The sequence below is a fragment of the Chitinophaga sp. genome (assembly GCF_035538455.1).
Lineage (GTDB): Bacteria > Bacteroidota > Bacteroidia > Chitinophagales > Chitinophagaceae > Chitinophaga.
This window is the reverse complement of the sequence record NZ_DATLKJ010000177.1, coordinates 1-57,671: the sequence shown is the minus strand read 5'-3', so window position 1 is coordinate 57,671 and position 57,671 is coordinate 1. Positions and strand designations below refer to the sequence as shown.

51 protein-coding genes, 6 tRNA genes and 1 other RNA gene (1 of these 58 running past the window's edge) are annotated in these 57,671 nt (G+C 45.5%); 40 read left to right on the top strand and 18 right to left on the bottom strand.

Going from position 1 to position 57,671, the window contains the following annotated elements; genetic code table 11:
- Positions 1-317: the beginning of an FtsX-like permease family protein gene (locus tag VM802_RS21410; protein ID WP_325534383.1), read on the bottom strand. Its footprint begins 919 nt before the window's first position; the window shows 317 of its 1,236 coding nt (coding positions 1-317); the start codon lies at positions 315-317; its stop codon lies beyond the left edge, outside the window.
- Positions 318-397: 80 nt separating this feature from the next.
- Between VM802_RS21410 and VM802_RS21405 the strand changes: the two genes are divergently transcribed.
- Both VM802_RS21405 and VM802_RS21400 read left to right on the top strand, forming a co-directional pair.
- On the top strand, positions 398-1,690 hold the full coding sequence (locus VM802_RS21405; RefSeq protein WP_325534381.1) for a type IX secretion system plug protein: 1,293 nt from the start codon (positions 398-400) through the stop codon (positions 1,688-1,690).
- Between the two features lie 323 nt (positions 1,691-2,013).
- A complete protein-coding gene (locus tag VM802_RS21400; RefSeq protein ID WP_325534379.1) occupies positions 2,014-2,793 on the top strand; it encodes a M57 family metalloprotease in 780 nt (259 codons plus the stop codon).
- An 87-nt stretch (positions 2,794-2,880) separates the two neighbouring features.
- On the opposite strand, the gene VM802_RS21395 is transcribed toward VM802_RS21400, so the two are convergent.
- The 5 genes from VM802_RS21395 to ffs form a co-directional block, all read right to left on the bottom strand.
- Positions 2,881-4,194: an NAD(P)/FAD-dependent oxidoreductase gene (locus VM802_RS21395; protein ID WP_325534377.1), complete on the bottom strand. Its 1,314-nt coding sequence runs from the start codon at positions 4,192-4,194 to the stop codon at positions 2,881-2,883.
- Positions 4,195-4,479: 285 nt separating this feature from the next.
- Entirely contained in the window at positions 4,480-5,184 is a 705-nt protein-coding gene (locus VM802_RS21390) for an MIP/aquaporin family protein (RefSeq protein ID WP_325534375.1), read from the bottom strand.
- A gap of 34 nt (positions 5,185-5,218) precedes the next feature.
- Positions 5,219-6,718, bottom strand: coding sequence for a glycerol kinase GlpK (gene glpK / locus VM802_RS21385; RefSeq protein ID WP_325534373.1), 1,500 nt, complete (start codon positions 6,716-6,718; stop codon positions 5,219-5,221).
- A 93-nt stretch (positions 6,719-6,811) separates the two neighbouring features.
- Positions 6,812-7,468, bottom strand: a complete 657-nt coding sequence (gene fsa / locus VM802_RS21380; RefSeq protein WP_325534371.1) for a fructose-6-phosphate aldolase — start codon at positions 7,466-7,468, stop codon at positions 6,812-6,814.
- Between the two features lie 123 nt (positions 7,469-7,591).
- Positions 7,592-7,691, bottom strand: an RNA gene (gene ffs, locus VM802_RS21375) — signal recognition particle sRNA small type.
- 172 nt (positions 7,692-7,863) lie between these two features.
- On the opposite strand from ffs, the gene VM802_RS21370 reads away from it, so the two are divergent.
- Positions 7,864-8,298, top strand: a complete 435-nt coding sequence (locus VM802_RS21370) for a DUF5684 domain-containing protein (protein WP_325534369.1) — start codon at positions 7,864-7,866, stop codon at positions 8,296-8,298.
- Positions 8,299-8,431: 133 nt separating this feature from the next.
- Here VM802_RS21370 and VM802_RS21365 read toward each other — a convergent pair whose 3' ends face one another.
- Positions 8,432-9,175 (bottom strand): RDD family protein, encoded by a 744-nt coding sequence (locus VM802_RS21365; protein ID WP_325534367.1) that lies wholly within the window; start codon positions 9,173-9,175, stop codon positions 8,432-8,434.
- A gap of 120 nt (positions 9,176-9,295) precedes the next feature.
- Between VM802_RS21365 and VM802_RS21360 the strand changes: the two genes are divergently transcribed.
- From VM802_RS21360 to VM802_RS21340, 5 genes are read left to right on the top strand one after another with little or no spacing between them, the layout of a single operon-like run.
- The gene (locus tag VM802_RS21360; protein WP_325534365.1) at positions 9,296-10,297 is read left to right on the top strand and encodes a stage II sporulation protein M; all 1,002 of its coding nucleotides are present in this window, start codon (positions 9,296-9,298) and stop codon (positions 10,295-10,297) included.
- On the top strand, positions 10,294-11,031 hold the full coding sequence (locus VM802_RS21355; protein ID WP_325534363.1) for a hypothetical protein: 738 nt from the start codon (positions 10,294-10,296) through the stop codon (positions 11,029-11,031). Before VM802_RS21360 ends, VM802_RS21355 begins: the two co-directional genes overlap by 4 nt.
- Positions 11,028-12,260 (top strand): DUF4350 domain-containing protein, encoded by a 1,233-nt coding sequence (locus VM802_RS21350; protein WP_325534361.1) that lies wholly within the window; start codon positions 11,028-11,030, stop codon positions 12,258-12,260. Before VM802_RS21355 ends, VM802_RS21350 begins: the two co-directional genes overlap by 4 nt.
- Positions 12,260-13,240, top strand: coding sequence for an AAA family ATPase (locus tag VM802_RS21345; RefSeq protein ID WP_325534359.1), 981 nt, complete (start codon positions 12,260-12,262; stop codon positions 13,238-13,240). Before VM802_RS21350 ends, VM802_RS21345 begins: the two co-directional genes overlap by 1 nt.
- A gap of 57 nt (positions 13,241-13,297) precedes the next feature.
- On the top strand, positions 13,298-14,650 hold the full coding sequence (locus tag VM802_RS21340) for a DUF58 domain-containing protein (RefSeq protein WP_325534357.1): 1,353 nt from the start codon (positions 13,298-13,300) through the stop codon (positions 14,648-14,650).
- 2 nt (positions 14,651-14,652) lie between these two features.
- Here VM802_RS21340 and VM802_RS21335 read toward each other — a convergent pair whose 3' ends face one another.
- Genes VM802_RS21335 through gatC form a run of 5 tightly spaced genes read right to left on the bottom strand, consistent with a single transcriptional unit; the run spans position 14,653 to position 17,580 of the window.
- Positions 14,653-15,336 carry a hypothetical protein gene (locus VM802_RS21335; RefSeq protein ID WP_325534355.1) on the bottom strand — a complete coding sequence of 228 codons (684 nt, stop codon included), beginning with the start codon at positions 15,334-15,336 and terminating at the stop codon, positions 14,653-14,655.
- A 50-nt stretch (positions 15,337-15,386) separates the two neighbouring features.
- Positions 15,387-15,980, bottom strand: a complete 594-nt coding sequence (locus VM802_RS21330) for a riboflavin synthase (RefSeq protein ID WP_325534353.1) — start codon at positions 15,978-15,980, stop codon at positions 15,387-15,389.
- Positions 15,981-16,002: 22 nt separating this feature from the next.
- Positions 16,003-16,563 carry a cob(I)yrinic acid a,c-diamide adenosyltransferase gene (locus VM802_RS21325; RefSeq protein ID WP_325534351.1) on the bottom strand — a complete coding sequence of 187 codons (561 nt, stop codon included), beginning with the start codon at positions 16,561-16,563 and terminating at the stop codon, positions 16,003-16,005.
- 12 nt (positions 16,564-16,575) lie between these two features.
- On the bottom strand, positions 16,576-17,283 hold the full coding sequence (locus VM802_RS21320; RefSeq protein ID WP_325534349.1) for an ABC transporter ATP-binding protein: 708 nt from the start codon (positions 17,281-17,283) through the stop codon (positions 16,576-16,578).
- 6 nt (positions 17,284-17,289) lie between these two features.
- Complete coding sequence (gene gatC, locus VM802_RS21315) at positions 17,290-17,580, bottom strand: Asp-tRNA(Asn)/Glu-tRNA(Gln) amidotransferase subunit GatC (RefSeq protein ID WP_325534347.1); 291 nt, start codon at positions 17,578-17,580, stop codon at positions 17,290-17,292.
- Between the two features lie 184 nt (positions 17,581-17,764).
- Between gatC and trpS the strand changes: the two genes are divergently transcribed.
- From trpS to VM802_RS21285, 6 genes are all read left to right on the top strand, one after another.
- Positions 17,765-18,769, top strand: coding sequence for a tryptophan--tRNA ligase (gene trpS / locus VM802_RS21310; protein ID WP_325534345.1), 1,005 nt, complete (start codon positions 17,765-17,767; stop codon positions 18,767-18,769).
- A gap of 52 nt (positions 18,770-18,821) precedes the next feature.
- The gene (locus VM802_RS21305; protein ID WP_325534343.1) at positions 18,822-19,457 is read left to right on the top strand and encodes a deoxynucleoside kinase; all 636 of its coding nucleotides are present in this window, start codon (positions 18,822-18,824) and stop codon (positions 19,455-19,457) included.
- A gap of 374 nt (positions 19,458-19,831) precedes the next feature.
- Entirely contained in the window at positions 19,832-20,620 is a 789-nt protein-coding gene (locus tag VM802_RS21300) for a hypothetical protein (RefSeq protein WP_325534341.1), read from the top strand.
- On the top strand, positions 20,596-22,656 hold the full coding sequence (locus VM802_RS21295; protein ID WP_325534339.1) for a ComEA family DNA-binding protein: 2,061 nt from the start codon (positions 20,596-20,598) through the stop codon (positions 22,654-22,656). The genes VM802_RS21300 and VM802_RS21295 overlap by 25 nt, the downstream gene beginning before the upstream one ends.
- A gap of 430 nt (positions 22,657-23,086) precedes the next feature.
- Positions 23,087-26,311 (top strand): SusC/RagA family TonB-linked outer membrane protein, encoded by a 3,225-nt coding sequence (locus VM802_RS21290; protein ID WP_325534337.1) that lies wholly within the window; start codon positions 23,087-23,089, stop codon positions 26,309-26,311.
- Positions 26,312-26,334: 23 nt separating this feature from the next.
- Positions 26,335-27,669, top strand: a complete 1,335-nt coding sequence (locus tag VM802_RS21285) for a SusD/RagB family nutrient-binding outer membrane lipoprotein (RefSeq protein ID WP_325534335.1) — start codon at positions 26,335-26,337, stop codon at positions 27,667-27,669.
- A gap of 69 nt (positions 27,670-27,738) precedes the next feature.
- On the opposite strand, the gene VM802_RS21280 is transcribed toward VM802_RS21285, so the two are convergent.
- The gene (locus VM802_RS21280) at positions 27,739-27,996 is read right to left on the bottom strand and encodes a class I lanthipeptide (protein ID WP_325534333.1); all 258 of its coding nucleotides are present in this window, start codon (positions 27,994-27,996) and stop codon (positions 27,739-27,741) included.
- A 247-nt stretch (positions 27,997-28,243) separates the two neighbouring features.
- Here VM802_RS21280 and VM802_RS21275 point away from each other — a divergent pair, with 247 nt between their 5' ends.
- The 3 genes from VM802_RS21275 to VM802_RS21265 all read left to right on the top strand — a co-directional run bounded on the left by VM802_RS21275 (position 28,244) and on the right by VM802_RS21265 (position 31,041).
- Positions 28,244-28,558: a DUF3467 domain-containing protein gene (locus tag VM802_RS21275; RefSeq protein WP_325534331.1), complete on the top strand. Its 315-nt coding sequence runs from the start codon at positions 28,244-28,246 to the stop codon at positions 28,556-28,558.
- A 9-nt stretch (positions 28,559-28,567) separates the two neighbouring features.
- The gene (locus tag VM802_RS21270; RefSeq protein ID WP_325534329.1) at positions 28,568-29,641 is read left to right on the top strand and encodes an Ldh family oxidoreductase; all 1,074 of its coding nucleotides are present in this window, start codon (positions 28,568-28,570) and stop codon (positions 29,639-29,641) included.
- Between the two features lie 80 nt (positions 29,642-29,721).
- Entirely contained in the window at positions 29,722-31,041 is a 1,320-nt protein-coding gene (locus tag VM802_RS21265; protein WP_325534327.1) for an aspartate kinase, read from the top strand.
- 161 nt (positions 31,042-31,202) lie between these two features.
- On the opposite strand, the gene VM802_RS21260 is transcribed toward VM802_RS21265, so the two are convergent.
- From VM802_RS21260 to dinB, 4 genes are read right to left on the bottom strand one after another with little or no spacing between them, the layout of a single operon-like run.
- Positions 31,203-31,664, bottom strand: coding sequence for an RES family NAD+ phosphorylase (locus tag VM802_RS21260; RefSeq protein WP_325534325.1), 462 nt, complete (start codon positions 31,662-31,664; stop codon positions 31,203-31,205).
- A gap of 17 nt (positions 31,665-31,681) precedes the next feature.
- Positions 31,682-32,134 carry an Xre family toxin-antitoxin system antitoxin gene (parS, locus tag VM802_RS21255; protein ID WP_325534323.1) on the bottom strand — a complete coding sequence of 151 codons (453 nt, stop codon included), beginning with the start codon at positions 32,132-32,134 and terminating at the stop codon, positions 31,682-31,684.
- A 42-nt stretch (positions 32,135-32,176) separates the two neighbouring features.
- Positions 32,177-35,128, bottom strand: a complete 2,952-nt coding sequence (locus VM802_RS21250) for a DNA polymerase III subunit alpha (RefSeq protein WP_325534321.1) — start codon at positions 35,126-35,128, stop codon at positions 32,177-32,179.
- Positions 35,129-35,132: 4 nt separating this feature from the next.
- A complete protein-coding gene (gene dinB, locus VM802_RS21245; RefSeq protein ID WP_325534319.1) occupies positions 35,133-36,341 on the bottom strand; it encodes a DNA polymerase IV in 1,209 nt (402 codons plus the stop codon).
- A gap of 324 nt (positions 36,342-36,665) precedes the next feature.
- On the opposite strand from dinB, the gene VM802_RS21240 reads away from it, so the two are divergent.
- On the top strand, positions 36,666-37,334 hold the full coding sequence (locus tag VM802_RS21240) for an SdpI family protein (RefSeq protein ID WP_325534317.1): 669 nt from the start codon (positions 36,666-36,668) through the stop codon (positions 37,332-37,334).
- A gap of 100 nt (positions 37,335-37,434) precedes the next feature.
- On the opposite strand, the gene VM802_RS21235 is transcribed toward VM802_RS21240, so the two are convergent.
- The gene (locus VM802_RS21235) at positions 37,435-37,881 is read right to left on the bottom strand and encodes a hypothetical protein (RefSeq protein ID WP_325534315.1); all 447 of its coding nucleotides are present in this window, start codon (positions 37,879-37,881) and stop codon (positions 37,435-37,437) included.
- Positions 37,882-37,989: 108 nt separating this feature from the next.
- On the opposite strand from VM802_RS21235, the gene VM802_RS21230 reads away from it, so the two are divergent.
- The 22 genes from VM802_RS21230 to VM802_RS21125 all read left to right on the top strand — a co-directional run bounded on the left by VM802_RS21230 (position 37,990) and on the right by VM802_RS21125 (position 57,605).
- Complete coding sequence (locus tag VM802_RS21230; RefSeq protein ID WP_325534314.1) at positions 37,990-38,742, top strand: XRE family transcriptional regulator; 753 nt, start codon at positions 37,990-37,992, stop codon at positions 38,740-38,742.
- A 71-nt stretch (positions 38,743-38,813) separates the two neighbouring features.
- Positions 38,814-39,011 carry a 30S ribosomal protein S21 gene (rpsU, locus tag VM802_RS21225; protein ID WP_325534312.1) on the top strand — a complete coding sequence of 66 codons (198 nt, stop codon included), beginning with the start codon at positions 38,814-38,816 and terminating at the stop codon, positions 39,009-39,011.
- A gap of 90 nt (positions 39,012-39,101) precedes the next feature.
- Positions 39,102-40,040, top strand: coding sequence for a tyrosine-type recombinase/integrase (locus VM802_RS21220; RefSeq protein WP_325534310.1), 939 nt, complete (start codon positions 39,102-39,104; stop codon positions 40,038-40,040).
- Between the two features lie 161 nt (positions 40,041-40,201).
- Positions 40,202-40,501, top strand: coding sequence for a ribosome hibernation-promoting factor, HPF/YfiA family (hpf, locus tag VM802_RS21215; RefSeq protein ID WP_325534308.1), 300 nt, complete (start codon positions 40,202-40,204; stop codon positions 40,499-40,501).
- A 234-nt stretch (positions 40,502-40,735) separates the two neighbouring features.
- Positions 40,736-40,809: transfer RNA gene (locus tag VM802_RS21210), tRNA-Thr, on the top strand.
- A gap of 68 nt (positions 40,810-40,877) precedes the next feature.
- Positions 40,878-40,959: transfer RNA gene (locus VM802_RS21205), tRNA-Tyr, on the top strand.
- Between the two features lie 178 nt (positions 40,960-41,137).
- Positions 41,138-41,210 (top strand) — tRNA-Gly (locus VM802_RS21200).
- Between the two features lie 16 nt (positions 41,211-41,226).
- A tRNA-Thr gene (locus tag VM802_RS21195) sits at positions 41,227-41,301 on the top strand.
- Positions 41,302-41,413: 112 nt separating this feature from the next.
- A tRNA-Leu gene (locus VM802_RS21190) sits at positions 41,414-41,487 on the top strand.
- A 72-nt stretch (positions 41,488-41,559) separates the two neighbouring features.
- On the top strand, positions 41,560-42,747 hold the full coding sequence (gene tuf / locus VM802_RS21185) for an elongation factor Tu (RefSeq protein WP_325534306.1): 1,188 nt from the start codon (positions 41,560-41,562) through the stop codon (positions 42,745-42,747).
- Positions 42,748-42,838: 91 nt separating this feature from the next.
- A tRNA-Trp gene (locus VM802_RS21180) sits at positions 42,839-42,909 on the top strand.
- A gap of 108 nt (positions 42,910-43,017) precedes the next feature.
- Positions 43,018-43,221 (top strand): preprotein translocase subunit SecE, encoded by a 204-nt coding sequence (gene secE, locus VM802_RS21175; protein ID WP_325534304.1) that lies wholly within the window; start codon positions 43,018-43,020, stop codon positions 43,219-43,221.
- Positions 43,222-43,788 carry a transcription termination/antitermination protein NusG gene (gene nusG / locus VM802_RS21170; protein ID WP_325534302.1) on the top strand — a complete coding sequence of 189 codons (567 nt, stop codon included), beginning with the start codon at positions 43,222-43,224 and terminating at the stop codon, positions 43,786-43,788.
- A 92-nt stretch (positions 43,789-43,880) separates the two neighbouring features.
- Positions 43,881-45,086, top strand: a complete 1,206-nt coding sequence (locus VM802_RS21165) for a transglutaminase domain-containing protein (RefSeq protein ID WP_325534300.1) — start codon at positions 43,881-43,883, stop codon at positions 45,084-45,086.
- A gap of 230 nt (positions 45,087-45,316) precedes the next feature.
- Complete coding sequence (gene rplK, locus VM802_RS21160) at positions 45,317-45,760, top strand: 50S ribosomal protein L11 (RefSeq protein ID WP_325534298.1); 444 nt, start codon at positions 45,317-45,319, stop codon at positions 45,758-45,760.
- A gap of 44 nt (positions 45,761-45,804) precedes the next feature.
- Complete coding sequence (gene rplA / locus VM802_RS21155) at positions 45,805-46,494, top strand: 50S ribosomal protein L1 (protein ID WP_325534296.1); 690 nt, start codon at positions 45,805-45,807, stop codon at positions 46,492-46,494.
- 60 nt (positions 46,495-46,554) lie between these two features.
- Positions 46,555-47,079 carry a 50S ribosomal protein L10 gene (rplJ, locus tag VM802_RS21150; protein WP_325534294.1) on the top strand — a complete coding sequence of 175 codons (525 nt, stop codon included), beginning with the start codon at positions 46,555-46,557 and terminating at the stop codon, positions 47,077-47,079.
- A gap of 115 nt (positions 47,080-47,194) precedes the next feature.
- Positions 47,195-47,566 carry a 50S ribosomal protein L7/L12 gene (rplL, locus tag VM802_RS21145; protein ID WP_325534292.1) on the top strand — a complete coding sequence of 124 codons (372 nt, stop codon included), beginning with the start codon at positions 47,195-47,197 and terminating at the stop codon, positions 47,564-47,566.
- Positions 47,567-47,782: 216 nt separating this feature from the next.
- Positions 47,783-51,592: a DNA-directed RNA polymerase subunit beta gene (rpoB, locus tag VM802_RS21140; protein ID WP_325534290.1), complete on the top strand. Its 3,810-nt coding sequence runs from the start codon at positions 47,783-47,785 to the stop codon at positions 51,590-51,592.
- 122 nt (positions 51,593-51,714) lie between these two features.
- Positions 51,715-56,010: a DNA-directed RNA polymerase subunit beta' gene (gene rpoC / locus VM802_RS21135; RefSeq protein WP_325534288.1), complete on the top strand. Its 4,296-nt coding sequence runs from the start codon at positions 51,715-51,717 to the stop codon at positions 56,008-56,010.
- A 163-nt stretch (positions 56,011-56,173) separates the two neighbouring features.
- Entirely contained in the window at positions 56,174-56,878 is a 705-nt protein-coding gene (locus VM802_RS21130) for a DUF4397 domain-containing protein (protein ID WP_325534286.1), read from the top strand.
- Positions 56,879-56,996: 118 nt separating this feature from the next.
- Positions 56,997-57,605 carry an OmpH/Skp family outer membrane protein gene (locus VM802_RS21125; RefSeq protein ID WP_325534284.1) on the top strand — a complete coding sequence of 203 codons (609 nt, stop codon included), beginning with the start codon at positions 56,997-56,999 and terminating at the stop codon, positions 57,603-57,605.
- Positions 57,606-57,671: the final 66 nt, after the last annotated feature.

Here is a 57,671-nt window from a genome sequence, read left to right as displayed (position 1 = left end):
TTGGAGGCATAGTTACTGACAGTTTTAACACCGGGAACCTTGCGTATACTGTCGGCCATTGAAAGGCGGTAAGTGAAGGGAATCTCTTCAGTCAGCGGGCCGGCATTTGGTTGGTACTGGTTGACGCGGATATGTCCCCAGAAGCTGAAGATCTTGTCCTGGATTACCTGCTGGAAACCGTTTACCAGGGCTGTTGCCAGTATCATTACGGCTACGCTTACTGCGGTTGCAGCCACGGCGATGTTGATAATGAATTTAGAAAATGAGGATGCTTTATTGAAAGCAATTCGTCTGGCAATAAATGATGATAAACCCATGCAGCAAATGTAATATAAATGAGGAATTACTTTCCTGAATTAGCTTTTAATCGTAACTTGAAGAATATCAAATGATGAGTATGCGTATAGCAGCGTTTCTTTTTTTATCTGTCCTGATGCAGATCCTGTTTTCCGGTCGTATAGCTGCCCAGGTTGATGTTATCACCCCGGATCATATCTATCAGAATAATATCAGGTCCGTAAAGTTTAACCAGGCAGGCGATGCGCTAAGCCTGCCCATGTATACCATCGGAACAGGGGAGAAGCTGGAGTTGTCTTTTGATGATATGGACAATGATGTAAAAAACTACTACTATTCCTTTATCCTCTGTAATGCGGACTGGACGCCGGCAGCGGTGAACCAGTTTGATTATATGCGGGGCTTTTCTGAAACCAGGATATTGAATTACCGTTTGTCGAGCGTAGCGTTGCAGCGTTATACACATTACAGTGTACAATTGCCGGGTACAAACAGCTATCCCGTAAAGTCCGGTAACTATTTGTTGAAGGTTTACCAGGACAGCGATACATCCCGGCTTGCATTTACCCGCCGTATGTATGTAGTGGAAAATAAAGCGGGTATCAGTGGTTTTATCCAGCAACCGATGAATCCCAAGCTGTTCCGCACTAATCAGAAGGTGAACTTCGAGATCAACACCAGCTCCCTGAATATCCAGAATCCTTTTGATCAGCTGAAAGTAGTGATCCTGCAAAATTACCGTTGGGACAATGCCTTGTTTAATATAAGGCCACAGTACATCAATGGAAATGTGATAAAGTATAATGCGGAACTAAATTGTATCGTTCCTGGAGGAAAGGAATACCGCTGGATAGATCTGCGCAGCTTCAGACTTCAGACGGAAAGGGTGGAACGTTCAGAATACCACGCAAAGAGCACAGATGTATATGCCGTTACAGATCATGAAAGAGCCGATAAGGTATACCAGTTTATCAAAGACATCAACGGTCTTTATTACCTGGCTACACTGGAAAATTATAATCCTGATTTTGAAGGAGATTATGCAACTGTACATTTCTCTTTCGCAGCGCCAGAGCCATACGCCGGTTACGATATGTACATTCTCGGGCAAATGACCGATTATGAGCTGAACGACAAGAGCAAACTTATCTACAATGGCGCTACCCGTGCTTATGAAGGATCGCTTTTCCTGAAGCAGGGGTACTATAACTACATTTACGGGCTCGTTGATAAAACTATTCCCAATGCGAAGTTTGATTCAGAACTTACAGAAGGTAACTACTGGGAAACAGAAAACAATTACACGATCCTGTTATACTTTCGTCCACTTGGGGGCAGAGCAGATGAACTGGTGTCCAGCGTAACATTGAATTCTATACTGAACCGCAAATAGGACTGTGATTTTTTTGATCATTGTGATTGTCCTGATGAGCGGAGGTGATGTAGAAAGATAAATAATTGTAAAAAGCAACAGAGGATGTTTCTTGTTTGAAACATCCTCTGTTGTTTTTTACAACCTAACTGGATGATTTTGGTTGTTTATAGTTAGGAGTGCTTGCATAATTAGGCGGATTTGGCCTCGCAAGTTGTGGTTTTAACATGCTTTAAAATGAATTGCGAGAAGGTTAATAATCATTTATTGATACTGCTAAGATATTGCTGTTGCCGGTTTTAGTTTTAGTCCGTAATTCTTTTTTCAACCAAATTAAATCCAACATGAAACACTGTACTGGAGCCCATGCTGGCTTCGCAATCTGTCTTGCATCTTTAATGCTTTTCTTCTCTTCCTGTTCAAAGAACGATAAGGACGTAAGCGGCTTATCGCCAACACCTGATGTAAAGGAAATGACCAATTACCTGGTAAGCCGGGGATTTGACGGACAACGTATTGTCTTTGATAAAGACCGCGTTGTTATCGAAAATGATATTGTCATGACTACCTCTGACCTTGAGCAACGTGTTGCTACCTGGAAAAGAGAAATGCAGTCTGGTGTTCCCCAAACAGAACAACGGAGGGGTACTTATATTGTAAGCAATGCTTACAATACCAACATTAAGTTCTACATTGATCCTGCAGTACCTGACAACTGGAGAGATGCTATTCAGGGAGCAGTGGACAACTGGAACGCTGTGAATGGTACCCGTCTTGGGATGTCTATTGTAAACAATCAGGCCAGTGCAAACACTCAGGTTTTTATGGGTTATGAAGATGCGAGCTGGATCGCGAGGGCTTATTTACCGGAACAAAATAGCAGGCCTGGTGTAACTGTAGAAATTAATGGCAGATACAATGACCTTGACCCCAGCGAGAAGTTGTTCGCAATAACCCATGAGTTTGGCCATACAATTGGCTTTCTTCACACCGATCAGGGTGGTACATTAATACCCGGAACGCCTTCTGTAGATCCGAACTCTGTGATGAATTCATTCGTGCTCCCATGGAACGGATTTACGAACGGAGATATTCGTGCAACGCAGGTTTTATATCCGCAATAAACTGCAAGAAGAAAAAAGTTTCAGGGCTGGTTGAAAGGATTTTCAACCAGCCCTTTAGTTCAATGCAAGCATCAAAAATAATCATAGTCACACTCCGACTGTTTGTCGCAGCTTCACGATATTGGCGGCACCACGTTTGATGATGATACGTGTACCTCTTTCGTAGGTGAAATAGCGGTAGAACCAGTTAATAAATACAACCAGTTTATTTCTGAAACCAAGGAGGCTCATGAGGTGTACGATCATCCACACGATCCAGGCGAGGTAGCCGCTGAGGCGTATGTTGGAAATCTCTGCCACGGCTCTGTTGCGGCCGATGGTGGCCATACTGCCGAGGTCTTTGTAATAGAAACCTTTCAGCGGTTTGTTCTCCAGTATATGACGGATATTAGAGGCGAGATTCTGGCCCTGTTGTATGGCAACCTGTGCTACCATTGGGTAGCCTTTAGGGAAGCGAGGGTCGTTGGTCATCTGTGCTATGTCACCAATAGCAAATACATTGGTATATCCCTTTACCTGGTTGAATTCATTGACGAGTATTCTGCCATTGGGTAATAGTATATCCTGTGGCAAACCTGTTAGAGGCACCCCTTTTACGCCAGCGGACCATAGGAGCGACTGGCTTTTGATCTGCTGGCCGTTGCTAAGTGTTACAATGGAACCATCGTATTCTTTTACGCCGGTGTTACACATCACACGTACACCGAGTTCCTGTAAACCTTTGAGTGTTTTTTCAGATGTTTTTTCACTGAATGATGCCAGTAGTCTGGGACCGGCTTCAATGAGATAGATGTTCATCAGATCTTGTGGCAGATCGGGGTAGTCTTTCGGCATGATGTACTTGCGGAGTTCGGCGAAGGCGCCTGCCAGTTCTACTCCTGTAGGGCCACCACCCACCATCACGAAGTTGAGCTTTGGCCTTATCTCTTCGGGATCTTTCAGCAGCAGGCTTTCTTCAAATTGTTTTATTACATAGTTCCTGATTTGTACTGCTTCGATGAGTGATTTCATTCCAATGGCATGTTCTTCAATATTTTTATTGCCGAAGAAATTGGTATTGCTGCCGGTGGCAAACACCAGGTAGTCGTAGGATATTTCCCCGATACCTGTTTCCAGGATATTTTCAGTAGCTCTTATTCCTGTTACTTCCGCCATGCGGAATACGAGATTTTTCTGCTTTCTGAAAATGCCCCGGAGCGGGAAGGCAATACTGTCCGGTTCGAGGCCGGCAGTAGATACCTGGTATAGCAGAGGTTGAAATAGATGATAATTGTTTCTGTCTAATAAAACTACCTGAACGGGGGCATGCTTGAGTTGTTTGGCAAGGTTAACGCCACCAAAGCCACCACCTACAATAACTACGCGCGGTTTCGTTGTCGCCGGAATGTTGGGCTGGATCATAATTCATCTGTTTATATAACGCAAATGCAGAAATCGTTTGCTGTCTATTAAACAACAGGTACCTTATGGCAGTTCGTCAAATGTTGTACCAGTGTTGAATAATATCAAAATTACGGAACTTTCAGAAAAAAATGAAATTAAACTATGATTTGTGTGATTAATCGGATTCTTCTGATGTATGAAGATTAAAGCGAAAGGCCCATTTAGAATAATACTAAACGGGCCTTTTGTTTATCATTAATGCCATTATCCTGGTATATGAGAAGTATCAAATCATTTATGTGATTATAAGTAGTAGAAGAGAAGCGCTGCTGCGGCAGCGCCGGTAAGTGGTCCGGCGATGGGTATCCAGGAGTAGCGCCAGTCACTGCTTCCCTTATGAGAGATGGGTAGTATGGCGTGCATAATTCTAGGGCCCAGGTCTCTGGCGGGATTGATGGCATAGCCTGTTGGTCCGCCGAGTGAGAGGCCGATTGCCAGCACCACAAAAGCCACGGGCAGGGCGTCCAGTGAACCTAGCCCAGTGGTAGGTTTGCTGATGAAGAATACGGCCAGTACAAATACAAGTGTGGCTGCAAATTCAGTGAGGAAATTATACCACGGATTTCGTATAGCTGGTATTGTACAGAAGACGCCTAGTTTGGTAGCTGCATCAACGGTGGCATCGAAGTGTTTTTTGTAGATAACCCAGACGAGGAATGCGCCAGCCATTGCGCCGAGCATCTGAGCAGTAATATAGGTGGGCACCTGCTCCCAGGGAAAATCGCCTTTGAGCGCCAGGGCAAAAGTGATGGCGGGGTTGAGATGCGCACCGCTGTACTGCGCGGCACTGTATACGCCAATAAATACGGCCATGGCCCATCCCATGGTGATGGTGATCCAGCCGCCCTGGTTGCCTTTGGACTTATCGAGGATTACGTTGGCAACAACGCCATCACCGAGCACAATGATGAACGCTGTTCCGATCATTTCGGCCAAAAAAGGAGACATCTGCATAATGAGTATAAGTGATCAATAACATGGATTATTCTACATCTTCGGTCCAAGCCTGAGCTGCACGGATGGCGCGTTTCCAGTCTTTGCACAGTTTGTTGCGTTTCTGCTCTTCCATCTGAGGCGTGAAGGTGGCATCTTTCTGCCATTGACCGGTGAGGGTTTCGATGCTATCCCAGAAGCCTACTGCGAGGCCGGCGAGGTAAGCGGCGCCGAGGGCGGTGGTTTCTGTAATCACGGGGCGTATTACACGTGCATTGAGCAGATCTGCCTGGAATTGCATGAGCAGATTATTTTTGGTAGCGCCGCCATCTACACGCAATTCGCTGATGGTTACACCTGCATCGGCTTCCATAGCTTTGAGTACGTCTCTTGTTTGGAATGCGATACTGTCGAGCGCAGCGCGGGATACATGTGCAGCTGTGGAGCCGCGTGTTAATCCTACCATGGTGCCGCGTGCATGTTGGTTCCAGTAGGGGGCGCCTAGTCCGGCAAAGGCCGGTACGAGGTATACGCCGTCGCTGTCGGGTACTGTAGCGGCGAGGTTTTCCACATCGGCAGAGTGGCGGATGATAGCGAGGCCATCACGGAGCCATTGTACAACGGCGCCGCCGATGAAGATGCTGCCTTCCAGTGCGTAGCTTGTTTTTCCATTTATCTGCCAGGCGACGGTGGTGAGCAGATTATTTTTAGATGGAATGGGTTTGGAGCCGGTATTGAGCACCATGAAGCAGCCGGTGCCATAGGTGTTTTTTATCATACCGGGTGAAGTGCAGAGCTGTCCGAACAGGGCGGCCTGTTGATCGCCGGCGATGCCTGCAATGGGAATCCGATACGGGGTGAGTGTGGCTTCGGAATAACCGTATACTTCGCTTGACTGCTTTACTTCCGGTAACATGGATGCGGGTATATCGAAGAGTTGCAGGAGCTCTTGATCCCATTTCATATCGTGGATATTAAACAACAGCGTGCGGGAAGCATTGCTTACGTCAGTGATATGGAGTTTTCCGTTAGAGAAGTTCCAGGCGAGCCAGCTATCTACGGTTCCGAATGCGAGTTCGCCGTTGGCGGCTTTGGCGCGTGCGCCGGGAATATTGTCCAGCAGCCATTTTACTTTGGTGGCGGAGAAATAGGCGTCGATGAGGAGTCCGGTTTTGTCTCTGATCAATTGTTCTTTCCCTTCTTTTTTCAGGGTATCACAGTAAGCGGCTGTGCGGCGGTCCTGCCATACGATTGCGTTATGTATGGGTTTGCCGGTGTTTCTGTCCCATACGATGGTGGTTTCACGTTGATTGGTGATGCCGATGGCGGCTATCTGTTCGCCGGTGATACGTGCTTTCAGCAATACTTCTGCGGCAACGCTGGCCTGGGAGGTCCATATTTCCATGGCGTCGTGTTCTACCCATCCGGGTTGCGGGAATATCTGTTTGAATTCTTTCTGTGCTGTAGCCTTGATACTTCCGTGGTGATCGAAGATGATGGCGCGTGAGCTGGTGGTGCCCTGGTCTAAAGAGAGAATATATTTCTCCATCCGGTTAAATTTTAGGAATAACAATATAACGAAAAAAAATCCCCGGCGCAAAAGCTGCACCGGGGATACACCATCTAAAAAATATATTAAAGACTACATGGTCTTTTTGGCATCTTCGAGGAATTTAGCCAGGCCGATATCCGTTAAAGGATGTTTCAGCAGGCCAAGGATAGAATCTAACGGGCATGTACATACGTCAGCGCCTACTTCAGCACATCTAACAATGTGGAGTGCGTTACGGATGGATGCTGCGAGGATTTCAGTTTTGAAGCCCTGTATGCTGTAGATCTGGGAAATCTGGGCGATCAGTTCAACACCGTCCCAGTTACTGTCGTCAATACGACCGATGAAGGGAGACACATAAGCTGCGCCTGCTTTTGCAGCCAGGATAGCCTGACCAGCAGAGAATACCAATGTGCAGTTTGTTCTGATACCGTTTTCAGTAAACCATCTGATGGCTTTAACGCCGTCTTTGATCATCGGTACTTTCACCACGATGTTGGGGTGAATGGCAGCGAGTTTCTTGCCTTCTTCGATGATGGCGTTATATTCAGTAGAAATTACTTCTGCACTTACATCACCGCCGTCTACGATTTCGCAGATAGCTTCGTAGTGTTTCATAATAGCCGCTTCTCCCTTAATACCTTCTTTGGCCATCAGGGAAGGATTGGTGGTAACACCATCCAGAACACCGAGATCGTGAGCCTCCTGAATCTGTGCCAGATTAGCTGTATCGATAAAGAATTTCATACTATATATTATTTTGTCCGGAAAAAATTCATCATGGAGGAGTGCTCTGTCATTAGTTAAGAGGAGGTGAAGTTAATAGCAACCAGATGACTATTGACAAGCAACTAATGACCTTTAAAAGAAAAAAGGCAAGTTACTTATATCGCACCGCTACAACCGCCTACCCTTGCTACATTCCTGTCCTGGGGGAGTTCAGCAGGAGCTGGTCGTATAAGACTTGCCGGTTGCAAAGGTAATGGAATCCTATGAAAATCCAAATTTTATAAAGAAATAACGATAAAAAAATTTTTAAAAGGTGGAGAATGCAAATTCATTTTCTATTTTTAATCTGCGAACTATGTATAAGCAGAGTTTGTCATGTACCCGTTTATTTACCCTTAAAACCTACTTACATTATGGAAACATCCCAAGACAGTGCGGTATATGCGCTATTCGCGCTTCCGTTTGTTCTCTTTTGCCTTGGTTTAGCAGTCTTTGTCATTATTTGCCATTGGAAAATATATACCAAAGCAGGACAGGCTGGCTGGGCATCTCTCATCCCGATTTATAATATTTATATCCTGCTGAAAATAGTAGGTAAGCCTTGGTGGTGGCTGTTATTATTCTGTATACCCCTGGTGAACATCATTTTCGCTATATGGGCAACCAACCTACTCAGCAAAAGTTTTGGAAAAGATATAGGTTTTACGCTGGGATTACTTTTTCTGTCTCCCATATTTTACGCTATCATGGCGTTTGACCGTACCATTGTGTATCACGGGCCTGCCGGCGATCCGAACAAGAATAATCCTTTCGACGAGATTAACGCGATTGGTCAGAAACCGGCCTGATTAATTTTTTTATGTGGTTATTTTTTTATTTGGCTATTTATAAATGCAGCGGAGATCATGTTATGTTCAACAAATATCAACTTGCGCTGCATTTATAAATAGCCAAATAAAAAATAACCACATAAAAAAATACTTAGCTGTTCCTCGTTGTATAATAGTTATAATCATTCAGTACTGTTTCGAGAAAGCTGGTGTCCGGAAGATCTGACTCTATATGCAGTACTTCCTTGACACGGCTGGCCACGCGCGCCGCCAGCTCGTGATCCCGGGCCTTCAGCGCTCTGTCCAGCAGATCCTTTACCTTATTCATATCCCTGTCGGATAATTTCATGATTTGTGGGAACTGTGGCTGATAGTCTATTTCAGACATATCTCTGAAGATGGTTTCTTCAATGCTGCCTTTCCGCCTGGTGCTGATAACAATTGTACCGGCCACTACGTCGCCCAGCCGCTGTGTGTACGGCGACCTGGCCATTGATACTGCCGGAATGATCACGGGAATAAACATCGCCCAGACCATCAACGGGGATTCTATCAGTCTGAATATCCAGCGTATCAGGTGCTGGCTGATGGTTGGCTGATTGCCGGTAAGGCTCACCACTTTCATCTGTAGTATTTTCTTGCCTGGTGTCTGTCCGCCCATCGCTATTTCCGTTACAAGGAAATAAGACATGACAGGAATAGAGATCACCAGAATATACAGCACTGCATTTCCTTCATAACTCATCCGGAATGAGGTAAGCGTCAGCAGTACAAACAGGTAATAACACAATCTTATACCAAAATCGATCAGCCATGCGAAAAAACGGCGCATTACATCCGCCGTTTCAAACTCCAGGTCTATATTGAATGAGGTGGGTATTTTTATATTGCTCATGTTCAAATTTACATATTAGTTTATATATTGTTTAACGTTTAGTATGTTTGCCTGGACATCCCCGTCAGTAACCCGTTACGCTAAGGTAGCTATGAGGATTAAAAAAGGGAATGACTCACTATGAGAGAATCATTGTTTATTAAGAAAAATCTGTCCCGCTGGAAAAAATACCAGGAGGAACACACAGATGACCCAGATGAGATGGCAGAGCGTTTTGTGTCGCTGTTGGATGATCTCTCCTATGCCAAAACATTTTACAGCTTTAGTAAGGTAACCCGCTATATCAATGGTATCGCCGCAGGCATATATCAACGTATTTACCAGAACCGTAGAGAAGAGGTAGGTCGTTTTCAGCTTTTCTTTCGATATGAGTTGCCATTACTGTTCCGCAAATATCATAAGCTATTGCTGTTCACATTGTGCTTCTTCCTGTTGTTCTGTATCATAGGCGCTTTCTCTGCCGCTCATGATGAGACATTTGTACGCGGTGTGCTGGGTGATGAATATGTAAACATGACTGAGCGTAATATTGCTGCAGGAGATCCCTTTGGCGTATATAAAAGAGAGAATCCGGTATGGATGTTTGTATGGATTGCTAATAATAATATTCAGGTGGCTTTCTTCTGCTTCATAGGCGGTATTTTCCTGGGAGTAGGGTCATTATATTTTCTGATGAAGAATGCTATCATGTTAGGAGTATTCCAGTTTCTGTTCTTTGCGCATGGTCTCGGATTTAAATCAGTGCTGGTGATATGGATACATGGTACGCTTGAGATCTCCAGCATTGTGATTGCCGGATGCGCCGGTATTATACTGGGCGCCAGTATCCTGTTTCCCGGTACACGCAAACGTGTGGATGCTTTGCGTAAAGGCGCAAAAGATGGTATAAAGATTATGGTAACACTGGTGCCTATATTAACTGTAGCGGCTTTCCTCGAAGGCTTTGTAACCCGTTATACTACCATGCCATTGGCATTGAGCCTTTTTATCCTGCTGGCTTCCCTGACTTTCATCCTTGGGTATTTTATCTTCTATCCCATTTACCTGCATCGCAAAGGTTATGCGCTGAGCGCTGAAGGGAAAGTATTGACACCGTTTATGCGATCAAAGCAGTTACCATGAAAATTATTGCACTCAGAAAATATTGGATAAGAACGCTGCTGCTTTTACTGCTATATTCCCCCGTGACAGGTATTGCGCAGGACCAGGACAGTACTATACAGGCGGAGACGGCTGAATATGCGCCTCTGTACGACAGGCGAAAGGTTCCGGACGAAGTGGTACAACGGCTGAAAGCCGATAAGAAGCTACAATATCATGATAAGGATGTAAAAGAAGTGGAGCCGCCGAGGTTAACTTTTCTGATGAAGATATTCGAGGTGCTGATCTCACTCCGTCATGTTATTAAGATAGTAGTGATCGTTTTGCTGATAGGGGGGCTGGGATGGTTGTTACATACATTCATGAGAAACAATGGTATCAGCATATTCCGTAAGCCTAAGTTGATAGATGGAGTAGAAGAGCTGCAGGACGAATCGTTGCAGTCATCAAAAGAATATGAAGAGAAAATAAAGGCGGCCGTGAAGGATGGAGATATCCGACAGGCAGTGCGCTGGTGGTATCTCTATACATTGTTTCAGTTAGCCAACCGACAGCTGATAGCTCCTTCAAGAGAGAAAACGAACAATGACTATGTGCGAGGCATACGCAATACGCCTTATTATAAAACATTTTCAACCCTGACTATGAACTATGAATATATCTGGTACGGAGGATTTAATGTGAGTGAAGAAAATTACAGAGAGATAGACAGACAGTTCAGGGATTTTAATAACATTTTAGGAAAAGATTCGTGAAAAAGGCCATCTATATTGCAATAGCTGCATTCGGGCTGCTGATATTCATACTGCTCGTTGTTGGTAATCTGCCCCGCAAGGAAGAAACACAGACTACCGATATGGAAGCATCTACTTTCTTTTACCGCGATAAGAAAGCGGGAGGAGCCTATGCTGCCTATAAGATGCTGCCGGAATTATTTCAGCGTCATTCCGTGCAGGTGGTAACCAAACCCTTTGCCACAAGCTTCAATAAGAACAAGGAGCTGAACTATCCCGGCAATGCCTATATTATTGTTGCTGATCATCTGTATACTTCAGAGAAAGATATTGAAGCGCTGTTCAATTATGTATCTGTGGGAAACATACTGTTTATAGCTGCCAATGAGATGGACAGTGCGTTGGCAAAGAAGCTGCAGGTGGCAGTGGTTGACGGTGAGCACCAGCAGTTTAAGAAGATCATGGACGCCCAGCGGTTCAAAGATGCTGCAATACCTGTGGATACTGCCTTCAGCTATGCAGGTATGATCAGCGGTAGTTATTTTTCTCAGATAGATTCTACTTATGTGCCTATTCAGGTGTTGGGTACCAACTATAAAGGAAAGATCAACTTTATCCGCGTCAATTACGCTGAAGGATACATCTATGTTTCCCTGAATCCGTATACGTTCACGAACTACTTCCTGCTGCATAAGCAGAATGTGGCAGCGCTGGAAACACAGTTGTCATACCTGCCGGCGGATGTAGGCAACCTCTTCTGGGATGATTTCTATTCGCATCTCACTGGTCCGCACTCTGACGGCGATTTCAGTGAGTGGCAGGTGCTGATGCGCTATCCGGCTATGCGTTGGGCTTTGTGGCTGGCTATTGTACTGATGCTAATCTATGTGATCTTTGAAAGTAAACGCAGACAAAGGATCATTCCCGATAAGGTACCGCTTACCAATACGTCCCTTGAGTTTGTGGACGCTATCGGACAGCTGTATTATCAGCAGCACGACAACTACAACCTGGCGCATAAGATGATCGTGCATTTCCTGGAATATGTGCGCACGCATTATTATATCAATACGCACGAACTGAACGAACAGTTCGTGGAAGCGTTGTCAAAAAAATCCGGCGTAGCCGATACTGATATCAGCACTTTATTACAGATGATTCACAGCGTGCAGCTGGATGGTCATGTCAGTGATGAGCAGCTGCGCGAATTATATAACCGCATTCAACTTTTTTATTTAAATACTAAGTAATGGATACCAATACCTTTCACCCACGTACAGATTATACCGCCCTGCATGCAGGCGTGGAGGCTGTAAGGGAACAAATCGGGAAAGTGATAGTAGGGCAGCACCAGATGGTAGACCTGCTGATAGCGGGACTACTTACCCAGGGCCATGTGCTCATTGAAGGGGTGCCCGGCGTTGCAAAGACTTTAACGGCCAAGCTGCTGGCGCAATGCGTAGACGCGAACTTTTCCAGGATACAGTTCACCCCGGACCTGATGCCGGCAGACGTATTGGGTACTTCCGTATTCAACCCGCAGACACGTGAATTTGAATATAAAAAAGGTCCTGTTTTCAGTAACCTCGTGCTGATTGATGAGATTAACCGGGCCCCGGCCAAAACACAGTCGGCCCTGTTTGAGGTGATGGAAGAACGACAGATCACCAATGATGGCATTACTTACTCACTGGACCGACCTTTCATGGTGATAGCCACGCAGAACCCTATAGAGCAGGAAGGTACTTACCGTCTGCCGGAAGCGCAGCTGGACCGTTTTCTGTTCAAAATAGAAGTGAAGTATCCGGATTTGCAGGAAGAGGTGGCCGTGCTGCAAAGTATTCATCAGTTCAATGGTACCACAGATCTCATTCACGTGATAGAGAAAGTACTTACCGCCACACAGATTATTGAGTTCCAGCAGCTGGTACGCCAGGTGCGTGTGGATGATAAGTTACTGCATTACATCGCTTCCATTATTCACGAAACGCGGATGAATGCTTCCCTGTACCTGGGCGCATCTCCCCGTGCATCCATTGCCGTTATGAATTGTGCGAAAGCGATTGCAGCTATGCGCAACCGCGATTTCGTAATACCTGAAGATGTGGTGGAAATGGTACCGCATGTGTTGCGCCATCGTATTATGCTGACGCCTGAGAAAGAAATGGAAGGCATCAGAACAGACGATGTAATTGCACAGATCATCAAGATGGTGGAAATACCAAGATAGTTGGCAGCAGTTAGCTGTGAGATTAATAGCTGAAGTTAACTGCTAAACATAAGAATCATGTCAGCAACTGTAAAAAATAATCTATATCAGCAGCTCTTCTTTACCAATCGCCTCTACCTGGCGCTGGGTGGGAATGTGCTGTCGTTTATTGTCTCTTTCTTTATACCTGCATTATATACTGTTGCGCTCATTGTTTTCTTTTCAATGGTGGTGTTGTTGCTGCTGGATTTTTTCCTGCTGGTGGTGCGTCCTGCAGGGGTAATTCAGCTGGAACGTTTGGCGAGTGCGCGTTTCAGCAACGGTGATAATAACGAAGTGCTGGTACATTGTACCAATCGTTATCCCTTTCCGGTTTTTGTAACGCTGCTGGAGGAGCTGCCATTTCAGTTCCAGGAACGGAACTTTTCATTGAATACGAAAATAGAGGCTGAGAAGCAACATACTTTCAGGTATACGCTGAAGCCGGTGGAGAGAGGCAGTTATGAATTCGGTAACAGTAATCTGTTTGTGAAAAGCGCGCTGGGACTTATCAGCCGCCGCTTCGTTTTTAATACTACGCAAACGATCGCTGTATATCCCGGTTATCACCTGCTTCGTAATCATTCCCTGTTATCGCCCATGAACCCGTTGAATGAGCCGGGGATCAATAAACGACGTGTAATTGGTCACAGCATGGAGTTTGATCATATCAAACCGTATGTGAAAGGAGACGATGTGCGTATGCTTAACTGGAAGGCAACGGCGCGTACCGGCAATCTGATGGTGAATAATTATGTAGAGGAAAAATCCCAGCAGGTTTATTGTGTAATCGACAAAGGCCGTACGATGAAGATGCCGTTCAATGGTCTCTCATTGCTGGATTACGCGATTAATTCTGCATTGGTGTTCAGCAATGTAACGCTCAATAAAGGTGATAAAGCGGGATTGACAACATTTACTGAGCAGAAGGTGGATATACTGGCGGCCAGTAACAAGAAAGCTCAACTGAGCAAGATCCTGGAGATGTTATATGCACAGGAAACACAGTGGCAGGAGAGTGACTTCGAAGCGCTGAGTGTACAGCTGCGTAGTAATTTGTCGCAGCGGTCACTGCTGGTGTTGTTTACCAACTTTGAGTCCATGTCCGGGTTACAGCGGCAGCTACCGTTCCTGCGGCGACTTGCGCAGTACCACCTGTTGCTGGTTGTATTTTTTGAGAATACGGAACTGAAGAAAGTAACGGAACAACAGGCTGTTGAAATAGAAGATATTTACAAGCAGACTATAGCACAGAAGTTTGCGTATGATAAAAAACTGATTGTAAAGGAGCTGGCCAAATATGGTATTATGTCTTTACTGAGTGCACCGGAACATCTTACGGTGAATGTAGTGAACAAATACCTGGAGCTGAAGGCGCGTGCGTTGATCTGATACTACGGTTTCCTGGACTTTCTTCCTTTCTGTTGCAGATCTGCGGGGGGAAGGTCCGGATCAGGAAGTTGTTTTACGGGAAGCACAGAACGCAGGTACATATTGGGATTGGGTTTGTACCATGCTTCCACAGTTATCAGGCGGGTGGTATCATTTTTATCTATCAGCAGGTCCTGCCCGATGATTTGTCCGTCAGATGTATTGAAACTGATTACGCTGGTGTCCAGCGGTAATATTCTTCCACTGCTGAATTTTCCTTCCACATTGAGGTAGTAACGTATGTCTCGTTTGACGCTGTCAGCATAATGGTTGAAGCGGATGCCGGTCAGCTTTGGCAGTACCAGCACGGTTTGTACCGGCTCTTGCTGCGGGGGGGTAACGGTAAGATCTATACGATAATGATCCTGTGCCAGCTGCGCTCTGCTGAAGGTAAGGACACCATTGACGATCCAGCCGTTGGAGGTGGCGATGTTGATCTTATTCCAGCGGTAGTCGCCACGGAGGTATCCGGCAGTTTGCTTGTGCGAGCTGTCACTGTAAATGAACTGAAGGCCGATGGGAATGCGGTTATACAATTCTGCCATCGCAGTAGTGTCGTACGTGGCGTTTATCCTTATTACTTTTGCCTGCTGGGCATTTGCCAGCAGGGAGAGGAGTAAAGCGGAGACCAGCAGGTATACTTTCAAAGTGTTTTTTTTGCAGAAGATAAGAAAAAACCGTTCCGGATTTGTAACGGTTAGATCTTTACAGCCGCCAGCTGTCTTGCCACATACTTGCCGAGGATATCGAATTCCAGGTTGATTTCATCGTCCGGGTGGATTTCTGATACATTGGTGTGTTCGAAAGTATATGGTATGATGGCTACTGAGAATTCGCTGTCGGTAACATTAAATACGGTGAGGCTGATACCATTCATGCAGATGCTGCCTTTCTCTACGATGAGACCGGCAAATTCTTCCGGATAAGAGAAGCGGTAAAGCCAGCTGCCATCCTGTTCTTCACGGGAAAGGCATACACCGGTGCTATCCACATGACCTTGTACAAGGTGTCCGTCGATACGGCCGTTGAATACCATTGCCCTTTCCAGGTTTATTTTGCGGCCGGTAGCGAGTTGGCCGATATTGGTTTTCTGCAGTGTTTCTGCGACGGCTACGGTCTGGTAAGTGTTTCCGCTGATGTTGGTAACGGTCAGGCATACGCCGTTATGTGCTACGCTCTGATCTACTTTCAGTTCGCCGGTAATAGCTGATTGCACTGTGATTACCAGGTTACCGCCTTCCTGCCTGGTAGCTATTACTTCTCCTAGTGTTTCTATGATTCCTGTAAACATAGCAGCGAATTTAAGAAAAAAATCAGACCCGGGGTTTCCAGGGAATTTCTTCGGCGCCGAGTTTGTGGCCCACCCATCGCGCGAGTACAAAGAGGTAGTCGCTGAGACGGTTGAGGTATTTGAGTACCAATGGTTCTATGAACATATCGTGCTGTTGCATGCCTACGCAGAGGCGTTCAGCACGGCGGCATACACAGCGGGCTACGTGGCAGGTGGATACCGCAACGTGGCCGCCAGGCAGGATGAATGATTTCATGACAGGCAGTTCTTCATTCATCGCATCGATCCGCTTTTCCAGCAGGGTAATATCTTCTTCGTGTAAGTCGGGGATAAGCAGCTTGGTTTCTTTCTCAGGATCACAGGCTAATGCTGCGCCTATGGTGAAGAGGCGGTCCTGAATTTCTTTCAGCAGCAGCCTGGTATCCGGATCAGCGATATGATCATTGACCAGGCCGACAAAAGAGTTCAGTTCATCAACGGTACCGTAGGCATCAATGCGTATATCGCTTTTGGGTACTTTGGTGCCGCCTATGAGCGCTGTCTTTCCTTTGTCGCCCGTTTTGGTGTATATCTTGAGTGACATGATGATGATAGTTTATCCGTGCATGGCTACTTTTTCATTGACCCTGTCGGATTCAATGATGCCGTCGCGCAGACGTATGATGCGTCTGGCATGGTCTGCGATGTCTTCCTCGTGTGTTACCAGTACTACAGTATTGCCGGATGAGTGGATACTGCCGAATATTTCCATGATTTCCACAGAAGTTTTGGTATCCAGGTTTCCGGTAGGTTCATCCGCCAGTATCAGGGAGGGATCATTTACAAGTGCGCGGGCAATAGCCACACGTTGACACTGACCACCGGAAAGCTCATTGGGTTTATGTTTGGCGCGGTCGCCCAGCCTTACTTTCTCCAGCATGTGCATGGCCCTTTCTTCTCTTTCCTTCCTGCCTATACCAGCATAGATAAGTGGAACAGCCACATTTTCAAGTGCAGTAAGACGAGGCATGAGGTTGAACTGCTGGAAGACAAAGCCGATTTCTTTCCCACGCACCAGGGCAAGGGCGTTGTCGTCCATTGTGCTTACATCATGTCCGCTGAGAATGTATTTTCCGGCGGAGGGGGAATCCAGGCATCCGAGGATGTTCATCAGGGTGGATTTACCGGAACCTGAAGGGCCCATCAGCGCTACATATTCGTTCTTAAAAATGTCCAGTGATACCCCTTTGAGTACCGGGAGTTCATTTTTTCCAAGGAAATAGCTTTTCCTGATATCTTCGAGGTGAATGACGGACTTTTTCATGCAGGGTTATTTCTTGATGATTTTCGGCACCTTAAAATATTCATCAGTAGCTGCCGGTGCATTTTGCAGCGCCTGTTCTCGTGTTATGGAAGGGAGTACACGGTCTTCCCTGAACACATTATAATCATCAGTCAGATGCAATAAGGGTTCTACCTGTGTGGTATCCAGCTCATTCAGCTTTTCCACGAAAGTAATCATCCGCTGCAGGTCTCCACGGATCTCCGTTTTTTCTGCTGCATTAAATTCCAATCTTGCCAGGTCTGCCAGTTGTTGCACGAGGGCGTCGTTCACTTCCATAATCAAATTAAATCAAAAGATAATAAATTCTAAAGGCTAAAAAGGATGTATTCTCAAAATTAGGGATAAATGGATTAATACAATAGCTTTCGTATAAAGGGAGCCTTACTTTTAACGCTATTTAAACTAAAACCTGCCTTCGCAGCGCAAAAAGCTGTCAGTATTAATTATCTTGCGTCCTGTTATGACTAAAGAAAAAGAAATTGTAGTGAGCGGCATACGCCCCACTGGAAACTTACATTTAGGTAATTATTTTGGCGCCATCCGTAACTATATCCGGATGCAGGAGGAGTTCAACTGTTATTTTTTTGTGGCGGACTGGCACTCCCTTACTACACATCCTGATCCTAAAGACCTGAAGGGAAATGTGATACGTGTGCTGGCAGAGAATATTGCATCTGGCCTTGATCCCGAAAAAGCAACGCTCTATGCACAGAGCGATGTTCCTGAAATAGCTGAGTTGTATCTCTTAATGAATATGCTGGCTTATGTAGGCGAGCTGGAGAAGGTGCCTACCTTTAAAGATAAGGTGCGCCAGCAGCCGCAGAACGTTAATGCCGGCCTGCTTACTTACCCTGTACTGATGAGTGTGGATATATTAATCCAGCGTGCCGTGAAAGTGCCTGTAGGAAAGGATCAGGGACAACACCTGGAAATGGCGAGGAACTTCGCGCAGCGTTTTAACCACCGCTACGGGGATCTGTTCCCTGAGCCGGTAGCATTTAACTATGGAGATAACCTCATCCGCATTCAGAGTCTCGATGGTAAAGGCAAAATGAGCAAGAGTGAAAATGAAATGGCGACTATCTATCTCAACGACAGCGATGAGAAGATCCGTCAGAAACTGAAGAAGGCTAAAACGGACAGTGGTAGCGGTATTCCGGGTGAGCCTATGCCGGAATCCATACAGAATCTTTTCGAGCTGATGAAACTCGTATCTACTCCTGATACGATAAAATCTTTTGAAGAGGCCTATAATAATCAGTCGATCCGTTACGGAGATATGAAAACACAGCTGGGTGAAGACATGGTGAAGTTCGTTGCGCCTATTCGTGATAAAGCGGCCGAATTGCAGCGTGATACCACCTACATAGAGAAAATAATGAAGACCGGAGCAGAGAAAGCGCGGGCAAATGCGGCACAGACTTTGCAACAGGCGAGGAAACTCATTGGGCTAAATTATTATTGAAATTATCACTACTTGTAGTTATTTTCAATAAATATGTATCACCTTTCATAGCATGGCAAAACAAAATAAGATCAAGCATATAGCTGTCGCGGGAAATATTGGCGCCGGCAAAACCACATTAACGGAAATGCTTTGCAGGCACTACAAATGGCATCCGCAATATGAAGATGTGGAGCATAATCCTTACCTGAATGATTTCTACGAAGACATGCCCCGCTGGTCTTTCAATCTCCAGATATACTTTCTCAACGGAAGATTGAAGCAGCTGCTTGAAATACAGAACGGGAAAGAAACGGTGATTCAGGACCGCACGATCTATGAGGATGCGCACATCTTTGCGCCTAACCTCTATGAGATGGGGTTGATGACTAAAAGAGATTTTGATAACTATTTCAATTTCTTTGAAACGCTGAAGAGTATGGTCAAACCACCAGACCTGCTTATTTATCTGCAAGCATCTGTACCTACCCTGGTGGCGCAAATTCAGAAAAGAGGCCGTGAATACGAAGAGAACATCCGCCTCGACTACCTGAAACGCCTGAATGAATATTATAACAACTGGATTGAGAAGTATAAAGAAGGACCACTCCTGGTAATTGACATCGACAAGAATAAATTTCCCGAAAGTGATGAAGATCTTGGGGAGATTATTTCCAAGATAGATTCGCAGTTATATGGTCTCTTTTAGCATTGATTAGTCTGATAAATAAAGATGTCAGCGAGTGATTGTCAGGACTGTGATTGGTGTGATTGATTTGATTATTCTGATGAACGAAGATAAAAGCGAAAGACCCGTTTAGAATGATTTCTAAACGGGTCTTTCGCTTTTCATATTTCAATCGTAGCATTAAGTCCACCTATACTCCGCATTTCATTCGATATTAGTATACTATACATCCGATATTACTATACTATTGACCGTAGAAACCTCTCTCTATTTCCGGTTAAAATCGAAAGAACCGGAAAAAAACCGCAGTTTACAATTGGTTAACCGCTGCCACTTTCCCGTTGTTTATTTTCGCTTGTATATTATTGTTTGTTAAACCCGGTTACTGATTAACCATGAAAAAATTGATGTTGACCCTTTTCTGTACACAACAGACTCTTGTGTTGTGTGCGCAATCATTACTGGCTCCTCTTGGTAAGGATAATGCCGGAGGAAGCTATAGCCGACATTTTCAGGACGTTTTTACAGCGGCATATTCGCCAGCCGGATTATCATGTATAGCGCATTTCAGTGCAGGTGCATATGCAGAGAGGCGGTTTATGCTGGCAGCAATACCATTGTATGCTTTGTCTGTAGCTGTTCCTGCCCGGAGTGGTGCATTTGGCGCTGGTGTTGTGCGGGCAGGCAATAGCTTTTATTATCAGCAGCGTGTAAGCAGCGCTTATGGAAGAACAATAGGGAAACGTGCGGGGATCGGCGTACAGTTTAATTACATAACAGAAACGCTGAGGGGATATGGAGCGCGGGATAATTTTTCCTTTGATTTAGGGGTCTTGTTTCACATCAGTGAAAAGGTGCATGCGGGAGCGGTACTTAGCAGAACTGCGGATAGGCAGTTGGATTACAGTGTAGGAGTAGGTTTTGAGGCATCGCGGGATTGCCTTCTGTCTTCGTCGCTAGTAAAAGCGGGGGGTGAGCCGGCTTGGGTAAAGGTGGCTGCTTATTACAAGATAGTGCCCCGGCTGGCTCTACAGTTGGGAGTGGCCACACAACCACCCTATAATAACGCCGCTGTGGTATTGCAGCTACGTACTTTCCGGCTGATCACCGGCGCCGGTTTTCATCCTCAACTGGGTATCACTCCTTCAACCGCTATCATATGGCAACAGGCATCCGCGGAGTAATAGCACTGCTACTGTTATGTGCAGGGCATTGTGTTTTTGCGCAGGAACCGGACTTGCCTGTTGCTATCCAGAACCAGCTGGAACGTGAGGCTTCGGCGTCTTCCATGGCGCCGGAAGATGATGCTGTATGGCAACACCTGGATGCATTGACCAAGCATAAGATCTCTTTGAATGATGCGGATGAGGTACAGTTACAATCGTTAGGATTGCTTACGCCAATACAGATCAGTAATCTTCTTACTTACAGGAAGCTTCTGGGCAACCTGGTAAGTATCTATGAATTACAGGCTGTTCCTGGCTTTGAACTGAACTTAATAAAACGCATACTGCCTTACGTGAAAGTGGAGGAAGGATTCGAGCCGGTATACACGCTGCATGATTATCTGCACAGAGGTGATCACTCGGTATTACTTCGTAGCAGTATGCCTCTGGAGAAGGCTAAAGGTTATCTGCATACTGATAGTACGCTGCCTCATTATAACGGGAGTCCGCTGAAACTGTTTATACGTTACCGTTATAGTTTGCCCCGGCATGTCAGCTGGGGTATCACCATGGAGAAAGATGGCGGAGAGTCTTTTTTTAGTGGTGCACAGCGACAGGGATTTGATTTCTACAGTGCACATTTTTTTATCAGGGATTACAGGAATATAAAAGCCCTCGCTATTGGCGACTTCACTGTGAATCTTGGCCAGGGCCTACTCAACTGGCAATCGCAGGCGTATGGGAAAGGCGCTTCTGTGATGCAGGTGAAGAGAGAAGGAGATATTCTACGGCCATACACCTCTGCAGGGGAGTATTACTTTTTCAGGGGAGGAGGAATTACGCTGCGGCAGGGTGCATTTCAGCTCACTGCTTTTGCATCGTGGCGCCAACTCGATGGCACAATAACGTCAGCGGATACACTATCAGATGATGCGGTGGCAGCGGCATTGATCAGCAGCGGGTATCACCGTTCACAGGCGGAGGTGGAAAAGAAAGGAACATTGCGGCAGTTAAGCGGGGGAGGTGCTGTCCGATATTTTGCCGGCAGATGGCAGGTTGGCGTAAATACTATCTGTCATATGCTGGAACCAGCATTACAGAAAGTAAGGGAACCTTATAATCAGTTTGATTTTACCGGGAACCGGTTATATGCAGCGAGCCTTGATTACAGTGGTACCTGGAAGAATATGCATCTCTTTGGAGAGGCGGCTTTTAGTAATAACGGAAAACCGGCTGTGATGCAGGGATTGCTGGTAAGTATTGCTCCTGCCGCAGATATTGCGCTGGTATACCGCTACTATGATAAAGGTTATCAGTCTTTTTATGCAAAAGGGTTTGGGGATAACTACCGGACGGTGAATGAACAGGGATTTTATACGGCTATATCATTGAGGCCGGGACGACGTGTTCAGTTGGATGCCTATGCGGACGTTTTTCGTTTTCCCTGGCTGAAATACCGTAGTAGTGCGCCATCGGGAGGAATGGAGTTTTTCTTGCAGGGGATCTACACTTCGGGTAAAAGTACTACTGCGCTACTAAGGTATACTTATCGTAAAGGGAATACCAATACTACTGTGCCGGGTAATCCGCTGAGAGTTCTGTCTGATATAACGTCAACGAGCATACGATTTCAGTGTAGCCGGCAGTGCGGGCGGCAATTGCTGATCAAAGTAAGGGGAGACTGTAATGTGTATGTATCAGCAAGTGGTCAGCAACAGGGTTGGTTGTTTCTGTCTGATGTTGCCTGGAAGCTGCGACATTCGCCGTTTTCCGTAAATGCCCGGATAGCAAGATTTCTGACGGACAGCTATAATACCCGGATATATGCTTATGAAAGCGGGGTATTGTATGAAAATGCAGTTTCCCAGTTATATGGTAATGGTTGGCAGTACTATGTTAATCTGAAATGCAAGATAAGTCGTAGGATGTCGTCCTGGATTAGGTTTCATCAGACCTGGTATGAAGGGGTAAACGGTATCGGGAGTGGTTGGGATATGATAAATGGGCATATAAAATTTACACTGCAGTTACAGATACAGTATGTTTTTCCCTGAGATTATTTTTTATTATCATAGGATAATGACGATGTGGAAAAAATAAATGATTGATAATGAGATGATTGAGACCTATTTCTTAGTGTCTGTTAAAATAATGTTAACTATAATTAGTATGGAATGCAATTTTTTTATATCTTGGAGTTGTTCAACCAAAATCTAAATCAAAATTATTCATCAATGGTCACTTCTACTTTACTCGTGCTTCGCCGTGGTGGTTAGTTATCATTTTGCTTAGGTTTACCCACAACATCTTGTCACGCTTCCAGTAAATGATTTCTGTCAATTGGGACATAAACAAACAGCGTAATCATATAAGTATTTCTACCGGCCAATGATTTAACAGCTAGCTTGGTTTGTTTCGTATGCAATCAAATTAACTGGGGATATGCCCCCCTATTTCTTATTCAACCAAAATCTGAATCTTTTTATGAAAAAGGTGTCACTCCTTATGGCCCTCCCTATGGCCTGTGTCACTCTCGCCTATGCCCAGCAGCGGGAGGTAAAAGGCACTGTAACAGGCAGCGACGGCAGTCCTGTTTTATTGGCCACTGTTCAGGTTAAAGGTACTTCTACCGGTACTACCACTGACAAACAAGGTCATTTCAGCCTCAATGTAAAAAATGATAACACTGTACTTATTATCCGCAGCGTTGGATTTATAAGTCAGGAAGTGAAAGTAGGTACTCAATCTGCTCTTTCTGTAGTGCTGCAGGTAGATAACAAAGCCTTGCAGGAAGTAGTGGTAACTGCATTGGGCATCAAACAAGAAAAGAAAGCTATCGGTTATTCTGCACAAGATCTGAAAGGTGAAGAACTGACCAGAACGGCGCCATCTAACCCACTCGCTGCACTCTCCGGTAAGGTAGCCGGTGCTACTATTATCTCCGCTTCAGGTACACCTGGCGCTGCAGTAAGGGTACAGATGCGCGGTGCTACCACTATTCTCGGAAGTAACCAACCTCTCTTTGTGATCGATGGTCTGCCTGTTGATAACAGTGAAACCAATACGTCGGGTGATGCTACCGGTACCGCTGGTGTAATGCAATCCAACAGGATGGTGGATATCAACCCGGATGATGTGGAAAGTATTACAATGCTGAAAGGACCGGCAGCAGCGGCATTGTACGGTAGCCAGGCATCCAATGGCGCTGTGATTATTACTACCAAAAAAGGGAAGAGAACCACTGATGGGAGGACTTTCAATGTATCTTATGGTATTACCGTAAACTTTGACAAAGTAAGCCAGTTACCGGAACGACAAAATAAATACGGGCAGGGTATCGGCGCCTTATCACATCCAGGTGATCCCTCTGGTCCCAAACAATATTCATTCGGACCTGCTATAGATACATTGGTATTTGATGGTAACAGTAATTACCTATGGGACAAAAATGGTATGCTGGTAGGCAAGAGCCAGAACCCTGGCGGAAAGCCGGCTATCGTTTATGACCCCTATGACTTTTTCCGCACCGGTGTTGGTACACAGCATAACCTGTCAGTGAGCGGTGGTAGCCCAAATCTTGGTTATCGTGCCTCCGTATCACACTTCTATCAGGAAGGTATGATTCCCCTGAGCAATTTTAAAAAGACCACTATTTCATTTTCCACAGATTATAAGTTTACAGACAACTTCAGTCTATTCACTACTTTGAACTATGTTAATTCAGGCGGCCGCCGTGTACAGCAGGGTAGTAACCTTAGTGGTATCATGCTGGGGCTTTTGAGAACCACGCCTACATTTGATAACTCCAATGGCGTTTCTGATCCTACTGATCCTGCTGCCTATTTACTGGGTGACAACAGCGGAGACCAACGTAGTTATCGCGGAAGGGGTATCTATGATAACCCATATTGGACGATCAATATGAACCCTTACAAAGACGATGTGCAACGCGCATTCGGCACAATCGGGGGTACTTACAGACCATTTGAATGGTTGTCGATTACCGAAAGGTTCGGTGGCGATTACTCTCTCGATAACCGTAAACAGATCTTCTCAAAGAACTCAGGCGGATTCCCGGATGGCCAATACTTTGAAGACCAGTTAAGCACATTGGTGATCAACAACGATCTGTATGCAACCCTTACAAAGAAGGCTGGTCTTTTTGATTATTCACTGCTCGTTGGTCAGAACGTTTATGATCTCAGGACAAAATATCTGCATTTACAGGGCGATGGACTGAGCGGTAATGATTTCCAGGGAATCACCAACACCAGCAGTAATTCATTATCCATCAAGAATTCACAACAGCGCAGGGTGGCGTTTTATGCTAAAGCAAACGTGGCATTCGATAATTACCTGTTTCTGGAATTAACCGGCAGGTATGAGTCCAGCAGCACCTTACCTGTATCTAATCAGTGGTACTTCTATCCAACTGCAAGTCTTGGATATGTTTTTTCCGATGGATTGAAACTTAAAAATGACTTCTTCTCCTATGGTAAAGTGCGTCTGGCATTTTCCAGTGTGGGGCGGGGGCTGAGCCCATACAGGCTTCAGACTTACTATGGTCAGACTGCACCCGGAGATGGTTGGACTAATGGTATTGTTTTCCCATTCAATAGTCTTGTGGGTTATTCCAAAAGTGCGACGTTGGGTAACTCCACCCTCAAAGCAGAGAAAACAAACCAATTTGAGGTGGGTACAGAACTGCGCTTCCTCAAAGACAGGATCAGTATTGATTACACCTATTATAAGGGCAAAAGTAAAGGCCTGCTGAACCAGGTAAGTATTGCGCCCAGCAGTGGTTACACTTCTGTATTTCTGAATGCGGCATCTATGACCAACCAGGGGCATGAGCTGACTGTAGGTATTACACCTATACGTAATAAAAATGTAGACTGGAACATTACTGTCAACTATGCACAGAACCGCAACAAAGTAGTGGAACTGGCAGAAGGTATTGACAGATTTGATTTCAACGGATTTACCGGCATCTTTGTCTCTGCGATAGTTGGTAAACAGTATGGTTCCTTATATGGAACCGGTTATGTGAAAGATGACCAGGGTCGCCTTGTTATTAACGATCAACCTGGAGCTGACCAGGGATTGCCTATCGTATATACCCCTCTTCAATACCTGGGAGATGTGAATCCTAAATGGTCAGGTTCTATTGGCAACACACTCAACGTTAAAGGATTTATTCTCAGCTTCCTGTTTGAAACCAAACAAGGGATGGATATGTGGAATGGTACATGGGGAGCCATGACAAACTTTGGAACCAGTGCTAACACGCTGGAAAGAGGTACCCAGAAAGTATTTGAAGGCGTTAAAGGACACCTGGACGATAACGGAAATCTCGTAACGAAGGGAGAGAAAAATGATCTGAAAGGAAACCTGACTGACAGATACTACAGGGGTATTGGCAGCGGGTTTACAGTTAATGAACCCTTTATTCAGGATGCGAGCTGGGTGCGTTTGAGAGAAGTATCTATCGGATACAGATTGGAAGGAAAGGCAATCTTCAAGAAACAGAAACCGTGGTTCCGCGCCATCACCCTGACTGCAATCGGCAGAAACCTCTGGTTACATACCAAGTACACTGGCGTGGATCCTGAAACAAGTCTGTTCGGAACGCAGGAAGCACAAGGGTTTGATTACTTCAACAATCCTGGTTCCAAGACTTATGGTTTCAGTGCAAAGTTTGACTTCTAACCCAATCATTAAAATCGAAAATTATGACTATCATAAATAAAGCAATAGCCGTTGCGAGTTTCGCTTTGTTTTTAACCATTGGCTCGGGTTGTAAAAAATACCTCGATGTTAATACTAATCCTGATAACCCGGTGGACGCCCCTCCAGCCGCTATTTTAACAGGCGCGGAAGTTACAGCAGGGTTTGTGCTCGGCGGCGCAGACTTTTCTCTTGCAGCAGGTGTGCTTACCAACCAGGTAGATGGCGCCAGCCAGCAGTTCGAATCCTATCAGCAATACCAGCTAGTGGCGGATAATTTTACAAACGCGTGGGCGAGCATATACCAGGGGACATTGAACGACCTGGGGGAATTGCGGAAAATCGCAGAACCTAAGAAATGGTACTTCTACAATGGCGTGAGTAAAATACTTACGGCCTATATACTCGGAACGACCACCGACATGTGGGGAGATGTACCATACAGTGATGCTTTCAAAGGTATAGCGGGACAATACAAAGCTAAGTTCGACAAGCAACAGGACATCTATACAACCATTGATGGGCTGCTCACATCTGCACTGGCAGATCTGAACCAGCCGCAGCCGGGTGCTCTCCCTGGTGGCAATGATGTGATCTATGGTGGTGAGAGTTCGTTGTGGATCAAGTTTGCCAATTCATTCCGTCTGCGTAATCTTATCCATCTTACAAAGAAAGATCCGGCGGGAGCAGCTCAGAAGGTGATAACAGCTGCAAATGCAGCAGGAGGCTTGATAGAGGCTGGCGAAGAAGCTACCGTTGCATTTCTGAACGATCCCTCAAGAGCCAACCCTATTCAGCAGTTTAATGCACAGCGTACAGGTTATGTTGAGTATGACAACTCTTTCCTGATCACCCAGATGAAGGCGTTGAGCGATCCCCGTGTGGCCAAGTATCTGCCGGGTGGGTTCTACGATGACAAAGCATCACCCGTGTTGCTCATGACAAACTATGAGGTGAATTTTATCCTGGCGGAGGCGCACATACGTCTTGGTCACGTTGCAGAAGCAAAGACCTACTATGAAGCTGGCGTACTTGGCTCTTTTGCAATGGTGAAAGCCACACCGGGCAGCTATCTCAGCAAACCAGCGGTGAGCTTCGATGCTGCTGCAACAAACGAAGACAAGCTGAAACTGATCATGACGCAGAAGTATTATGCTATGTATCTGCAATCAGAATCATTCACAGACTGGCGCCGTACTGGTTATCCGGTATTGACCTCTAAAAATCCCGGAGTGGAAATTCCCAGGCGTTTCCCTTACCCGCAGTCAGAACTGTCTTACAATCTGGCCAATGTGCCCACCGGCATTTCCCTGACTACAAAAATGTGGTGGGATCAATAAAAACAGATGATATTGAAAATGAAAAGCCCTGCGGTTATTCGCGGGCTTTTCATTTTCAGGGACTGCGTCTCACAGCGGATGTACGGAATAACCGCAGACAGCAGGTGTAGTACATACATTGTTCTGGGAGCAGCCTTCGTATAAGGTGCCCATGTTACAACGTACCTGCACGGTTGGGCATTGGCCGGAGCCCATACAAGGACCGTTTGCCTGTATGGTATCCTTTACATCTACGCCGCCGTTTACGAATCTCATCTCATCATGATTGAGATTAACAATGATTTTTTTGTCAAGCAGCAGCTTTTTGGAAAACTTTTTTTCTTTCATGGCGGAATGTTTATCAGGTTAATTAATAGACTGGCGAAGGAAAAATGAGGTTGGAGCTGTGGGTGAAAAGCCTGTCAGTAACAAAAAAGTAAATGTTTTTTATCTCCCTGCAAAAAAAGTTCAGCGCTCGACAATATTGAAAACACTGGCAAAACAGGATAAAATAGTGGTCGGGTTAATATTAATTAGTAAAAAGAGGGCCAAGTGAGCCCTCTTTTTCTATTTTTGTACCGCTAAATCTTTCAATATGGAAAATCAGCATGAAGAACAGAATCAGCTCAATATCGAACTGAATGAAGAAATTGCAGAAGGTCAATACGCTAATCTGGCTATTATTACCCATTCCAATGCAGAATTTGTGGTGGATTTTGTAAATGTGATGCCTGGCCTGCCTAAAGCAAAAGTCAAGTCCCGCATAATACTCACTCCTCAGCATGCCAAGCGCTTTATGAAGGCAATGCTTGACAATATCAAGAAATATGAATCTGTTCATGGTACTATTCAGGATCAGGAGCCGGTTTCATTACCCATGAATTTTGGTGGACCTACCGCACAGGCTTAATTTTTCAGCATGGAACAGCGCTTTTCTTATCATCACCTGTGGGAGTTTACCAAAGAGGTGTTTATCCGCATGGGTTGCTCGCTTGAGCATGCGAAACTGGCCAGTGAAGTATTACTGGCAGCCGATCTCAGAGGAATCGATTCGCACGGTATCGCGCGTTTGTCTGGTTATGTGCGCCTTTGGGAGGCCAAGCGTATCAATGCTCAACCCAATATCCGTATTGTTCACGAAACGCCCAGTACTGCTGTAATTGACGGCGACGCCGGCCTGGGGCTGGTGGTGGCGCCTTACGCGATGGAAGTAGCGATACAGAAAGCGAGCGCAGTAGGTACCGGATGGGTGAGTGTGAAGAACTCCAATCACTTTGGTATTGCGGGCTATCATGCAATGAAAGCCCTGGAACATGATATGATCGGCATGGCTATGACCAATGCCAGCCCGCTGGTGGCGCCGACATTCGCCAAAGAACGTATGCTGGGCACTAATCCTATCGCTGTGGCTATACCGGCCAAGGAGCAACCGCCTTTTGTCGCAGATTTTGCTACCACCACTGCGGCGAATGGCAAACTGGAAATACTGCAGCGTAAAAACCAGGAAGCGCCTTCCGGATGGATACAGGACAAAGATGGTAACCCAAGTACCAACCCGCATGAACTCAAGGATGGGGGAGCTTTGCTGCCTCTGGGGGGTGACCGTGAGCACGGAAGCCATAAAGGGTATTGTTTGGGAGCAATTGTTGATATATTTTCGGCCGTTCTTTCCGGTGCTAATTATGGCCCGTGGGCGCCTCCGTTTGTAAGTTTCCTTCCGCTGGCCCCCGATCCTGTCGGGGAAGGGCTGGGACATTTCTTCGGCGCTATGCGGGTAGATGCATTCAGGCCGGCAGATGAGTTTAAAACGCACATGGATACCTGGATCAACCGTTTCAGAAATGCCACGCCGGTGGCCGGAAAACAAGTGCTGATCCCGGGAGATCCGGAAAGGGAAATGTATCATCAGCGGTTGCAGGACGGTATCCCCGTTTTAGCGCCAGTGGTGAAGGATATGAAGGACGTCGCTACAAAATTCAATCTGAACTTTTAAAATTCATTCATTCACATAAACCGCCCGGAATAAGGCTTATGCAGGATTTCAGGTAGCCAGCTAAAAATAAATATACTCAGATGAAAGTGTTAAAATTTGGTGGAACCTCCGTGGGAAAACCAGAGCGTATGAAGTCAATAGCACAGCTGATCACACAGGATCAGGACCAAAAAATTGTGGTATTGTCTGCATTATCGGGTACTACAAATGCCCTGGTAGAAATTGGCCAGTCATTGTCGGAAGGTAAGAAGGCACAGGCCAAGCAGCAGATAGATAAGCTGGAACAGCATTACCGCTCTTTCTGTGATGAACTGGTGCGAACTGAGGCCGGCCGTAACAATGCCAAGGTCATTGTTGATGAACACTTCGAATTTCTGAATATTATTCTGAAGATCTCCTTCAATGAGGCACTGAATAAAGACATCCTCGCCCAGGGCGAATTATTGTCTACCCGCCTGTTCTCAGCTTATCTTGAAGAAACGGGTATCCCGGCAGTGCTGTTGCCAGCGCTCGATTTCATGAGCATTGACGAATATGAGGAGCCCGAAATTCCGAAAATCAAGATTAAACTGGGTAATCTGATCAATGCCAACAAGGGCCAGCTGATCTTTGTTACGCAGGGGTATATCTGCCGTAACGCCAGGGGCGAAGTGGATAACCTGAAACGTGGTGGCAGCGACTATTCAGCATCTCTTATCGGGGCAGCGATCCAGGCAGCCGAAATCCAGATCTGGACGGATATTGACGGCATGCATAATAACGACCCGCGTGTTGTGGATAAAACGTTCCCGATCGAACAGTTGTCTTTTGATGAGGCTGCGGAACTTGCTTACTTTGGAGCTAAGATCCTTCACCCTGCTTCTATATGGCCAGCGCAGCATTTCAACATCCCGGTGAAATTGCTGAACACGATGCAGCCTGAAGCTAAAGGCACAATTATCACTGAATTGCCCAATGGCAGCGGTGCTAAAGCGGTAGCTGCAAAAGATGGTATCATTGCTATCAAGATCAAGTCCAGCCGCATGCTGCTGGCTTATGGCTTCCTGCGTAAGATTTTCGAGGTGTTCGAAAAGTACCGCACACCGATCGATATGATCACCACCTCTGAAGTGGCCGTTTCTCTTACGATTGATAATGAGCAGCACCTGGATCAGATCCTGAAAGAACTGCAGCCTTTCGGTACTGTTGAACTGGATTATAACCAGACTATCGTTTCTATTGTGGGTAACGAAGTAGCCGCTACGCCTTCTATCATCACCAGGCTTTTCTCTGCCATGGACGAGATTCCTTTGCGTATGATTTCCTATGGTGGCAGCAGGCATAACATTTCTATCCTCATTAATGGTCAGTATAAAACAAAAACATTGCAGGTGCTGAATAAAGGTCTCTTCGGACTGTGATTTTTGTGATTTTTTTGATTGTCCTGATGAGCGAAAATAAAAGCGGAAGGCCCATTTAGATTGATTCTAAATGTGCCTTCCGCTTTTATCTTTATTATTCTCCGTTCGTATCTGTAGCCTTCACTCATCAGGACAATCAAAAGAATCAAAATAAATCACTGTCACTTTTTGCTCAGACGTTGGTCAAACAAAAAGGGCTGCATGTTGGTAATCGTGATCCGTTCTGCTTCTGGGTGCAAAGGGTTAATAAGATAGTTGAACTCTTCCGGTATTACCACGGAAGGAATCCTGAGTACGGCATATTTGGAGGTTTCGATCCACTCGTCGCCAATACACTGCAACTCAGGATCCGGAGCCAGTGACTGCCATCCGGAGGGCAGATCCTGTTTGGCCATTGCCTTGATGGTAATATCATCCGGAATATGAATAGTAGCGATACAGAAATCCTGCACGATATTTTTCAGTGGAATGTGCACCAGCACTTCCAGCGCAGATAAAGCTCTGCTACCGGCTGTATAGACAATTGCATGTCCCGGGCTGTTCCAGCGGCCACCATAAAGACGCGCACCGGTTCCGCTCAGGTCATTGATGTAAGCGCACTTACTGATCCTGTATACGTCCATGAGGGAGAAATCGTTAATTATGCAAATAGGCCATGTTCAATCCGGCCCAGCTCATCCAGAATGAGTTGAAAGCCGAAAGTAGTGTCTAAAAGCGAAATAGGGAGTTGATAGTTGAAGGCAGGTAATGGAGTTCTCATCCATTCTTTGAAATTCTCGAGGTTACCAAATACTTCGGTGCCTCTCTGGTACAATTGTGACAGCAAAATAGCCCGTTCTGACGTGTCTGCGGAAAGCTTGGCGTCGTCTGAGTAGCGTTGCAGGGTTCTTTCTGAAATGTGTAACACCTGTGCCAGCTCCGCCAGTGAAAATGATAACTGCCTACTCAGGTTCAGCAGGGCTCTTTTGATAATCCCGCTGCGGGAAAGCTGTATATATTCGAAGTACCCGTGGCCGGCCACATAGGTCGCACCTGGCTCTTCAATGATCATTAATGCATTCTCCTGCACATGGTATCCTTTAATATGTTTCATAATACCCGACATTTGACACAAAAATAGAACATTTTGTCCGATTTATAACTTTTTATCTTCAAAATATCCGATTTTCCGCATTTCATTGATTTCCAGTGTTAGAACGCCATACTCAGCTACTACTTTTCCATGAAGAATATAAAACCCGTTCTTCTGAAAGGGATATCGCCGCAAGCTCTCCGGAAAATGGACTGTATCTATAAAAGCGGCTTCTCTGTCCAGGAAAGTGCCGAAACACATTGGCTCTCCTTTGGATGTGCGCATGGATTTAGTGGTAACGAGATATCCGAGGGCGACAACAGATTGATTGATGTAATTACCGAACTCACGGGCAGGGGTATACGAAGATTGATCATGAGCCAGTACATCAAATGGAGAATTGAGGGGAAAACCCAGCAGGTCTATTTCATCAAAAGCATCTTCGTGTTCATGATGAGCCAGTTCAGGTAACTCGCAGGAAACGGGACCGGATCTGAATAATGATATGCTCTGTGTGTTGCCTGGTTCTTTCTGTTTAACCAGCAGGCTGCTTTTCCACAGTAAAGCTTTTTTGCTTTGACCGGTGAAATTGAAACAGCCAATGCGGATCAGTATCTCCAATTGCTCTGCGCCTGGCGCCAGCCGGCCGGTAAAATCTTCCAGGTGAAGAAAGGGGCCGGTGGCTTTTCTCTCTTCCAGTATGCGATTTGCCAGTGTTTGTTCCAGTCCTTCTATGTGAATCAGTCCTACGTATACATCTGTGCCTTTAATTTTCGTATAGTAGTCACTGTTATTGATACAAGGGGGGGATATTTTTGCCCCGGTTTTTTCCAGTTCCCGGAAATACAGCTCTCTGTCGTAAAAACCGCCGAAGTTATTGATCACTGCTACCATAAACTCAGCGGGGAAATAGGTTTTCAGGTAAAGGCTCTGATAACTCTCTACAGCAAAGCTGGCGGAGTGTGCTTTGGAAAAGGAGAAATTGGCGAAGCTGGCAATTTGCCGCCACACCTCTACCGTAACATCATGGGGGCGATTTAGTTTGGCCGCGTTGAGGAAGAAACGTTGCTGGATGTTCTCAAAATCGCTGGTGCCTCTGTATTTCCCTGCCATCGCCCTGCGCAGGGTATCAGCATCTGCCAGTTCCATGTTGGCATATTTATGGGCTACTTTGATTACATCTTCCTGGTATACCATAATACCGAAGGTTTCACTGAGCAACTCTTCGAGAATAGGATGCAGGTAAGTAACCCTGTCCGGGTTGCGATAAGACTGAATATATTGCTTCATCATACCTGATTGCGCTACTCCCGGGCGTATGATGGAACTGGCCGCTACGAGGGAGAGGTAGTTGTCGCACTGCAGCTTCTGCAACAACTGCCGCATGGCCGGTGATTCTATATAAAAACAACCGATCGTGTTCACATTCTTCAGATTATGTCTCACGTTCGGATCTTCCATGAAGGCTTTTACATTGTGAATATCTATCTCTATACCTTTATTCTCTTCAATGATATCCATGGCATCCTTTATATGACCTAAGCCGCGCTGACTGAGGATGTCAAACTTATACAGGCCGATGGCTTTTGCCTGCAACATGTCCAGCTGTGCAGTGCTGAAGCCTTTGGGCGGCAGATAGGTAGTACAGTAATGATGTATAGGCGTTTCACTGATGAGAATGCCGCCGGCGTGTATGCTGAGATGATTGGGGAATGCTTTGTCCTTGTCCATCAGTTTGCTGAAGTGTGCGATCTTATGTTGTATATCATCCCCATCCAGCCGGATATCGAAACCGTTTTCCAGAATTTTGTCGATTTCTTTTTTAGGCAAGCCGTAAACCTTTCCCAACTCACGAATAACGGCATTAGTCTGGAATGTGGTTACTGTACCGAGTAGTGCGGTACGATCTGCGCCATATTTATCAAAAACATATTGGATGATTTCATCGCGGTCACGCCATGAAAAGTCGATGTCGAAATCCGGAGGGGAAGCGCGGTAGGGATTCAGAAACCGTTCAAAATAGAGATCTAACGCTACCGGATCTACGTCAGTGATCTTCAGGCAATAGGCAATAATGGAATTGGCGCCACTGCCGCGTCCTACGTAGAAGAAGCCGCGTCGCTGTGCAAATTTGATAATATCCCAGGTGATGAGGAAATAGGCTTCAAAATTTTGTTGGGCAACGATGTCGAGTTCTTTTTCTATACGTTGCAGTGCTGTAGTATGATTGGGGCCATAGCGGTACTGCATCCCTTCCAGTGCGAGCTGGCGGAGCATCTGTCTGTCTTCTTCTATGCTGTTGGTGAAACATTTTTTATTGCGTGGAATATGCAGTTTTGTTTCGATGTGGCATTGTTCCATGATGCGCAATGTATTTTCCACAATATGGGGATGTTGTTCAAACAATGCTACCAGGTTGGCGGGATGAATGAACTTGTCGCCGGGATGCCCGGCAGTATGGGGTTTCAGTTGGGTGATCAGGATATTCTGATCTATTGCGCGCAGCAGGCGGTGAAGTTCATAATGATCATTATCCTGGAAGGTAACAGGGTGGAGCACTACCAGTTTATCACTGATGGCGGCAGTATTTACTCTGAACAGTTTGTTGAGTTCACGGGGTTTTATGCCCAGTAGTTCATGTGGCAGTAGTTCATTAACGGTCCGGCTTCCCCAGGCATAAATAACAAAGGTATGATCCAGTGCAGGCGCCTGTTCAGGGAAAGGTATCTGTTGATGAAGATGATGAGAGAGAAACCGGTTGATGTTGTACCAGCCTTCCTGATTGCGTGCCAGCAGGATATATCTGAAATCACTTTCATTCCTGCATTCCAGTCCCAGTATAGGTTTGATATATTTCTCCCGGCACTTTTCCACAAACGCCCAGGCATCGGAAGTATTATTGATGTTGGTAAGTGCCAGGGAGGTAATGCCCTGCTGATGCGCCAGTTCCAGTAGTTGTTCTACATGCATGGTGCCGTACCGCAGGCTGAAAAATGTTTTACAGTTGAGATACATGTGACTAACCTTTATAGTATGGCAGAATATCTTTTTCAGGCTGTTTCGTTTTTCCCGGAAGTGGTACGTTGGTGCCTTTCATCAGGAATTCCCATCCAAAGCGGTTCTTGATGCTGTCAATTGCCTGGTATAATGCAATCATTTCCTGGCTGTCGTCGAACAGGCTGATCTGGTAATTGCCTTGTACGAGGTGACTGAAACGTATGCCTATTAGCCGTACGAGCTGCCGGCGGTCGTATAGTTTTTTAAAGAGTTCTTTTACTTTTTCCAGTAGTGTATGATCGGAGCAGCAGTAGGGAATGCTCATCTGTTTGGTGACCGTTTCGAAGTCGGAATAACGGATCTTCACGGTGACACAGCCTGTCAGTTTGTTCTGTTGTCGTAATTCGAACGCGATTTTTTCTGTCATGCGTACCAGTTCAGCGTGTAGAAATTCCATATCGATAGTATCTGCGGGAAATGTACTTTCTGTGGAGATGGATTTTTGTTCATAGTAGGGAACTACGGGAGATTCATCGATGCCATTGGCTTTTCTCCACAGTGAGATGCCGTTCTTGCCCATCCATGCTTCCAGCAGTGTGATGGGTACTTCGCTGAGTGTTTTCACTGTTTCGACGCCACGGCGGCGCAGCTGAGCAGCGGTTTCGCGGCCTACCATTGGAATTTTTTCGATGGCCAGCGGGGCAAGGAAAATTTTTTCGTTGCCGAAAGAGATCTCCATTTGTCCGTTGGGTTTGGCTTCGTCGGTGGCTACTTTTGATACTAGTTTGTTGGAGGCGAGGCCGAATGAAATGGGGAGTCCTGATTCGTGTATGATTTTTTCCCGCAGTTCGGTGGTCCATTTCATGGAGCCGAAATATTTGTCCATGCCGGAGATATCGAGGTAAAATTCATCGATGGATGATTTCTCATACAAGGGGGCATTGTCTGCGATGATGTCTGTTACTTCTCTGGATTTGCGGCTGTATGCTTCCATATCGCCGCGGCATATGATAGCGTGAGGGCAAAGCCGCAGCGCTGTTTTCATGGGCATGGCGGAATGTATGCCATAGCGCCGGGCTTCATAGCTGCAGGCGGCTACCACAGCACGGTCGCTGCTGCCGCCTACGAGCAATGGTTTTCCTTTCAGCCGGCTATCCCGCTGGCATTCTACCGATACAAAAAAGCAGTCCAGATCAAAATGCGCGATAGCGCGTTGTTGCAACGCAATCATAAACTTAAGGTTTACTGCCGGGCATAGGGCAATAAGGTGACTGTAGAGCCGGAAGCGATGCGGATGGCAGGCCGTGGGATAGAACCAGCGGGGATAGTAGTGAAACAGGGTCTGCCAGCCGGAATCACTTTTTGGCTTGGAGTGCTAAGATACTAATATTTTTAGTTTTACTAAATAAATTAGTAATATAAACAACGTTTTTTATCCCCATTGGCAATTTCAGTAACTTTGTTACAACATAACGGGCATGTATTATGTAGTTAGATAAGGACGATGGAAATGAAGGATGCTGTTGAGGAATGTTCATTTTAAAACTGTGGTTCCATGAAAAAGCCTATCATAACTAATGAATTACTGATTCTGGCCCTGTTGATCCTTCCTATGGCTTATCTTGCCATCGTCTGGAATAGTCTGCCAGCCATTATCCCCACTAATTTTAATGCAGGCGGGATTCCTGAGCGGGTAGGGGGGAAAAGTGAATTTCTGTTGCTGATGATCTTCCTGTTTTTTACCAATGCCCTTGTCTATTTTCTGTTCCGATATATCCCCAGAACGGAGGAGTCTTCCTACACTACACCTAACATTGATCAGCGGGATTATTACCGTATACGTTTCCTGATCCACATTTGCATGGCAGTTTTCACTTGTATCATCATATTTATGGTAAGCCAGGGCCGGTCTTTTGTAATGGAGCGTTGGGCATTTCTGGGGGTAGGAGTGCTAATAGGCGGCATTGGGTATTATCTGCGGAAGCTGGAGCCTAATCATTATGTAGGGATCAGAACTCCATGGACGCTAATGAGCAGTGATATATGGAAGGAGACGCATCGCATGGCCAGTACATTATGGTTAAGTACTGGTATTGTAATTATTATATCAGGTTTTTTTCTGCCGCTGGTCACAGGTGTTTTCATTGTTATATTTGTATCAGTAATATTGGCGGCATTACCGTATATTTACTCATTCCGTTTGTACAACAAGGATAAAGGGTAACGACAAACCAGCAATTATTATAGTGGTCAATCGATAAAAAAATAATGGCGGCTCTGACAAGGCCGCCATTGTATTTTATGAAGTTGGTGTATTGGAATGTTTATATCCAGCCTTTGCCCAGTGCGGCACGGAACGGCCAGGGTGTTAGGATGAGCACGAGGAGCAATGCAATACCGTAGAAAATCAGCGCCAGTTTATGTTTCTGGGCATCGGAGGCAGCTTTCTTTACTTTGGCTTTACCAACATGTACCAGTATGAATGCCAGGATGGCCAGCGTTTCGTGTTCTACTGTGAAAAATCTCAGGGTGGAGTTTTTCATGGCAGCGCCCATATCAGCGAGGCCTGTTTTAGCGATATCGCTGAAGAAGAAATACAATGCCAGACCTACGAGGAGTTGGAGGTCAAAGAAAATCATGAAGAAAAGCCCTGCCTTGTTATCGGCACCAGTAAAGGGTGTTTTCCCGTTAACGCCTTTCAGTGCGCGGATAACAGCCCATATCCCTGCAAGTACTATTGCCCACCTTAATAACGAATGTATAAGTAACATAATAAGTTGATTTTACCGGACAAAAATAAGTGAAGCGTCTCGAATATATTTGGGAATTTATAAAAATAATTGCTAATTTTGTTAGCAAGGTACTAAATTATTTAGGTTATGTCCGTAGTATGCCAGAATTTGAAATACCTGCGTAAGCAAAAAGGCTGGACGCAGCAAGAGTTTGCCGATAAACTGGGCATCAAGCGTTCACTGCTGGGTGCATACGAGGAAGAGCGTGCAGAGCCGCGAACGGAGGTACTGGAACAGGTCAGTGATATGTTCCGTGTTTCTATTGATGATCTGCTCCGTCGTGATCTCGGCTCACAGAAGGATAGTTTCCTGGAGAAACGCCGCCAGCAGAAGCTGGGGAGCTCCCGTCAGGCCATCCAGTTTGTGCCGGTTAAGGCTGCCGCCGGTTACCTGGCTGGTTATAACGATGATGAGTTCATCGAGGAGCTGAACACCTTTACGTTGCCTATGCTGGGCGCCGGGGATTACCGTGCATTTGAAATAGCCGGAGATTCGATGTTGCCAGTCACTTCGGGTTCTGTAATTGTCTGTCATAAAATAGATGGCTGGGAAGAGATTAAGAATAATGAAACTTATATAGTGGTCACTTCCCGTGGAGGGATTGTTTTTAAGCGTGTGTTGAAGAGTAACCGCAGTAAATCCAGGATTACCCTGGTGTCAGACAATCCTCAGTTTGAACCTTATCCGGTGGAGATGGAAGATGTGCTGGAACTTTGGCAATCAGATGCTGTCATCAGCAAGGCAGGTCAGCAGAGCCGTATGAGTGTCAATCATTTGGCAGATATGGTGAGCCATCTGCAGGACCAGGTAAGCCTGCTGAAAAAGAAACTGAAAGATTAATTTTGATCCTCTTTTGGTTTTTATCAAATCTTATAATATCTTTGCGTTCCTAAAAATAAGAGGCAAAAATTATGTTGATAATTGATTCTAAAGATTGCGAAAACATAGACAAAGCGCTTAAGAAATACAAGAAGAAGTTCGAAAAAGCTCGCATTCTGCTGCAGCTGAGAGCGCGTCAGTCTTATACCAAACCATCTGTTAAACGTCGTAATGAGGTATTGAAAGCCGTTTACAAACAACAGCTGGCTTCTGGTAAATTAGAAGATTAATTTTGTCTTACCCCTCCAAGGGGTGGCAACTCAAAATATTTGATGATTGTAAGGTTATTTAATAACTTTACAATCATCAATCTTTTTGCGTTGAACGAAGAACTATATTCCCAGGCCGAGCGATTCATCTCCTACCTTCAGCTCGAAAAGCGATATTCAGGACATACCTGTACAGCCTATCGTAATGACCTGTTTCAATTTTTTGATTTTATTACACTCACATATGGCGGCACTTCTATGGCCGACATCACGCATGTGATGATCCGGAGCTGGTTGGCGAAGCTGATGGAAGAAGCCATAACAGCCAAAAGTGTGAACCGGAAAATCTCCACTCTGAAATCTTTCTATAAGTTCTGTTTGCAGCAGCAGTTGATTAAGCAGTCGCCCATGCTGAAAGTAGTGGCGCCAAAGATCAGTAAGCGCTTGCCTGGATTTATTGAGGAGAAAGGGATGCGTGCACTGGAGGATAATCGTAGCCCGGTGTCTGTAACCTCGCTTCATATCTTCTCTGACAATTTTGAGGGTGTTACACATCGGTTGATATTTGAGATCTTTTACCAGACGGGTGTCCGCCTGTCAGAGCTGATTGCGTTGGAGGAGCGGAAGATTGACAGCAGTAGTCTGACTCTTAAAGTGATGGGGAAGGGTGGTAAAGAGCGTATTATTCCGATCAACACGAAACTCATGGAACAGATAAGTGCCTATGCAGCGCTGAAGAGGAGTACGCTGGAAGGATTTGATCCTGGTGTGCTGCTGGTGCATCCGGCGAGCGGCAAGCGTTTGTATCCCAAATATGTTTACCTGACTGTACGCCGTTATCTTACGGAGCATCAAATTACTACACTGAAGAAAAAGAGCCCGCATGTATTACGCCATACTTTTGCTACGCATCTTACCAACAATGGTGCGGATCTTAATGCAGTAAAGGAGTTGTTGGGGCATGCAAGTCTTGCTGCCACGCAGGTATACACGCATAATACGATAGAGAAGCTGAAGGCGGTGTATAAGCAGGCGCACCCTAAGGCATAAGTGTTCATTCTTCTTTTTAACAAAAATTTTCACACTGAAATAGCATGGCATTGCAAAAGTGAGTATATTAGTAATAAGTTCTTTCACATTAAACGAGAATGCCTATGACCATAGTTTACTAATTAGAACCTAGATTGTTAAATATTTAAAAAAATAGTGCTATGAACGTTCAAATTCAAACTGTGCATTTCGATGCTGATTCAAAACTGATTGATCACGTGAATAAAAAGCTGCAGAAATTGAGCACTTTTCATGACCGGATAGTCAGTGTGGATGTATTTTTAAAGTTGGATAACTTAGCGCATCAGATTAAAGATAAAATTGCCGAAATAAGAGTACGTATACCCCGTCAGGATCTCTTTGTGAAGCATGAGTCCAAGTCCTTCGAAGAGTCCTTTGATCTGGCATTTGACTCTCTCGTGAGCCAGGTTAAAAAACAAAAGGAAAAGAAATTTCAATAATTTTCTGAAATAATTTTGGAAATATTAATCTCTTTGCTACCTTTGCCATCCCGATTCAAAAAGGGAGTCGGTAAAGGTAGCAAAGTTCTTTATGGTAGGGCGTTTTAGGCGAAACAAATAAATTAAAAAATATCTGTTACGAACTGAAAAAAAAGATTTTGAGAATTGAAATTTTCTCTTAATTTTGCGCTCTCTTTTAAGGGACATACTTTAAGAGATTGTTTTTTGAAAGATGCCAGCATAGCTCAGTTGGCCAGAGCTACTGATTTGTAATCAGTGGGTCGGGGGTTCGAATCCCTCTGCTGGCTCATCGATTTTAAGTTTTCTCATATGTTGATTTGAGATGGTGGGAAACGAATAAGATCTGAAAATGTTAGGGCAGGTTCCAGAGTGGCCAAATGGGGCGGACTGTAAATCCGCTGTCTACGACTTCATAGGTTCGAATCCTATCCTGCCCACCCAAACGGCCTGTTCCGCTTTTGCCCTTTGCAGAGGCGGAACATAGTTGTTGAGAGGAGGGGGAGTTATCGGTAGAAATTGCCCTGTGCCCTGTGTTACAACAGCCTTTTAATGTTCTTTTATTTATTCTGTAATTCATAGGCACTGTGAGGTGTTTATAGGGTTTAAAGTAATTATGCGGGAGTAGCTCAGTTGGTAGAGCGACAGCCTTCCAAGCTGTAGGTCGCGGGTTCGAACCTCGTCTCCCGCTCGCATAATGATTTCAAGCTGTTGTAGCTCAGGGGTAGAGCACTTCCTTGGTAAGGAAGAGGTCGAGAGTTCAATTCTCTTCAACAGCTCCATGAATTTTAGAAGAGACGATTAGTTGTAGTGAGGACATATCGCATCAACACACTCCATAAGATTCGAATTTCGGGATTCGAATTTTTCAATTCCCACTCCGAAATTAAACTTAGCGTTGTAGCTCAATGGTTGAGCGTTCCGGACCAGTTCCGGGAAGGGCGTGAGTTCAATTCTCATCAACGGTACAAGTTTGTAAAACCGTTTTTTTAAAACAACTATCAATACAATCTTTACAAACCATCTAAAAAGAAAATACAATGGCAAAAGAAACCTTTAAGCGGGATAAACCCCACTTAAACATTGGTACCATCGGCCACGTGGACCACGGTAAAACTACCTTGACTGCTGCCATTACCACCATTCTGGCAAACAAGGGTCTGGCTGAGAAGAGAGGTTATGATGAGATCGATGCTGCTCCTGAAGAAAAAGAAAGAGGTATCACTATCAATACAGCTCACGTTGAGTATCAGACGGTTAATCGTCACTATGCTCACGTTGACTGCCCTGGTCACGCTGACTATGTAAAAAACATGATCACCGGTGCTGCCCAGATGGACGGTGCTATCCTCGTGGTTGCCGCTACAGATGGTCCTATGCCACAAACTAGAGAGCACATCCTGCTGGCTCGCCAGGTAGGTGTACCTCGTATCGTAGTATTCATGAACAAAGTTGACCTGGTTGACGATCCGGAACTGCTGGAGCTGGTTGAGATTGAAATCCGTGACCTGCTGACTTCCAACGGCTTTGATGGTGATAACGTTCCTGTAATCCAGGGTTCTGCTACCGGCGCACTGGCTGGTGAGGCTAAATGGGTTGAGGCTATCGATAAACTGATGGACGCTGTTGACACTTACATTCCGCTGCCTCCTCGTCCGGTTGATCAGCCGTTCCTGATGTCTGTAGAAGACGTATTCTCTATCACAGGTCGTGGTACTGTTGCTACTGGTCGTATCGAGCGCGGTCGTATCAAAGTTGGTGAAAACGTTGAGATCGTTGGTCTGCAGGCTGAGTCAATGAAATCTACCTGTACAGGTGTTGAAATGTTCAAAAAACTGCTGGACGAAGGTGAAGCAGGTGATAACGCTGGTCTGTTGCTGCGTGGTATTGAGAAAACTCAGATCAAACGTGGTATGGTTATCTGCCAGCCAGGTTCTATCACTCCTCACACTGAATTCAAATGCGAAGTATACGTACTGAGCAAAGAAGAAGGTGGCCGTCACACTCCGTTCTTCAACAAATACCGTCCTCAGTTCTACTTCCGTACAACTGACGTAACTGGTGAAGTTGAATTACCTGCAGGTGTTGAAATGGTTATGCCTGGTGATAACGTTTCTCTGACTATCAAATTGATCCAGCCTATCGCTATGGACAAAGGTCTGAAATTCGCTATCCGTGAAGGTGGTCGTACAGTAGGTGCTGGTCAGGTTACTGAAATCCTGAAATAAGCATCACATAATATTGTAGCCATTAGCTTTTAGCTTCAGTATTTATTTAATATATTTGCTGGCTCAACAGCTAAATGCTAATGGCTCACACACGGGTATGGTGCAATGGTAGCATACGGGTCTCCAAAACCTTTGATCTGGGTTCGAATCCTAGTACCCGTGCAAGGTTAATTAAGAATTAAATGGTTGAATTGTTGTTATTAATAAAATAGAACAATTCAACCATTTTTAGGCTTTTAACAATTGACCATAAAAAGTTAACTTAGTAGAATGAATAAAATCAGAAACTACTTCCGCGAGTCTTATCATGAATTGGTATACAAGGTGTCCTGGCCTACCTGGCAGGAACTCCAGTCTTCTACTATGGTGGTACTGATAGCAACTGTTGTTGTTACCTTCATGGTGTGGGGTATGGATGCCGCCTCCAATTTTGTGTTAACACACTATTACGAGATATTCAACAAAACTAGATAAATGGATGCAGCCAATATTCCTGCTCAGGAAACAAAGTGGTATGTACTCCGCGTTGTTAGTGGCAAGGAAAAGAAAGTGAAGGAATACCTGGATATCGAAGTACGCCGTTCCGACTGGGGTAGCGTAATCACACAGGTTTTTCTGCCGGTAGAAAAGGTTTATAAAGTGCAGGCTGGTAAGAAGGTGATGCGCGAGAAAAACTTCTATCCCGGTTATGTGATGATTGAAGCCATAGATGGCAAAATGACCGATGACGTAATCCAGGCTATCCGCAACGTGTCCGGGGTAATACACTTCCTGGGTAAAGAAAAACCCATCGCACTGCGTAAGGCAGAGGTGAACAAAATGTTAGGTAAGGTGGACGAGCTGAGTGATCAGGGCCTGACTATGAGTGAGCCGTTTATCGTTGGAGAAACCATCAAAATCATCGATGGTCCGTTCAATGACTTCAACGGTGTGATCGAAGAAGTGATCGAAGACAAAAAGAAGCTGAAAGTTACAGTGAAGATCTTCGGCCGCGCTACTCCTGTAGAACTTAACTTCATGCAGGTAGAGAAATTAGCTTAACCTTCGTTATATTTTAATATACTTTATTGAAAGCGTTCCGGTAACACGGAACGCTTTTTATTTTTACCCTTTCCTGAAACATTTATCCTTAAATGATGAAATATGTAACCTGCAGTGTCGTCCTGATGACAATGACACTTACCCTTGCAGCTCAGTCCTCAAAGAAGCCTGTTATTAAACCGCAACCAGCTGTAGTTACTACTATCCCTATTCCGGATTCAGCCACCCGTTCAGCTGCCAGTATTGCGGGCTACCTGACTGCACATACCACAGATCAGAAAGTGCTGTTGCAGTCGTTATATGGTTGGATGGCTAATCATATCAGTTATGATGTAGTGAACACTTATCAGCCTGATTATTATAAAGACACTGCAGATGCAGTTAATAAAACTCTCAGGACCAGATCGGCGGTATGTCAGGGTTATGCTTCTTTGTTTATGGCTGTTTGCCGTAGTGCAGGTATCCCCGCGTGGCTTGTATCAGGCTACACGGTTGTGAATGGCCGGCAACAGGGTGCCAGTCATGCCTGGGTAGCAGTGTTTGTGGATGGCCAGTGGAAATTAGCCGACCCTACATGGGGTGCGGGGTATCTGACCAATAACAAATTTGTACAGCACACAGACTGGAAGCATTTTCTACAGTCGCCAGCGGTATTTATAAAAACACATGTGCCTTTTGATCCTTTGTTTCAGATGTCAGACCATCCGTTCCGGCATGATGAGATCCGGGATAACCGGCTTACAGAAGCAGCAAGCCGTCCGGTATTTGCCTATAGGGACACGCTGGCTGCATTTGCGGCGCGGGATGAGTATGCCCGTATTCAGAATATGGCGATAAGAATCCAGCAATATGGAGTTACCAATCAGCTGATCACTACCGAGCTTACTAACCTGATCAATTATATGAGAGTGGAAGAAACGAACAGGGTTAATGCGAGTACGGTTGCAAAACACAACCAGTGGGTGGATAAAATCAATCGTAGCAGTCACCTGTATAATGAGGTGGTTAACAGCTTTAATGAGTATGTACAGTACAAGAACAGGCAGTTTTCCCCATCGAGACCGGATGGAGAGATACGGGACTGGATTGATGGAATAGCTGTGAAACTGGCTGATACGGAGAAGCTGCTGAACGAAGTGGCGGTTCAGGATGAGTCGTTGAAGCGGAATGCGAATGAGATCAGAGCTGCGGCGAGGAGTCTGGAGAAGCGGGTGGCGGATGAGCAGGCGTTTGTAATGAGATATATAAAGACGGGAAGGTTGTTCAGGAAGACCTTATTTTATAAAACGGCATTTTAGGTGTACCTTTGCAAGCTTCGGAATATAGGGGAAAAATTCCTGAAATGCAATGGATTTGTAAAAAAAAAGATCTGTCTAAGCAAAAAGGATGCCCAAATTCAAATTGTTTTTGTCAATTTCATATTATTATATACCTTTGCATCCCCTTTAAAAGGTTATTTCGGTTCCTTTTAGTTTTGGGAGTTCTCTGCTCTGTAGAGGACGTTTTAACCAAATTAAATCAAAAAGTAATGGCAAAAGAGATCGCAACGTACGTGAAATTGCAGGTAAAAGGCGGCCAGGCCAATCCTGCACCTCCAATTGGTCCCGCACTGGGTTCCAAAGGTGTGAACATCATGGAGTTCTGCAAACAATTCAATGCCCGTACCCAGGATAAAATGGGTAAAGTATTGCCTGTATTGCTGACCGTTTACACTGACAAATCCTTCGACTTCGTAATTAAAACTCCTCCTGCGGCGGTTCAGTTGCTGGAGGCGGCGAAATTACAGAGTGGTTCAAAAGAACCTAACCGTAATAAGGTGGGTAAAGTGACCTGGACTCAGGTAGAAGCAATTGCTCAGGATAAGATGACTGACCTGAACTGCTTTACACTGAACAGCGCCATGAAAGTGGTTGCCGGTACTGCTCGTAGCATGGGTATTACTGTTGATGGTAAAGCCCCTTGGGAAAACTAATTGTTTCACCCTGTTAAGGCAGGAACTTTAAATCATTCTGAAAAATGGCAACGAAAAAAAGAAAAGTAGCTCAGGCAAAGGTGGACAAAAATAAGGAGTACACCCTGAAAGAGGCTGCAAACTTAGTTAAAGATATTAACTGTACTAAATTCGACAGTTCTGTCGATTTACATATCCGCTTAGGCGTAGATCCTAAGAAAGCAGACCAGGCTATCCGTGGTTCCGTAACGCTTCCACACGGTACTGGTAAAACCAAACGCGTTCTGGTGCTTTGCACTCCTGACAAAGAAGCTGCTGCTAAAGAAGCAGGTGCTGATTTTGTAGGTCTGGACGAATTCATCCAGAAGATTGAAAGCGGTTGGACAGAAATCGATGTTATCGTGGCAACTCCTGCAGTTATGCCTAAAATCGGTAAACTGGGTAAGATCTTAGGTCCTCGTAACCTGATGCCGAACCCTAAAACCGGTACTGTTACTAACGATGTAGCTGCAGCAGTGACTGAAGTAAAAGGTGGTAAAATTACCTTTAAGGTTGACAAAGCTGGTATCATTCACGCTTCTATCGGCCGTGTTTCCTTTGCTTCCGATAAAATTGAACAGAACTCTCAGGAGCTGATCAATGCTATTATTAAGCTGAAACCAGCGACTGCAAAGGGCACATACCTGAAAGGTCTGTCTATGGCCAGCACTATGAGCCCTGGTATTGCAATTGACACTAAATCTGTTCAAAACTAATTGATCACGAGTGTGTAGCTCTTAATCCGCAAGGACGGGGCTTGCTACAAACGTTATAATATGAATAAAGATCAAAAAAATGAAGTGATTGAGCTGCTGAAAAGTAAGTTCTCTCAATATAGCAACTTCTATATCACTAACACCGAATCATTAACGGTAGCGCAGGTTAATAACCTGAGGAAAGTATGCTTCGACAAGAAGGTGGAAATGAAGGTGGCAAAGAACACCCTGATCCGCAAGGCACTGGAATCACTGGACAGCGAGAAATACGCTGGTATATTTGATGCTTTGCACGGTGTAACTGCCCTGATGTTCTCTGACAGCCCGAAAGAGCCAGCTGTGATCATCTCTTCATTCCGTAAGGAAAATAACAAACTGGAGAAACCTGTACTGAAGGCTGCTTTTGTAGGTGAAGAACTCTACATTGGCGACAACCAGCTGGTTAATCTGACTAAGATCAAGACCAAGAACGAGCTCGTTGGCGAAGTTATTGGCCTCCTGCAATCTCCTGCAAAACGCGTTATTGCTGCTTTGCTGGAAAAAGGCAAGAAAGAGGAAGGCGCAGAAGCTCCTGCAGCCGAATAATCACAGCAATTGGCCTGCTACGGCTTATGCCTGGTGGCCGAAAGCTCACAAAACTGGCTTCCAAGTCACAATATAATTAACAAACATTACAAACATTACATTAAAACATTATAAAATGGCAGACGTAAAAGCATTAGCCGAACAATTAGTAGGTTTAACTGTTAAGGAAGTACAAGAACTCGCAGACGTACTGAAAAATGAGTACGGTATTGAACCAGCTGCTGCAGCAGTAGTTGTTTCTGACGGTGGTGGCGGAGCTGCTGCTGCTGAAGAAAAAACTGCATTCAACGTAGTTCTGAAATCTGCTGGTGCCAGCAAACTGAACGTTGTTAAGGTTGTTAAAGACCTGACCGGTCTGGGTCTGAAAGAGGCGAAAGAACTGGTTGACGGCGCTCCTAAATCAGTGAAAGAAGGCGTAAGCAAAGCAGAAGCAGAAGATCTGAAAGCTAAGCTGACTGAAGCTGGTGCTGACGTTGAAATTCAGTAATTCTTTGCTTAGTATACATCTTTTAAGGTCAAAAGTGCCTCCGCACTTTTGGCCTTATTCCCTTTGGGAAAGTGTCTTTTTCAGAGAGTCAAAATAGGGAATCACTATTAAGGTGACTTTGACAATGTGCAGAAGGCAAATTATTAGGATGGAATATTGGTAAAGAAATCTTAATTTCCCTAATTCTTACAAGTCATATAACTGCTAACTTCGAATATGTCTCTAAAAAAAGCCCAAACAAGCGAAAGAGTAAATTTTGGAAAGATCAAACAAGTTACTGAGACACCGGATCTGTTGGCTATCCAAATCCAATCTTTCAAGGATTTCTTCCAATTAGAAACCACACCAGACAAGCGAAATAACGAAGGCCTTTTTAAAGTGTTTAAAGAGAACTTTCCGATTACTGATACCCGCAATATCTTTAATCTGGAGTTTCTCGACTATTTCGTTGATCCTCCGCGCTACACCATCGAGGAATGTATTGAACGTGGGCTGACTTATTCTGTACCGTTGAAGGCGAAACTCCGCCTCAGCTGTAACGATGAGGAGCATGTGGATTTTCAGACTATTGTGCAGGACGTGTTCTTAGGTAACATTCCTTACATGACCCCAAGAGGAACTTTCGTTATAAATGGTGCTGAGCGCGTAGTTGTATCCCAGCTGCACCGCTCTCCTGGTGTTTTCTTTGGTCAATCTGTTCACCCGAACGGAACGAAGATCTACTCTGCAAGGGTAATCCCGTTCAAAGGGGCATGGATGGAGTTTGCAACGGACATCAATAACGTGATGTACGCTTACATTGACCGTAAGAAGAAATTCCCGGTTACTACGCTGTTGCGTGCCATCGGCTATGAAACAGATAAAGACATTCTGCAGCTGTTTGGCATGGCAGATGAAGTTAAAGCAGACAAGAAAAGTCTTGATAAATATGCCGGCAAAAAGCTGGCTGCCCGCGTATTGAGAAGCTGGGTAGAAGACTTTGTGGATGAAGACACCGGTGAGGTAGTGAGCATCGAGCGTAACGAAATCATGCTGGAGCGCGATAGCATTCTGGACGAGGCGAACATCGAGACCATCGTAGACATGGGCCTGAAGAGCGTTTTCGTACAGAAGGAAGAGGTGAGCGGTGATTTCTCTATCATCTACAATACATTAAATAAGGATACATCCAACTCTGAACTGGAAGCCGTTCAGCACATCTACCGCCAACTGCGTGGTGCCGATGCGCCGGATGATGAAACAGCAAGGGGTATCATCGATAAATTATTCTTCTCCGACAAACGTTATGACCTCGGAGATGTAGGCCGTTACAAAATCAACAGGAAACTGGGTCTGACCACTCCGCTCGACATGAAAGTGTTGACGAAGGATGACATCATTTCCATCATCAAGTACCTGGTGCAGCTGACCAACGGTAAAGCAGAGATCGACGATATCGATCACCTGAGCAACCGTCGTGTACGTACTGTGGGTGAGCAGTTGTATGCTCAGTTTGGTGTTGGTCTGGCCCGTATGGCCCGTACCATCCGTGAAAGGATGAACGTACGTGATAACGAGGTATTCACACCGGTAGATCTGATCAATGCCAGGACACTGTCTTCCGTGATCAACTCCTTCTTCGGTACCTCTCAGTTGTCACAGTTCCTGGATCAGACAAACCCGCTGTCTGAAATCACACATAAACGTCGTATCTCCGCTCTCGGTCCCGGTGGTCTTAGCCGTGAAAGAGCAGGCTTTGAGGTGCGTGACGTTCACTACAGCCACTATGGCCGTCTGTGTACTATTGAAACACCGGAAGGTCCGAACATCGGTCTGATTTCCACGCTCTGCGTACACGCGAAAGTGAACGAAATGGGCTTCATCGAAACTCCTTACCGTAAGGTAAAAGAAGGTCGTGTGGATATGAACAAAGTGGAATTCCTGAGCGCTGAGGAAGAAGATACTGTGAAGATCGCGCAGGCCAACGCTCCACTGGATGACAAAGGCAACTTCCTGAATGATAAAATTAAATCACGTGAAACCGGCGACTTCCCGATCCTGGACAAACAGGAAGTGGAGTTCATGGACGTAGCGCCTAACCAGATCGTAGGTCTGAGTGCATCGCTGATTCCGTTCCTGGAGCACGATGACGCCAACCGTGCGTTGATGGGATCAAACATGCAACGTCAGGCGGTACCTTTGCTGAATCCAGAAGTACCTATTGTTGGTACTGGTCTGGAAGCAAAAGCTGCACGCGACTCCCGTCTGCAGATCACTGCTGAAGGAAAAGGTGTGGTTGAGTTTGTAGATGCAAGAGAGATCCACGTTCGTTACGAGCGTGATGAGCTCCAGAAACTTGTGAGCTTCGAAGACGACCTGGTGATATATAACCTGACCAAATTCGTTAAGACCAACCAGAGCACCTGTATTAACCTCAGACCTTGTGTGAAGAAAGGTCAGCGCGTAGAGGTGGGCGACTTCTTAACGGAAGGTTACGCTACCCGCGGTGGTGAGCTGGCACTGGGACGTAACATGAAAGTGGCGTTCATGCCCTGGAAAGGTTACAACTTTGAAGATGCGATCGTAATCTCTGAGCGTGTTGCACGTGAGGACCTCTTTACTTCCATCCACATTGACGAATATGAACTGGAAGTGCGTGACACTAAACTGGGCGAAGAAGAACTGACTCCGGATATTCCGAACGTGAGCGAAGAAGCAACCAAGGATTTGGACCAGAACGGTATTATCCGCGTTGGTGCACACATTAAGGAAGGTGATATCCTGATCGGTAAGATCACTCCGCGTGGTGAATCTGATCCTTCACCTGAAGAGAAACTGTTGAGAGCGATCTTTGGTGACAAGGCTTCTGATGCGAAAGATGCGTCTCTGAAAGCACCTCCATCAACTGAAGGTGTGGTGATCGATAAGAAACTGTTCAGCCGTGCGAAGAAGGATAAGAACTCCAAGACCCGCGAAAAGGCAGCTATCGAGAAACTGGAGAAAATACACCAGAAGAACACAGAAGACCTGCTGGAAGTGCTGATGAGCAAACTGCTGGTATTGCTGAAGGATAAAACATCCCAGGGCGTTACCAACACTTATGGTGAAGTGCTGATCTCCAAAGGTTCTAAGTTCTCTCAGAAAAACCTGGTGAACATTGACTTCATGAACGTGAATCCACTCGGCTGGACTACAGACGAAGTGACTAACGATCAGATCAACACATTGCTGCACAACTATAACATTAAATACAACGAAGAACTCGGTCGTTACAAACGCGAGAAGTTCAACATCTCTATAGGTGATGAACTGCCTGCAGGCGTACTGAAACTGGCGAAGGTTTACCTGGCCAGCAAACGTAAGCTGAAAGTAGGTGATAAAATGGCGGGACGTCACGGTAACAAGGGTATCGTTGCCAAGATCGTGCGTGATGAAGACATGCCGTTCCTGCAAGACGGTACACCACTTGACATCGTACTGAACCCGCTGGGGGTACCTTCCCGTATGAACCTTGGACAGATCTACGAAACCGTATTAGGTTGGGCTGGTCTGAAACTGGGTGTACGTTTTGCTACTCCAATCTTCGACGGTGCAACTACCGAAGAAATAGCCAATTATATCAATGAAGCAGGTCTGCCAAGCTTTGGCCACACTTATCTGTATGATGGTGAAACCGGAGACCGTTTCCACCAGAAAGCAACCGTAGGTGTTATCTACATGCTGAAACTGAGCCACATGGTGGATGATAAGATGCACGCCCGTTCTATCGGACCGTACAGTCTTATCACACAACAGCCGCTGGGTGGTAAAGCACAGTTCGGTGGTCAGCGTTTTGGTGAGATGGAGGTATGGGCACTGGAAGCATATGGTGCATCCAACATCCTGCAGGAGTTGCTCACAATTAAATCAGATGATATTGTAGGTCGTGCGAAAGCATACGAATCAATTGTGAAGGGTGATAACATACCGAAAGCCGGTGTGCCTGAATCCTTCAACGTATTGATCCACGAATTGCGTGGTCTGGGTCTGGATCTGAAATTTGACTAAAGAGCTTTTAGCTACCAGCCGTCAGCAATTGCGCTGATGGCTGATAGCTTGGATATTTTGCAGGAATAAAATTTTTGTCGCTGGCTTAACACCAACGGCTAACAGCTAAAAGCTAATTACAGATGGCTATCAAAAAAGAAAATCGTCCTAAATCAAATTTTAACAGCATTACCATCAGTCTGGCGTCTCCCGATGTAATTCTGGAGCGTTCTTACGGTGAAGTGCTGAAACCTGAAACCATCAACTACCGTACTTACAAGCCGGAACGTGATGGTTTATTCTGCGAAAGAATATTCGGACCCGTAAAGGATTACGAATGCTATTGCGGAAAATATAAGCGTATCCGTTATAAGGGTATTGTGTGTGACCGTTGTGGTGTGGAAGTAACAGAGAAGAAAGTACGTCGTGAAAGAATGGGCCATATTCGTTTAGTGGTTCCCGTTGTACACATATGGTATTTCAAATCGCTGCCTAACAAGATCGGTTACCTGCTGGGAATGTCTTCCAAAAAGCTGGAGACTATCGTTTACTACGAAAGATATGTAGTAATACAGGCAGGCGCTAAACAAGAGAAAGGTCTGAACTACGGAGACCTGCTTACTGAAGAAGAATACCTGGATATCCTGGATACTTTACCAAAAGACAATCAACTGTTGCCGGATGAAGATCCTAACAAGTTCATTGCCAGGATGGGTGCTGAAGCGGTGGAAATGATGCTGGCGCGTATTGATCTCGACAGTCTTTCTTACCAGCTCCGTAACCAGGCTGCTACCGAAACTTCCCAGCAGCGTAAGGCTGAGGCGCTGAAACGTCTGAGCGTTGTGGAAGCTTTCCGTGAAGCTAATACACGTGTAGAAAACCGTCCTGAGTGGATGGTAATGCAATATATTCCTGTGGTTCCACCAGAACTGCGTCCGTTGGTTCCTCTGGATGGTGGCCGTTTTGCGTCTTCCGACCTGAACGATCTGTACCGCAGGGTGATCATTCGTAACAACCGTCTGAAACGTCTGATCGAAATTAAAGCACCTGAGGTAATCCTGCGTAACGAAAAACGTATGTTGCAGGAAGCGGTAGACTCTCTGTTTGACAACAGCCGTAAATCTAACGCGGTGAAAGCGGAAGGTGGTCGTGCGCTGAAATCACTCTCTGATGTACTGAAAGGTAAACAGGGCCGTTTCCGTCAGAACCTGTTGGGTAAACGTGTGGACTACTCCGGTCGTTCTGTAATCGTGGTAGGTCCTGAACTGAAGCTGCATGAGTGTGGTTTGCCTAAAGATATGGCTGCGGAACTGTTCAAACCATTCATTATCCGTAAGCTGATAGAAAGAGGTATCGTTAAGACCGTGAAATCAGCGAAGAAGCTGGTAGATCGTAAAGAAGCCGTGGTTTGGGATATTCTTGAGAACGTGCTGAAAGGTCACCCGGTTCTGTTAAACCGTGCTCCGACGCTGCACCGTTTGTCCATCCAGGCATTCCAGCCTAAACTGGTGGAAGGTAAAGCGATACAGCTGCATCCGCTCGTGTGTTCTGCGTTCAACGCCGACTTTGACGGTGACCAGATGGCGGTACATGTGCCGCTGAGTAACGCAGCTATCCTTGAAGCACAGCTGCTGATGCTGTCTTCTCACAACATCCTCAACCCGCAGAATGGTACGCCCATTACCCTGCCTTCACAGGACATGGTGCTTGGTCTGTACTACATTACCAAGGGTAAAAAATCCACTGCTACTGAAATAGTGAGAGGAGAGGGTAAAGCATTCTACTCTGCTGAAGAAGTAATCATCGCGCTGAACGAAGACCGCATTGATCTGCATGCTCATATCCGCGTGAAAGCTGACGTGAGAAATGCAAACGGTGAGCTGGAGAAAAAACTGATCGAGACAACTGTAGGCCGCGTACTGTTCAACCAGTTCGTTCCTAAAGCTGCCGGTTATGTAAACGCCCTGCTGACCAAAAAATCACTGCGTGAAATCATCGGTGATATCATCAAAGCTACCAACATCCCATTAACTGCGAAGTTCCTGGACGACATCAAACAATTAGGTTTCCGTATGGCGTTCCGCGGTGGTCTGTCATTTAACATCAATGACCTGATCATCCCGGATGTTAAACAGGAAATGATTGATGGCGCTGCCGGTGAAGTTGACGAGGTTTGGGATAACTATAACATGGGTCTGATCACCAACAACGAGCGTTACAACCAGATCATCGATATCTGGAGCCGTGTGGATACCAAGGTGACAGAAACCCTGATCCGTGAGCTGGCAGCAGATAAGCAAGGTTTCAACTCAGTATATATGATGCTTGATTCCGGTGCCCGTGGTTCCAAACAGCAGATTAAACAGCTGGCTGGTATCAGAGGTCTGATGGCCAAGCCGCGTAAGAGTGGTTCTACTGGTTCTGAGATTATCGAGAACCCGGTATTGTCCAACTTTAAAGATGGTCTGAACGTATTGGAATACTTCATCTCTACGCACGGTGCCCGTAAGGGTCTTGCGGATACGGCGCTGAAAACAGCGGATGCGGGTTATCTGACCCGTCGTCTGGTGGACGTTGCCCAGGATGTGGTAATCAACGAAGAAGACTGTGGCACACTGCGTGGTATCGCGATCTCCGCACTGAAAGATAACGAAGAAGTGATCGAAACACTGTACGACCGTATACTTGGCCGTACATCCCTCCACGATGTATACGATCCTCATACAGAGGACCTGATCGTATCCGGCGGTGAGGAAATTACAGAAGACATCGCGCACAGGATTGATGCCAGCTCGATCGAAACTGTTGAAATCCGTTCCGTATTGACTTGCGAAAGCCGTCGTGGTGTGTGTGTGAAATGTTACGGTAAAAACCTCGCAACCGGTTATACTGCACAGAAAGGTGATGCTGTAGGTATCATCGCTGCTCAGTCCATCGGTGAGCCTGGTACACAGCTGACACTGCGTACCTTCCACGTGGGTGGTGTGGCTGGTTCTACTTCTGTTGAATCCGGCCTGGCTGCTAAGTTCGATGGTACTATCCAGTTCGATGGCTTACGTACAACCACCTACGAAAACAACGAAGGTGAAAAAGTACAGGTGGTTATCGGACGTACCGGTGAGCTTCGTATCATGGACGTGAAGAACGATCGTCTGCTCGTAACCAACAACATTCCTTACGGTTCTACCCTGCTCGTTAAAGACGGTCAGAAAGTAGCCAAAGGAGATCAGATCTGTACATGGGATCCATTCAACGCCGTGATCGTATCTGAAATCCCTGGTTCGATCCGTTTCGACAGCATCATAGAAGGTATTACTTACCGTGAAGAAGCTGACGAACAGACAGGTCACCGCGAGAAAGTGGTTATTGAAACAAAAGATAAAAACAAGATCCCTTCTATCTACGTAGAAGGTAATAAAGAGGTAAAATCTTACAACCTCCCGGTTGGTTCTCACATCGTTATCTCTGAAGGTGATAATGTAAGAGCTGGTCAGGTAATCGTGAAGATCCCTCGTGTAATTGGTAAACTGCGAGACATTACGGGTGGTCTGCCACGTGTAACGGAGTTGTTTGAAGCACGTAACCCAAGCAACCCTGCCATCGTTTCTGAAATTGACGGTGTGGTAGCATTCGGTAACATCAAACGTGGTAACCGTGAGATCATCATCGAAAGCCGCGAAGGTCAGATCAAGAAATACCTGGTGCCGCTGACGCGTCACATCCTTGTACAGGATGGTGACTTCGTGAAAGCCGGTACTCCGTTGTCCGACGGTTCTACCACTCCTGCAGACATCCTGGCTATTAAAGGTCCGTTTGCCGTTCAGGAATACCTGGTGAATGAGATCCAGGAGGTATACCGCTTACAGGGTGTGAAGATCAACGACAAACATATCGAGGTGATCGTTCGTCAGATGATGCGTAAAGTAAACATCGAAGATCCTGGAGATACACGCTTCCTGGAAGGCGATACCGAAGACAGGTTCGACTTCTTCGAAGAAAACGATATGATCTTTGATAAGAAAGTGGTAACTGAAGCAGGTGAATCAACAACACTGAAAGCAGGTCAGATTGTGACACTGCGCCAGGTACGTGAAGAGAACTCCCTCCTGCGCCGTGCAGATAAGAAACTGGTTGAATTCCGCGATGCAAGTCCGGCTACTTCCAGCCCGCTGCTGCAGGGTATTACTAAAGCGTCTCTGGGCACCCGCAGCTGGATCTCTGCCGCATCATTCCAGGAAACTACCAAGGTACTGTCTCAGGCAGCTATCAACGGTAAGATCGATGATATGATGGGTCTGAAGGAAAACGTGATCACTGGTCACCTGATTCCTGCCGGTACTGGTCTGCGTGAGTTTGAAAACATGATCGTAGGATCGAAGGAAGAATACGATATCCTCGCATCTTCTAAGGAAGTGTTCCAGTTTGATGAAGAAGAATAGTGCTTAACGCATTCATTCAATAATATTGTAAAGCCCTCCGTTATAACGGAGGGCTTTGCTTTTTGGGGATATGGAGATATATAAATTCCTGAATCGGGGAATCTCAGCGTCCTTAAATCCCCAAAGTCCCTTATTTTTGAGACTGTAAAACGTAACGGATTTCATGAAACAACTGATCCTTCCTGTTATTGCTGCTTTGTTAATCTTTGCGGCATGTAAAAAAAATAGTGACACCGACATCCCTGTAACCCGCTCCAGTTTTATGTTTTTCAATGGTGTGGAAGGTACGCAGTTCAAGGTGATGTTGGATACCAACGTGATTACTGATAAGGTAGCTTATTCAGAATATACTGCCTATAAGTCATTCAGAGCACAGAAGTATAACATATATCTGTATGAAGCAAATAACCCTACGCAACTTATCAATGGAGGAGAAATCAATCTGCGCAATAACCGTTATTTCTCTGCTTACCTGTTTCTGGACACGGCGCGGAAACAGTTACTGATGCGTACTACTGAAGATGACCTGACATCATTGGGAGAGGGCACCGGTAAATTCAGGGTGTTGAACATCAGCCAGACATACAAGCCGGATAAAAGCGCCATGAACATGGACGTGGTACGGATAAACAGCGTGAAAAGAGACACCGTGCGTTATGCAAGAGCTGTTTCATTTGCCACGCTGACGCCTTTTGGCGCATGGCCCGCCAACAGTGATGATTCCCTTTATTTCCGCTGGATAGATTCTACCGGAGTACTGAAACAGATACAGTTCCCGGTGCAGGCAGGCAAAGTATATACACTAGTTACAGCCGGAAACTTACTTGATCCCACCAAATTCAAGGTCTATACTATTCAGCATAATTAATCTCAATAGTTAAATCCACGCAAAAAATAAGTGCACCGAATGTGAAAATCCGGTAAAAGCCTTATTTTAGCCCTTCTATTTAAAAAACGTATTTAAAAAGAGTAATCTGCCTATCAACATGCGCATTCGTAATCAATTAGTGACAAAAGGATTTTTAGCGGCATTAGCAGCCGGTTTATTCATGTCCTGCCAGGGTAACAAAACAGGTAATAATGCACCTGCATCCGCTCCTGCTGCATCTGGCGCCACCAGTGCTCCCGCAGCAGCAGCTTTCAAAATTGCTTACGTAGATCTGGATTCACTGGAAACGCATTTTGAATACTTCAAGCAAAAAAAAGCTCAGCTGGAACAGAAGCAGAAGCAAATGGAAAACCAGGTGCAGGGCAAGGTACAGGCTTTGCAGAATGAGTATCAGGATCTGCAGCGTAAAGCATCCACACTAACCCAGGAGCAGGGCGAAACTGCACAACGTAGTCTGATGGCCAAACAGCAGCAACTGGAGCAGGAAGCACAGAACCTGCGCGCCTCTTATTCCAAACAGGAAGCTGAGTTCAATGAAGAGCTGCAGAAAAGACTGGACGATTTTCTTAAATCATACAACGCTGACAAGCGTTATGCTTTCATTTTCTCTTATCGTACAGGAGCCAGCAATATCCTTTACACTGATCCTTCCTACGATATTACAGCTGATGTAATCAAAGGGATGAATGCTGAGAAAGCAAAATAAGGCACGGGCCTTGAATAAAATAAATTGACTATCTTACTGGTCCCGGTTCTGAATATGAGCCGGGAC

Bases quoted from the DNA above. Each gene is read 5' to 3' on its own strand.
- VM802_RS21405 (WP_325534381.1), top strand. From the start codon at position 398: ATGCGTATAGCAGCGTTTCTTTTTTTATCTGTCCTGATGCAGATCCTG.
- VM802_RS21400 (WP_325534379.1), top strand. From the start codon at position 2,014: ATGAAACACTGTACTGGAGCCCATGCTGGCTTCGCAATCTGTCTTGCA.
- VM802_RS21395 (WP_325534377.1), bottom strand. From the start codon at position 4,194: ATGATCCAGCCCAACATTCCGGCGACAACGAAACCGCGCGTAGTTATT.
- VM802_RS21390 (WP_325534375.1), bottom strand. From the start codon at position 5,184: ATGTCTCCTTTTTTGGCCGAAATGATCGGAACAGCGTTCATCATTGTG.
- glpK (WP_325534373.1), bottom strand. From the start codon at position 6,718: ATGGAGAAATATATTCTCTCTTTAGACCAGGGCACCACCAGCTCACGC.
- fsa (WP_325534371.1), bottom strand. From the start codon at position 7,468: ATGAAATTCTTTATCGATACAGCTAATCTGGCACAGATTCAGGAGGCT.
- VM802_RS21370 (WP_325534369.1), top strand. From the start codon at position 7,864: ATGGAAACATCCCAAGACAGTGCGGTATATGCGCTATTCGCGCTTCCG.
- VM802_RS21365 (WP_325534367.1), bottom strand. From the start codon at position 9,175: ATGAGCAATATAAAAATACCCACCTCATTCAATATAGACCTGGAGTTT.
- VM802_RS21360 (WP_325534365.1), top strand. From the start codon at position 9,296: ATGAGAGAATCATTGTTTATTAAGAAAAATCTGTCCCGCTGGAAAAAA.
- VM802_RS21355 (WP_325534363.1), top strand. From the start codon at position 10,294: ATGAAAATTATTGCACTCAGAAAATATTGGATAAGAACGCTGCTGCTT.
- VM802_RS21345 (WP_325534359.1), top strand. From the start codon at position 12,260: ATGGATACCAATACCTTTCACCCACGTACAGATTATACCGCCCTGCAT.
- VM802_RS21340 (WP_325534357.1), top strand. From the start codon at position 13,298: ATGTCAGCAACTGTAAAAAATAATCTATATCAGCAGCTCTTCTTTACC.
- VM802_RS21330 (WP_325534353.1), bottom strand. From the start codon at position 15,980: ATGTTTACAGGAATCATAGAAACACTAGGAGAAGTAATAGCTACCAGG.
- VM802_RS21325 (WP_325534351.1), bottom strand. From the start codon at position 16,563: ATGTCACTCAAGATATACACCAAAACGGGCGACAAAGGAAAGACAGCG.
- VM802_RS21320 (WP_325534349.1), bottom strand. From the start codon at position 17,283: ATGAAAAAGTCCGTCATTCACCTCGAAGATATCAGGAAAAGCTATTTC.
- gatC (WP_325534347.1), bottom strand. From the start codon at position 17,580: ATGGAAGTGAACGACGCCCTCGTGCAACAACTGGCAGACCTGGCAAGA.
- trpS (WP_325534345.1), top strand. From the start codon at position 17,765: ATGACTAAAGAAAAAGAAATTGTAGTGAGCGGCATACGCCCCACTGGA.
- VM802_RS21305 (WP_325534343.1), top strand. From the start codon at position 18,822: ATGGCAAAACAAAATAAGATCAAGCATATAGCTGTCGCGGGAAATATT.
- VM802_RS21300 (WP_325534341.1), top strand. From the start codon at position 19,832: ATGAAAAAATTGATGTTGACCCTTTTCTGTACACAACAGACTCTTGTG.
- VM802_RS21295 (WP_325534339.1), top strand. From the start codon at position 20,596: ATGGCAACAGGCATCCGCGGAGTAATAGCACTGCTACTGTTATGTGCA.
- VM802_RS21290 (WP_325534337.1), top strand. From the start codon at position 23,087: ATGAAAAAGGTGTCACTCCTTATGGCCCTCCCTATGGCCTGTGTCACT.
- VM802_RS21285 (WP_325534335.1), top strand. From the start codon at position 26,335: ATGACTATCATAAATAAAGCAATAGCCGTTGCGAGTTTCGCTTTGTTT.
- VM802_RS21280 (WP_325534333.1), bottom strand. From the start codon at position 27,996: ATGAAAGAAAAAAAGTTTTCCAAAAAGCTGCTGCTTGACAAAAAAATC.
- VM802_RS21275 (WP_325534331.1), top strand. From the start codon at position 28,244: ATGGAAAATCAGCATGAAGAACAGAATCAGCTCAATATCGAACTGAAT.
- VM802_RS21270 (WP_325534329.1), top strand. From the start codon at position 28,568: ATGGAACAGCGCTTTTCTTATCATCACCTGTGGGAGTTTACCAAAGAG.
- VM802_RS21265 (WP_325534327.1), top strand. From the start codon at position 29,722: ATGAAAGTGTTAAAATTTGGTGGAACCTCCGTGGGAAAACCAGAGCGT.
- VM802_RS21260 (WP_325534325.1), bottom strand. From the start codon at position 31,664: ATGGACGTATACAGGATCAGTAAGTGCGCTTACATCAATGACCTGAGC.
- parS (WP_325534323.1), bottom strand. From the start codon at position 32,134: ATGAAACATATTAAAGGATACCATGTGCAGGAGAATGCATTAATGATC.
- VM802_RS21250 (WP_325534321.1), bottom strand. From the start codon at position 35,128: ATGTATCTCAACTGTAAAACATTTTTCAGCCTGCGGTACGGCACCATG.
- dinB (WP_325534319.1), bottom strand. From the start codon at position 36,341: ATGATTGCGTTGCAACAACGCGCTATCGCGCATTTTGATCTGGACTGC.
- VM802_RS21240 (WP_325534317.1), top strand. From the start codon at position 36,666: ATGAAAAAGCCTATCATAACTAATGAATTACTGATTCTGGCCCTGTTG.
- VM802_RS21235 (WP_325534315.1), bottom strand. From the start codon at position 37,881: ATGTTACTTATACATTCGTTATTAAGGTGGGCAATAGTACTTGCAGGG.
- VM802_RS21230 (WP_325534314.1), top strand. From the start codon at position 37,990: ATGTCCGTAGTATGCCAGAATTTGAAATACCTGCGTAAGCAAAAAGGC.
- rpsU (WP_325534312.1), top strand. From the start codon at position 38,814: ATGTTGATAATTGATTCTAAAGATTGCGAAAACATAGACAAAGCGCTT.
- hpf (WP_325534308.1), top strand. From the start codon at position 40,202: ATGAACGTTCAAATTCAAACTGTGCATTTCGATGCTGATTCAAAACTG.
- tuf (WP_325534306.1), top strand. From the start codon at position 41,560: ATGGCAAAAGAAACCTTTAAGCGGGATAAACCCCACTTAAACATTGGT.
- secE (WP_325534304.1), top strand. From the start codon at position 43,018: ATGAATAAAATCAGAAACTACTTCCGCGAGTCTTATCATGAATTGGTA.
- nusG (WP_325534302.1), top strand. From the start codon at position 43,222: ATGGATGCAGCCAATATTCCTGCTCAGGAAACAAAGTGGTATGTACTC.
- VM802_RS21165 (WP_325534300.1), top strand. From the start codon at position 43,881: ATGATGAAATATGTAACCTGCAGTGTCGTCCTGATGACAATGACACTT.
- rplK (WP_325534298.1), top strand. From the start codon at position 45,317: ATGGCAAAAGAGATCGCAACGTACGTGAAATTGCAGGTAAAAGGCGGC.
- rplA (WP_325534296.1), top strand. From the start codon at position 45,805: ATGGCAACGAAAAAAAGAAAAGTAGCTCAGGCAAAGGTGGACAAAAAT.
- rplJ (WP_325534294.1), top strand. From the start codon at position 46,555: ATGAATAAAGATCAAAAAAATGAAGTGATTGAGCTGCTGAAAAGTAAG.
- rplL (WP_325534292.1), top strand. From the start codon at position 47,195: ATGGCAGACGTAAAAGCATTAGCCGAACAATTAGTAGGTTTAACTGTT.
- rpoB (WP_325534290.1), top strand. From the start codon at position 47,783: ATGTCTCTAAAAAAAGCCCAAACAAGCGAAAGAGTAAATTTTGGAAAG.
- rpoC (WP_325534288.1), top strand. From the start codon at position 51,715: ATGGCTATCAAAAAAGAAAATCGTCCTAAATCAAATTTTAACAGCATT.
- VM802_RS21130 (WP_325534286.1), top strand. From the start codon at position 56,174: ATGAAACAACTGATCCTTCCTGTTATTGCTGCTTTGTTAATCTTTGCG.
- VM802_RS21125 (WP_325534284.1), top strand. From the start codon at position 56,997: ATGCGCATTCGTAATCAATTAGTGACAAAAGGATTTTTAGCGGCATTA.